General features: G+C 49.9%; 49 protein-coding genes and 1 riboswitch (1 of these 50 cut by a window edge). Of the genes, 34 read left to right on the forward strand and 15 right to left on the reverse strand.

Going from position 1 to position 57,671, the window contains the following annotated elements:
* The first annotated feature begins 116 nt into the window (after positions 1-116).
* Positions 117-479, forward strand: coding sequence for a DUF2294 domain-containing protein (locus RQP52_RS25805; protein ID WP_315954499.1), 363 nt, complete (start codon positions 117-119; stop codon positions 477-479).
* Positions 480-705: 226 nt separating this feature from the next.
* Here the strand turns inward: RQP52_RS25805 and RQP52_RS25810 are convergent, their stop codons facing one another.
* Positions 706-954, reverse strand: coding sequence for a hypothetical protein (locus RQP52_RS25810; RefSeq protein WP_315954500.1), 249 nt, complete (start codon positions 952-954; stop codon positions 706-708).
* Positions 955-989: 35 nt separating this feature from the next.
* Here RQP52_RS25810 and RQP52_RS25815 point away from each other — a divergent pair, with 35 nt between their 5' ends.
* The 5 genes from RQP52_RS25815 to RQP52_RS25835 all read left to right on the forward strand — a co-directional run bounded on the left by RQP52_RS25815 (position 990) and on the right by RQP52_RS25835 (position 7,726).
* Entirely contained in the window at positions 990-3,347 is a 2,358-nt protein-coding gene (locus RQP52_RS25815) for an FdhF/YdeP family oxidoreductase (protein ID WP_315954501.1), read from the forward strand.
* A 5-nt stretch (positions 3,348-3,352) separates the two neighbouring features.
* The gene (gene fdhD, locus RQP52_RS25820; protein ID WP_315954502.1) at positions 3,353-4,219 is read left to right on the forward strand and encodes a formate dehydrogenase accessory sulfurtransferase FdhD; all 867 of its coding nucleotides are present in this window, start codon (positions 3,353-3,355) and stop codon (positions 4,217-4,219) included.
* Positions 4,220-4,314: 95 nt separating this feature from the next.
* Positions 4,315-6,825 carry a S1C family serine protease gene (locus RQP52_RS25825; protein WP_315954503.1) on the forward strand — a complete coding sequence of 837 codons (2,511 nt, stop codon included), beginning with the start codon at positions 4,315-4,317 and terminating at the stop codon, positions 6,823-6,825.
* 104 nt (positions 6,826-6,929) lie between these two features.
* Positions 6,930-7,406, forward strand: coding sequence for a VanZ family protein (locus tag RQP52_RS25830; RefSeq protein ID WP_315954504.1), 477 nt, complete (start codon positions 6,930-6,932; stop codon positions 7,404-7,406).
* Between the two features lie 65 nt (positions 7,407-7,471).
* Positions 7,472-7,726, forward strand: a complete 255-nt coding sequence (locus RQP52_RS25835; protein ID WP_315954505.1) for a hypothetical protein — start codon at positions 7,472-7,474, stop codon at positions 7,724-7,726.
* A 458-nt stretch (positions 7,727-8,184) separates the two neighbouring features.
* Here the strand turns inward: RQP52_RS25835 and RQP52_RS25840 are convergent, their stop codons facing one another.
* A complete protein-coding gene (locus RQP52_RS25840) occupies positions 8,185-8,964 on the reverse strand; it encodes a pirin family protein (protein ID WP_315954506.1) in 780 nt (259 codons plus the stop codon).
* Between the two features lie 163 nt (positions 8,965-9,127).
* Here RQP52_RS25840 and RQP52_RS25845 point away from each other — a divergent pair, with 163 nt between their 5' ends.
* The 3 genes from RQP52_RS25845 (at position 9,128) to RQP52_RS25855 (ending at position 11,010) form a co-directional block, all read left to right on the forward strand.
* Positions 9,128-9,547, forward strand: coding sequence for a BlaI/MecI/CopY family transcriptional regulator (locus RQP52_RS25845; protein WP_315954507.1), 420 nt, complete (start codon positions 9,128-9,130; stop codon positions 9,545-9,547).
* Positions 9,548-9,549: 2 nt separating this feature from the next.
* On the forward strand, positions 9,550-10,392 hold the full coding sequence (locus RQP52_RS25850; RefSeq protein WP_315954508.1) for a M56 family metallopeptidase: 843 nt from the start codon (positions 9,550-9,552) through the stop codon (positions 10,390-10,392).
* Positions 10,393-10,479: 87 nt separating this feature from the next.
* Complete coding sequence (locus RQP52_RS25855) at positions 10,480-11,010, forward strand: DUF2231 domain-containing protein (protein WP_315954509.1); 531 nt, start codon at positions 10,480-10,482, stop codon at positions 11,008-11,010.
* A 62-nt stretch (positions 11,011-11,072) separates the two neighbouring features.
* Here RQP52_RS25855 and RQP52_RS25860 read toward each other — a convergent pair whose 3' ends face one another.
* Positions 11,073-11,255 carry a hypothetical protein gene (locus tag RQP52_RS25860; protein ID WP_315954510.1) on the reverse strand — a complete coding sequence of 61 codons (183 nt, stop codon included), beginning with the start codon at positions 11,253-11,255 and terminating at the stop codon, positions 11,073-11,075.
* A 532-nt stretch (positions 11,256-11,787) separates the two neighbouring features.
* Here RQP52_RS25860 and RQP52_RS25865 point away from each other — a divergent pair.
* From RQP52_RS25865 to RQP52_RS25875, 3 genes are all read left to right on the forward strand, one after another.
* Positions 11,788-13,533 carry an ABC transporter ATP-binding protein gene (locus tag RQP52_RS25865; protein WP_315954511.1) on the forward strand — a complete coding sequence of 582 codons (1,746 nt, stop codon included), beginning with the start codon at positions 11,788-11,790 and terminating at the stop codon, positions 13,531-13,533.
* Between the two features lie 43 nt (positions 13,534-13,576).
* Positions 13,577-15,631, forward strand: a complete 2,055-nt coding sequence (locus tag RQP52_RS25870) for an ABC transporter ATP-binding protein (protein WP_315954512.1) — start codon at positions 13,577-13,579, stop codon at positions 15,629-15,631.
* Positions 15,632-15,752: 121 nt separating this feature from the next.
* Positions 15,753-16,067 (forward strand): hypothetical protein, encoded by a 315-nt coding sequence (locus tag RQP52_RS25875; RefSeq protein ID WP_315954513.1) that lies wholly within the window; start codon positions 15,753-15,755, stop codon positions 16,065-16,067.
* 59 nt (positions 16,068-16,126) lie between these two features.
* Here RQP52_RS25875 and RQP52_RS25880 read toward each other — a convergent pair whose 3' ends face one another.
* Positions 16,127-16,747 (reverse strand): NAD(P)-dependent oxidoreductase, encoded by a 621-nt coding sequence (locus tag RQP52_RS25880; RefSeq protein ID WP_315954514.1) that lies wholly within the window; start codon positions 16,745-16,747, stop codon positions 16,127-16,129.
* A 185-nt stretch (positions 16,748-16,932) separates the two neighbouring features.
* Here RQP52_RS25880 and RQP52_RS25885 point away from each other — a divergent pair, with 185 nt between their 5' ends.
* From RQP52_RS25885 to RQP52_RS25895, 3 genes are all read left to right on the forward strand, one after another.
* On the forward strand, positions 16,933-18,039 hold the full coding sequence (locus RQP52_RS25885) for a chymotrypsin family serine protease (RefSeq protein ID WP_315954515.1): 1,107 nt from the start codon (positions 16,933-16,935) through the stop codon (positions 18,037-18,039).
* Between the two features lie 145 nt (positions 18,040-18,184).
* The gene (gene rluF, locus RQP52_RS25890) at positions 18,185-18,913 is read left to right on the forward strand and encodes a 23S rRNA pseudouridine(2604) synthase RluF (RefSeq protein ID WP_315954516.1); all 729 of its coding nucleotides are present in this window, start codon (positions 18,185-18,187) and stop codon (positions 18,911-18,913) included.
* 152 nt (positions 18,914-19,065) lie between these two features.
* Entirely contained in the window at positions 19,066-21,423 is a 2,358-nt protein-coding gene (locus RQP52_RS25895; RefSeq protein WP_315954517.1) for an S-layer homology domain-containing protein, read from the forward strand.
* A gap of 134 nt (positions 21,424-21,557) precedes the next feature.
* Here the strand turns inward: RQP52_RS25895 and RQP52_RS25900 are convergent, their stop codons facing one another.
* Positions 21,558-21,719, reverse strand: coding sequence for a hypothetical protein (locus tag RQP52_RS25900; protein ID WP_186456555.1), 162 nt, complete (start codon positions 21,717-21,719; stop codon positions 21,558-21,560).
* Positions 21,720-21,891: 172 nt separating this feature from the next.
* On the opposite strand from RQP52_RS25900, the gene ilvA reads away from it, so the two are divergent.
* The 7 genes from ilvA to RQP52_RS25935 all read left to right on the forward strand — a co-directional run bounded on the left by ilvA (position 21,892) and on the right by RQP52_RS25935 (position 32,217).
* Complete coding sequence (ilvA, locus tag RQP52_RS25905; RefSeq protein ID WP_315954518.1) at positions 21,892-23,148, forward strand: threonine ammonia-lyase IlvA; 1,257 nt, start codon at positions 21,892-21,894, stop codon at positions 23,146-23,148.
* A gap of 70 nt (positions 23,149-23,218) precedes the next feature.
* A riboswitch (cyclic di-GMP riboswitch) is annotated at positions 23,219-23,307 on the forward strand.
* 86 nt (positions 23,308-23,393) lie between these two features.
* Positions 23,394-24,923, forward strand: a complete 1,530-nt coding sequence (locus tag RQP52_RS25910; RefSeq protein WP_315954519.1) for a putative bifunctional diguanylate cyclase/phosphodiesterase — start codon at positions 23,394-23,396, stop codon at positions 24,921-24,923.
* A 265-nt stretch (positions 24,924-25,188) separates the two neighbouring features.
* Positions 25,189-26,259 (forward strand): BMP family lipoprotein, encoded by a 1,071-nt coding sequence (locus RQP52_RS25915; RefSeq protein ID WP_315954520.1) that lies wholly within the window; start codon positions 25,189-25,191, stop codon positions 26,257-26,259.
* A gap of 129 nt (positions 26,260-26,388) precedes the next feature.
* Complete coding sequence (locus RQP52_RS25920; RefSeq protein WP_315954521.1) at positions 26,389-27,930, forward strand: ABC transporter ATP-binding protein; 1,542 nt, start codon at positions 26,389-26,391, stop codon at positions 27,928-27,930.
* A complete protein-coding gene (locus RQP52_RS25925; protein ID WP_315954522.1) occupies positions 27,923-29,002 on the forward strand; it encodes an ABC transporter permease in 1,080 nt (359 codons plus the stop codon). Before RQP52_RS25920 ends, RQP52_RS25925 begins: the two co-directional genes overlap by 8 nt.
* Before the next feature lies 1 nt (position 29,003).
* On the forward strand, positions 29,004-29,987 hold the full coding sequence (locus RQP52_RS25930) for an ABC transporter permease (RefSeq protein WP_315954523.1): 984 nt from the start codon (positions 29,004-29,006) through the stop codon (positions 29,985-29,987).
* Positions 29,988-30,216: 229 nt separating this feature from the next.
* Entirely contained in the window at positions 30,217-32,217 is a 2,001-nt protein-coding gene (locus RQP52_RS25935) for a methyl-accepting chemotaxis protein (protein WP_315954524.1), read from the forward strand.
* 47 nt (positions 32,218-32,264) lie between these two features.
* On the opposite strand, the gene RQP52_RS25940 is transcribed toward RQP52_RS25935, so the two are convergent.
* On the reverse strand, positions 32,265-33,122 hold the full coding sequence (locus RQP52_RS25940; RefSeq protein WP_315954525.1) for an AraC family transcriptional regulator: 858 nt from the start codon (positions 33,120-33,122) through the stop codon (positions 32,265-32,267).
* Between the two features lie 198 nt (positions 33,123-33,320).
* On the opposite strand from RQP52_RS25940, the gene RQP52_RS25945 reads away from it, so the two are divergent.
* The 7 genes from RQP52_RS25945 (at position 33,321) to RQP52_RS25975 (ending at position 40,809) form a co-directional block, all read left to right on the forward strand.
* On the forward strand, positions 33,321-34,502 hold the full coding sequence (locus tag RQP52_RS25945) for a galactokinase (RefSeq protein WP_315954526.1): 1,182 nt from the start codon (positions 33,321-33,323) through the stop codon (positions 34,500-34,502).
* Positions 34,503-35,489: a UDP-glucose 4-epimerase GalE gene (gene galE, locus RQP52_RS25950; protein WP_315954527.1), complete on the forward strand. Its 987-nt coding sequence runs from the start codon at positions 34,503-34,505 to the stop codon at positions 35,487-35,489. It abuts the gene before it with no gap.
* A 25-nt stretch (positions 35,490-35,514) separates the two neighbouring features.
* Positions 35,515-37,095, forward strand: coding sequence for a UDP-glucose--hexose-1-phosphate uridylyltransferase (locus tag RQP52_RS25955; RefSeq protein WP_315954528.1), 1,581 nt, complete (start codon positions 35,515-35,517; stop codon positions 37,093-37,095).
* Positions 37,096-37,490: 395 nt separating this feature from the next.
* A complete protein-coding gene (locus RQP52_RS25960) occupies positions 37,491-38,480 on the forward strand; it encodes an acrylyl-CoA reductase family protein (protein WP_315954529.1) in 990 nt (329 codons plus the stop codon).
* Positions 38,481-38,539: 59 nt separating this feature from the next.
* Entirely contained in the window at positions 38,540-39,397 is an 858-nt protein-coding gene (locus RQP52_RS25965) for a carbon-nitrogen hydrolase family protein (protein ID WP_315954530.1), read from the forward strand.
* Between the two features lie 24 nt (positions 39,398-39,421).
* Positions 39,422-40,120, forward strand: a complete 699-nt coding sequence (locus RQP52_RS25970; protein ID WP_315954531.1) for a GNAT family N-acetyltransferase — start codon at positions 39,422-39,424, stop codon at positions 40,118-40,120.
* Between the two features lie 17 nt (positions 40,121-40,137).
* Positions 40,138-40,809, forward strand: coding sequence for a GNAT family N-acetyltransferase (locus RQP52_RS25975; protein ID WP_315954532.1), 672 nt, complete (start codon positions 40,138-40,140; stop codon positions 40,807-40,809).
* 51 nt (positions 40,810-40,860) lie between these two features.
* On the opposite strand, the gene RQP52_RS25980 is transcribed toward RQP52_RS25975, so the two are convergent.
* Positions 40,861-41,310: an SRPBCC domain-containing protein gene (locus RQP52_RS25980; RefSeq protein WP_315954533.1), complete on the reverse strand. Its 450-nt coding sequence runs from the start codon at positions 41,308-41,310 to the stop codon at positions 40,861-40,863.
* Between the two features lie 92 nt (positions 41,311-41,402).
* Between RQP52_RS25980 and RQP52_RS25985 the strand changes: the two genes are divergently transcribed.
* Positions 41,403-42,203 (forward strand): helix-turn-helix domain-containing protein, encoded by an 801-nt coding sequence (locus RQP52_RS25985; protein WP_315954534.1) that lies wholly within the window; start codon positions 41,403-41,405, stop codon positions 42,201-42,203.
* A 152-nt stretch (positions 42,204-42,355) separates the two neighbouring features.
* Here RQP52_RS25985 and RQP52_RS25990 read toward each other — a convergent pair whose 3' ends face one another.
* Genes RQP52_RS25990 through sigY form a run of 3 tightly spaced genes read right to left on the reverse strand, consistent with a single transcriptional unit; the run spans position 42,356 to position 43,475 of the window.
* A complete protein-coding gene (locus RQP52_RS25990) occupies positions 42,356-42,580 on the reverse strand; it encodes a sigmaY antisigma factor component (protein WP_315954535.1) in 225 nt (74 codons plus the stop codon).
* Positions 42,570-42,953, reverse strand: a complete 384-nt coding sequence (locus tag RQP52_RS25995; protein ID WP_315954536.1) for a DUF5345 family protein — start codon at positions 42,951-42,953, stop codon at positions 42,570-42,572. The genes RQP52_RS25990 and RQP52_RS25995 overlap by 11 nt, the downstream gene beginning before the upstream one ends.
* Positions 42,954-43,475, reverse strand: a complete 522-nt coding sequence (gene sigY / locus RQP52_RS26000; protein WP_315954537.1) for an RNA polymerase sigma factor SigY — start codon at positions 43,473-43,475, stop codon at positions 42,954-42,956. It lies immediately after the preceding gene.
* A gap of 170 nt (positions 43,476-43,645) precedes the next feature.
* Here sigY and RQP52_RS26005 point away from each other — a divergent pair, with 170 nt between their 5' ends.
* Positions 43,646-44,545, forward strand: a complete 900-nt coding sequence (locus RQP52_RS26005) for a GNAT family N-acetyltransferase (RefSeq protein ID WP_315954538.1) — start codon at positions 43,646-43,648, stop codon at positions 44,543-44,545.
* Positions 44,546-44,658: 113 nt separating this feature from the next.
* On the opposite strand, the gene pyrH is transcribed toward RQP52_RS26005, so the two are convergent.
* From pyrH to RQP52_RS26020, 3 genes are all read right to left on the reverse strand, one after another.
* Complete coding sequence (gene pyrH / locus RQP52_RS26010) at positions 44,659-45,399, reverse strand: UMP kinase (protein ID WP_127456781.1); 741 nt, start codon at positions 45,397-45,399, stop codon at positions 44,659-44,661.
* Between the two features lie 237 nt (positions 45,400-45,636).
* Entirely contained in the window at positions 45,637-46,932 is a 1,296-nt protein-coding gene (locus tag RQP52_RS26015) for an MFS transporter (protein ID WP_315954588.1), read from the reverse strand.
* 159 nt (positions 46,933-47,091) lie between these two features.
* Positions 47,092-50,010 (reverse strand): ATP-binding protein, encoded by a 2,919-nt coding sequence (locus RQP52_RS26020; RefSeq protein ID WP_315954539.1) that lies wholly within the window; start codon positions 50,008-50,010, stop codon positions 47,092-47,094.
* A 217-nt stretch (positions 50,011-50,227) separates the two neighbouring features.
* Between RQP52_RS26020 and RQP52_RS26025 the strand changes: the two genes are divergently transcribed.
* Positions 50,228-51,415 carry an EAL domain-containing protein gene (locus tag RQP52_RS26025; RefSeq protein WP_315954540.1) on the forward strand — a complete coding sequence of 396 codons (1,188 nt, stop codon included), beginning with the start codon at positions 50,228-50,230 and terminating at the stop codon, positions 51,413-51,415.
* Between the two features lie 324 nt (positions 51,416-51,739).
* Here the strand turns inward: RQP52_RS26025 and RQP52_RS26030 are convergent, their stop codons facing one another.
* Positions 51,740-54,613, reverse strand: coding sequence for a DEAD/DEAH box helicase (locus RQP52_RS26030; RefSeq protein WP_379174305.1), 2,874 nt, complete (start codon positions 54,611-54,613; stop codon positions 51,740-51,742).
* Positions 54,601-56,193, reverse strand: a complete 1,593-nt coding sequence (locus RQP52_RS26035; protein WP_315954542.1) for an SWIM zinc finger family protein — start codon at positions 56,191-56,193, stop codon at positions 54,601-54,603. Before RQP52_RS26035 ends, RQP52_RS26030 begins: the two co-directional genes overlap by 13 nt.
* Before the next feature lie 191 nt (positions 56,194-56,384).
* Here RQP52_RS26035 and RQP52_RS26040 point away from each other — a divergent pair, with 191 nt between their 5' ends.
* Together RQP52_RS26040 and recQ are read left to right on the forward strand one after the other, a co-directional pair.
* Positions 56,385-56,678, forward strand: coding sequence for a hypothetical protein (locus tag RQP52_RS26040; RefSeq protein WP_315954543.1), 294 nt, complete (start codon positions 56,385-56,387; stop codon positions 56,676-56,678).
* Between the two features lie 35 nt (positions 56,679-56,713).
* A protein-coding gene (gene recQ, locus RQP52_RS26045) for a DNA helicase RecQ (RefSeq protein WP_315954544.1) crosses the window boundary here: on the forward strand, positions 56,714-57,671 show its 5' portion. The gene runs 851 nt beyond the window's last position; the window shows 958 of its 1,809 coding nt (coding positions 1-958); the start codon lies at positions 56,714-56,716; its stop codon lies off the right edge, out of view.

Here is a 57,671-nt window from a genome sequence, read left to right on the forward strand (position 1 = left end):
AGATGGGACGAAGAGGAGCGCGATTGAGGAGAGCGGTTTGCAGGCACAACCTCCCCCTAGTCAGGTATGCGCTTTCTTGCTATGATTGAAGGAGCAAACATAAAGGTGGATGGCCGATGAACCGAATGGAGGCCGAATTCAGTAACCTGGTCAAGGCTTATCGCAAAAGGCATATGGGCAAAGGGCCGGAGCGCGTTACGACGACTTTTTGCAAGTGCTGGGCGATCTGCGAAATGGCTGGCAACCTATCACCGGTGGAGAAGTTCATGGCGAAGACGGGCGATGGCAGACAAATGCTCCGCACGGCTCGCACGGAAATGGTCAAAGAGATGTATCGCGATTATCCCCCTGTGGAGATGGAAGAACTGCTCGGCGCGAAATTCGTCCAGCTGTTCGTTGACATCGACATTGAGCAGGACTTGGGGATGTCCGTATTCGTTTTTGATCAGGATTTGGAGAAGAAGTTTGGCGGGAAGTAGGCTGTGGTTGTTATGGGGAACTTTGTCTGACTGTTGACCGTAGACCGGGGACCACAGACCAGAGACCATTGCAGCTGTATAATCATGTAAAAAGTGCAGCAAAACATCGCAATTTTGCGATTTTGAGAGTGAATCGTGTATTTTATACAGCAAAATTACGGACTATAGCCACCAAATAGAGCTTTATCCCCAATTTTGATGTACTTTTTGCAGGATTCAATCTAAGTTATGCGTAGTTGGCATAAATTTGATGTACTTTTTGCAGTTTGAGGGCGTGACTTCCATACATGGCACCATCAAACGCAAAGGCAAACATGCCTCCCAAGGCAAGATTTGCTAAGAATGGCATATACATAATCAAAGTGCTTGGCACTTGGTAGCGAACCTGCCGGAGACTAACCACTGTAGAACATCGCTTGTAACTTTCTGAAAAGGAAGCTTGCAGGGCGAGTTTTGCGGTGGTTTTTTGCTTCATATCAATCCAATATCATGATAAAGGAGCTGCTTATAATGGGAAAAACGAAGCACACCGGGCCGATCAAGCTGCCCGCCAAACCGGATCCGAAGCTGTGGGTCAGCAAAGTGCCGTTCGGGTTAGGCAAAGTGAAGCCGCAGCATATTCGGGAAACGGCCAAGATTGCTTGGCAGAATCGGGATAATCTTCCTTATGCCTACCGAATATTAACGCAAGGGGTCTGCGATGGCTGTGCATTAGGTGTGTCGGGGCTTTACGACCAGACGCTGGCAGGGCCGCATCTCTGCACGACACGGCTGAACGTGCTTCGGCTGAATACGATGCCGGCGATCCGGGAGGAGCTGCTCCATGCGGACATCGACGAGCTGAGCCGCATGAGCAGCACAGAGCTAAGGCAGCTCGGGCGTATTCCTTATCCGCTCATACGGCGGCACGGGGAGCGGAAATTCAGCCGCGCCACATGGGATGAGGCGATGGACACCATCGCGGCGAAGGCGCGGGCGATTGACCCGAAGGGGATGGCTTTTTATTTGACGGCCAGAGGAATCACGAACGAGTCTTATTATGCGGCGGCCAAGGTGGCGAGGCTGCTGGGCACAAACAATATCGACAATGCCTCGCGCATCTGTCATTCGCCATCGAAGACGGCTTTGAAGCGCTCCGTCGGTGTCGGGGCTTCGACATGTAATTACAAGGACTGGATCGGAACGGACGTCCTAGTGTTCTGGGGCAGTGTGGCCGCGAACAATCAGCCGGTCTCAACGAAGTATATGTATGCGGCCAAGCGCAAAGGGACGAAGATCATTGTCATTAACCCGTACTATGAGCCCTCTATGGAGCAGTACTGGATTCCTTCCATTCCCGAATCGGCATTATTCGGGACCAAGCTTGCCGACGATGTGTACCAAGTGAACATCGGCGGAGACATTGCCTTCATGAACGGCGTCATGAAGGTATGGTTCGAGATGGAGGAGGCTGCGCCCGGCTCCGCCATCGACCATGCGTTCGTGCAGGCGCACACGAACGGCTACGAGCAGCTGCGCGCCCACGTGGCGCAGCAGGACTGGACGACGCTTGAGCAGTCGTCCGGGCTCTCCCGCGAACGCATGCGCGAGTTCGCTCAGCTGCTTGCGCGTGCCGCGTCCGCAGTTTTCGTGTGGAGCATGGGGCTCACACAGCACCGCTTCGGCACGGACAACATCTCGCAGGTGGCGAATCTCGCCCTCCTGCGCGGCTTCCTCGGCCGCGAACACTGCGGGCTGATGCCCATCCGCGGCCACAGCGGGGTGCAGGGCTCCGGCGAAATGGGCGCGGATCCCTTCTCTTTGCCCGGCGGCGACATCAGCAGTGCCGTCGACCGCAGCCGCATCGAGCAGCTCTGGGGCTTCGCGCTGCCGAGCTGGCAGGGTGACATCGTCGGTGTCACCCTGGAGAACGCGCTTCTGCCCGAGGAGCAGGAGCGGAAGCTCCGGCTGTTTTACACATCCGGAGGCAATTTCCTGGAGACGATGCCTGACCCGGCATTTGTCCGTGAAGCTCTAACCGCAGTCGATGTCCGTGTTCACCAGGACATCATCCTGAACAGCTCCACGCTGCTGGATGCGCGGGAGGCCGTGGTGGTGCTGCCGGCGATGACGCGTTACGAGCAGCCAGGGGGAGGTACGTCCACCTCGACGGAGCGGATGGTGTACTTTTCGCCCGAGATCGCCGGCCCGCGGATCGGCGAAGCCCGCGCGGAGTGGGCGATCTACTCCGATTTGGCCCGCCGCGTGAAACCCGAAGACGCCGCCCGGCATCTCGGCTGCGGCAGCGCCGCGGCCATTCGCGAGGAGATTGCGCTGGCCGCGCCAAGCTACAATGGCATCCAGCACCTGCGTGAGCGCGGTGATGTATTTCAATACGGCGGCGCTTGGCTGTGCGAGGACGGCGTCTGCCCGACGCCGGATGGTCGCGGCGCACTGCTGCCGATTGAGCTTCCGCAGCTGCGGAAGCCGGAGGGCCACTTTGCCGTGACGACGCGGCGCGGCAAACAGTTCAACTCGATGATCTACAGCGACATCGATCCGTTCAACGAAGCGGATCGTTACGATGTGCTGATCCATCCCGGGGATGCGGCGCCTCTTGCTCTAAGCGAAGGGGAGGCGATTGTGGTCTACAACCGGTTCGGCAGCATGCACGGCAGGGTCAAATTTGCCGAGATCAAAACCGGCAATATTGAAGTCCACTGGCCGGAAGGGAACAGCTTGATCCCGAAAGGCGTTTACGAGCCTCATGCCGGCATCCCGGAATATAATACAGCGGTTATTGTGGAGAAAGCAGAAACGTACCATGCCCACAAAGACACGCGTTACGTCGAGAAGCGGATTGAAGAGCTGGAGATCGAGGCGGGGTGATGACGATGGAAAACGAACAAGATCGGGTTGAGTCTACTGGCTTTGCCGAATCTCTGAAGTCTGCAGAGCCAGCGGAGCCAGGGCTTTCTTCAACGACAACATGGAACATTTACCGCTATAATGGCACGGAAATTCTCCCTCAAGAGGACACGATCGCGACGGAGACGCCGTTAACGATCAAGGTGGATGGCGAGGAATTCGCTACGCTGGTGTACACACCAACGGATTCGGTTGATCTGGTTACCGGCTTTCTTGCTTCTGAAGGCTTGATTCGATTCGTCGATCAGATTGAGTCCCTCACATTAGAGGAGGAACGCGGCTTCGCCTATGTGAAGCTGCGGCATTTGCACCAGCTAAGTAAACAAATGGTGTCCAAACGGTTCATCGGCTCCTGCTGCGGCAAAAGCCGTCAGTTTTATTTTCACAATGACGCTCGCACGGCCAAAACCGTTTCTACGAAACTTCAGATTACGATTCAGCAGTGTTTTCACCTTATGAGTCTCATGCAGGAGCAGTCGGCGGATTTTCGAGCTACGGGGGGACTGCATAATGCAGCCCTGTGCACGGCGGATGAGCTGCTCTTGAGCAGGTCGGACATCGGAAGGCATAATGCACTGGATAAAATATATGGTCACTCGCTGAGACAGCGAATACCTGTTCGTGATAAAGTGATTGCCTTTAGCGGGAGGGTCTCTTCTGAGGTCGTACTCAAGGTTGCCAAAATCGGAGTCGGTATTTTGCTGTCGAAATCTGCCCCAACGGACTTGGCGCTTAGATTAGCGCAAGACCTAGGAATTACGGTCGTTGGTTTTATCCGAAGGGACCAATTAACGGTCTACACCCACCCGCAGCGTATAGCGGAATGTCGATAAACCCCTTTTTATGTGGGAAAATTTGTATTGTCTCTCTATCACAAATATGCTAGATTCTAGTCACTGTCATATTTTGTTAAGAGAGGAAGACCGTCATGGGGAATTGGAATACCGTTGCTAAAAAAGGGGCAACAGCGTTACTGGCCGCCTTCTTGCTTGTTTCCCTGCAGGGGCCGTCACCTTCTTATGCAGCCGAAATAAATGCCGAAGTTCCTAAAGTGATTGAAAAAGCCTCACCGTCGGTTGTTGCAATTATCGGCAAGCCATCCTACGATTCAGATAAAACACTGGAGAAAAATCGTTTTAATCTTGCACACGGCACAGGCGTAATCGTCGAGTCCAATGGCGTCATCGTGACGAATGCACATGTTGTCAAAGATATGAAAAATATCGTTGTTGTTACATCGGACGGCACTACCTATAACGGGCATGCCACGAATATCGATGAGGAGAGCGACTTGGCATTGGTGAAAATCGAGGCCACCGGCTTATCGCCCGCGACTTTCGCTTCTTCCTCGGACATTAAAGTGGGCGAAACCGTCGCGGCGATTGGGACGCCGATTTCTTTCGCTTTGCGTAATTCCGTTACGGTAGGGATTGTCAGCGGACTTGACCGCTCGGTTAGCTCGCAATATCAGCTTATTCAAACAGATGCGGCGATCAATCCAGGCAACAGCGGGGGCGCATTAATTAACATGAATGGTGAGGTTATCGGTATTAATACGATGAAATATGCCGATTTCGGGGTTGAAAATCTCGGCTTTGCCATTCCGGTAGACACCGTCAAGTATGTGTTGAAGCATTTTAAGTTGTACGGGAAAGTAAAGCGTCCTTATTTGGGGCTGGAGCTGGAAGAAAGCTGGGAGGCCGTCGTTGGTTTGCCTAGCTCGACAGGACTTCGGGTTGCTTATGTCGATCCTGATTCACCGGCCGCGGCCGCGGGCATTGAGCAGGATGATCTGGTGGTTTCCATCGGTGCCAACAAGGTGAAAACGCTGGTCGACTACAATGAGGCGATCAAGAAGTATTTGCCGGATGAGAAGGTGGATATCACCATTCAGTCAGAGGGTGCGACCGTGACGAAGTCTGTTACGCTCGGCGAAGTGCTTCATCCCGAAACGAAGTGGAAGGAAGACGCGGAGGGGTCTGATTTGGACGCGGACCGCGGTAAAACCAAGATCGGCGACAGCCATTTCGGCTGGTCGATGAAGTATCCGGCAGGTTTAGTGAAAGGGCACCAATCCGAGGAGGGCGATTCGGTTAGCTTCATGGATGCCAAAGGAGAGTTCTCCTTGTCCATCCAAGTTGATAACGAGAGCGATGAGCTGTCTCCGTCGGCGCTTTTGAACAAATTAACCGGCAGTGAAGATGATGACTACAATGATATGGCGGCATCCACGATTCTGGAGCGCCAATATGTAAAGCGCGAAGGCGGTCCGTTTGCCAAAATTGTTGGCCGTTCCGGAGATGACGGCTACATTCAAACGCGTGGTTATCTTCACCAAGGGCGCCTATATAAAGTGCAATTATTTGTAACGAAAGATCACTATAACAACGATTTTAAACAAAATAGCTATAATGACTTACTTGATTCTTTTAAGCTTTCCTTTAATGCGCAAGATGAATCGCTCAGAGATATTTCGGTTTATTCTAACGGCAATACGACCTATACGAATGAGTATGGCTTATCATTTGCCTTGCCTTCCAGCTGGCAGAAAAGCAGTTATACCGGAAGCTCCTCCTTCTTTAATTCGGATTATTCGCAATCGCTGCAAGTTGAGGTGACGTCGGCTTCATCCGGCGACACGTTAGCCGCGTGGGCTGAACGTGAGCGCAAGCAGCTTGAAGCGCAGTATGTGCAGAAATATCGTAAGATCAGCGTCCCTGAGGAGCTTACTTTGGCCGGGGTTCCAGCTTTAAAGACAGCTCATGCCGAAACACTGGGTAACAAATGGACCGCGGGGTACTCGCTCTTTTTCATTAAGGATAAATATAAGTATGAGGTTGAAGTCAGCTATCCGCAGGAGGAGGAGGGGGCTGAGATCAATGATCTCTTGCACACCTTAACCTCCACGATTGAAGTGGATAAAGACCACATGGACCAAGAGCTTGGTTTCATTCAAGATCTGGACGAACTGATGGATCCGAATCGTACCATTACCTATAAAAATGAGAAATATAAATACACCCTGCAAATTCCTGAAATGTGGACAAGCAGCAAGTCATACGACAACAAAGACCAAGTGAGCAAGTCCTTCCTTTTCACCGGAGGATACTTGACGATCGGCGCAGATACCATCACACCTTATGAAGATGCGGTAAAAGAAGAGGACGCGGCGCAGAAGAAGAGTCACGATAGCGATAGCGAATATGCCTATACCGATGAGGAAACGACAGTGCTTGGCGGCGTGAAGGCGAAGAAATACGAAGTTAATTATGTGAGTGCCAAAGTGCCTTACAAAGAAACAACGTACATTTTCAGCCAAAATCAAATGACTTATACCGTTACGCTGCGCATGGACGAAGCGGTTCGAACAGAGGCTAATGAAGCTCGTTTGAAAAAGGCTTTTGACTCTCTCAAATTTTTGGATGCGGCGAACAAATAGCCTGCGGAAGCAGCAGGACATGTATGACCCTCTCCTCAGTCGTGACTGAAGGGAGGGTTCTTTATTGGCAGAGCAGAGCGGGGAGCAGGGGGAGGGTGATCATCATGAGGAAGAGGCTTATCCGGCAGATCGTATGGCTGCTTTTTATCGGTTACACGGGCTGTTTGCTGTATTGGATGTTCTGGGGGTTTGGGCGTGAGAGCCTGCGAAGCGGGGGACATTTTGAGTATAACTACAATATAGTTCCTTTCAGGACCATTGGGATGTATATTCGGCATGCCCATTTGTTTCCGATGCGGACATGGGTAATCAATTTATTTGGTAATATAGGCGTCTTCATGCCCTATGGGTTCATTCTGCCGTATTTGTTTAAGGTGGCGAAGCGGTACAGGGTGTTTCTACTGCTTTTTGGTTGCCCGCTGGTAGGCTTGGAAGTGTTGCAAATGCTGCTCAGAGTGGGGAGTTTGGATGTGGATGATTTGATTTTGAACATATTTGGGGCGAGCCTGGCCTATTGGATTTTTGTAGCTTTCCTCCGATGGCATGCTTCAGATCAAGTTGAAATGAAATACAGGGTATAAAATGTGACCAATTGCCTCAATATAGCCCTTGTAATGATTTTAATTTGAGGAGGCTCATTGAAACGATGACCAAGACCGATTCAAGCCTACAGTCACAGAATCCGATTTCTTCCGCACAAAATTCAGCCGATAATGTCCATCAAGCGGTGAACCATGCGATGTCCCATCCGACACCTCAGACGCTGCAAGAGGCTCGGAATGCTATCGGTAAAGCCGAGAACTCGTTGGAACAGGCTGCAGATCAATCTGACGCACCGGCCGTGCAGCAAGCTGCTGAATCGCTCAGCGAGGACGAAGCTAGGCTTCAATCGTTGGAATAGCATCAAAGGGAGCTATCCTGGGAGTAGTTCAACTACTTGGGGGTAGCTCTTTTGATTTTTCTGCGGTAGGTTGTGCGTGGGGGAACTACAGGGCGCTATTTTGGCTAAATAGACAGTTCTCATGGTTAGACGGAACTACAGGGCCTTATTTGCCTCGAAAAGCTCACATTTGGCGGCGAAGGGACGAAATAGAGGCTCGTAGTTCCCTTCGACTAGCGGAAGTGACGTTTATTCGAAGAATAAGGGATCGTAGTTCCCATTCGGTCAATTTTTCGCCAAGCTGCACTTACCGCTCCCCAAGCTACTTCAACTACCTAAGCCCCCAAGCCATTCTGACTCCCGATTACTCCAGCACTTAAGCCACTCCCGCCACTCCCCGCAACCCAAGCCGAAAAGGCCATCCGTCAGATCATTCCTGATCTGCTCTGATAGCCCCGCTGCGATGACATCTCATCGTATTATTTATGGTACAACGCGTAGCCCGGATCTACCGGCACTTCAATCGCAATGATGCGCAGGCCTTGCGCGTCATCCGCCTTCAACAGCAGGATTTCATCGGCTTGTTTGTCATTTTGGACAACGACGAAATCCTTGTGGGAGATGGCCTGAGGACCGTTGCCATCCGCGGCGACTTCACTGCTGCCTTGTCCTCGAATAGCGAGGAAAGCAAGCTGCCGCTTCGGGTGGAGGGAGTACGTGAATGATGCACCCGGCTCAAGGATCCAATCAAACATGTTAGCGTCTGTATCCAGCTGAATGGGGGCCTCTCCGCCAATGACGCTTTTCACCTTTACGCCATCTTGTTGGACGACCGGGAATTGCGCATGTTCGTATTGATTGTAGGTGGCGGGCTTTTTCACCGATTGGCTAAGGTGAGGCTCGAACCAGATTTGCATGCCTTCGGTGCCAGCGGTGCGGAAGGCTTCCGCGTGAGAGACGCCGGATCCGGCTTGAATGACTTGAGCACCGCCGTCCGTGACGGTCTCCAGTGAGCCAAGAGAGTCACGGTGTTCTACGAGACCTTCGATCACATAAGTGACGATTTCGAACGCTTTATGCGGATGCATGCCGATCTCAGCAACATCGGTTGCGTGGCCCCAAGCCCAATAAAATAAGGGACCTACACGATCCACAGCCGTTTTCTCTCTCGGAAAGCTAATGGCCCGCTGCTCGATAAAGTTGCCGCCGTCAAAAGCCCCAACACCTTGTTGATCAGCCGAAAATATTTGTATACGCATAAGAATCGCTCCTTTACTTTAAAATAATTAATTACTTACTATATGTAAGTATTATAGATCTCTTTTAACGAAATGTAAAGTGAAATCCCACTCTTTTAACAGCATATCTTGACTTCGCTGCGCGACTCCTACTACAATTTGTAGTGTAAGGAGTGTGTCTATCATGAAAATGCAAAATTTTAAATATGAAGGAAGCGGGCTTAACCGTTTTTTCGGTCCCTTAGAGGCCAAGATCATGGAGATTCTATGGAACAGCGCCGAGGAAATGACGATTAAAGACGTCCAACAGAAGCTTGATAAGGAGGCTAAAGCGATCAATTTCAATACCGTCATGACGGTGATGAACCGCTTGGTGGACAAAGGTATTTTGCAGAAAAAGGCGCTTGCCCGCTCGTACCAGTACAAACCGGTTGTTACAAGGGAAGCCTTCATGGAAGCTCAGTCCAAAGAGCTCACGCTTGATCTGATTGAAGAGTTCGGCTCCTTGGCGGTGACTCATATGGTGGATGCGCTGGATAAAGTGGATCCCGGTCTGCTCGACCAATTGGAGCAAAAAATCAAAGAAATGAAAAAGGATCGATAACGATGATGGAAAAGCGATTGAAATGGCTGTATGCTGCTTCTTTAGCCTTGTCGGGGCTTGTCTTGGGACAAATGCTGCTTTTTGTGGGACAGCATCTCTTCAAATGGCATGTACGCTATAACATCTTTGATTTGTGCGTTATCTTATTCAAAAATCTTCATATCCCTGCACCCATTGCGCTTAATTTGGTGAATGTTGTGATCCTTTATACCCTTAGCGCGGTCCTTTTGCTAATTATGCGGCAAACCTTCCAAGCGATGAAAGCCAAGAAGCTGGTTGCCAAACACCAGGATGCTGCGCTCACCTTGCAATACCGCGGCATGTATCAGCTTGCTGAGCATCAACTGCGAATTATTGCTTCCAAAGCGCCAACCGCCATGACGATAGGCTTTCGGAAGCCGCAAATCATCCTATCGACGGGGTTACTCGACATGTTGGACCCCACAGAGCTTCATGCCGTTATCGACCATGAGAAATGCCATTTGAAGCATCGCGATCCGCTCGCTATTTTCCTACTGTCCGTCATCTCTAAGGCGCTGTGGTATATCCCGATCTTTGCATGGCTTGCTAAGAAATACCCCATTATGATTGAACTTAGGGCAGATAAGTATGCCATTGGTCAAATGAATCAACCTGCCGATTTGGGCAGCGCTCTCCTCAAACTACTCAAACAACAATCACCGGTACCGAATCTATCCTTATCTCATGCCTCTTTCGCTGAAACATCCATAAATGTTCGCATCAAACATATTCTTGACCCGCAAATGACCTTCTTACTACCGTGGCCAAGGCTTCGAATAGTGGTATCCCTGTTGATCGCTATCCTGCTGATGGGGCTCATTTAGAGCCCTGATTGGCAAGGCTTGACTTTCCATTTATTTTACACTACACTTTGTAGTGTAAATGAAAAAGATGAGTGAGGAGAGAGATTGATGGATTATATCTTGAACAATCTGCACTTCATAGTGACACATGTCCCTATCGCACTTCTTATTTTCAGTTTTGTTTTTGATATTATTGCGATGATCATGAAAAAACGGGAGTGGCACTCTGCCGGTATGCTCTGCCTTGTGGTAGGTGCGCTTGGCGCGATTGCGGCTGTCATGACGGGCCCGTCTCCTTGGCGTAATCCCCTGGTTGTCCCTCATGAATTCTATGCGAAATTAACAATGCTTGCAGCGATTGTTCTTGCGGTAGTTCGTGTAGGTTTGCTCATTTGGAAAAAGAAAGACGCAGGCCGGCATCCGATGTATTTGATCGGCTCGCTCGCGGCTGTGATCCTCGTCAGTTATACAGGCCATCTTGGCGGTCAAATGGTACATAGACCCATGAATGCCCCGGCTATGGCACCAGGGGGCGGAGTACCGGGTGGACAAGCACCTAGCGGACAAGGTGAGCCAAATGGACAAGGCCCTAGAGCTCAAGGAGCTAAGGGACCTGCGTCATCACCTGCGGCACAATAAATACAGGGCTATCCATCAGGTCTATTCAGACCCGTTGAGATAGCCCTGTTTTTGTCTAATCCTCATACAGGCTCGTCCAGCTCTAACTCCTCCAGCGTATACCGATTATCCCACAAAAAAATCATATCGTATTTCGTCGAATCGCGCGAAACGAATCTGGCAACGAGTGCAACAACGCCTCCAATTACGACTCCGAATGCGGCAATCCATCCTAACAAGGCAAACACTTGATCGACCATGCCCATCCACTCCCCCTGCGCGATATGAACTCATATGCTATGAATATGCCGCGAGAATTTGAAACATGTGTGACAATCGCACAAGGGGAAAAAGCAAGTATTCTGATCCGAAATTGGCAGGGTAAGATAGTTCTTTTATAGTCTTTTTCTCCGATTGACAGGGGCTTGAAAAGGGTGTTAAGATCACCTCTGTAAGCGCAGATATACAACTTTTGGAAATGATTAAGGACGCAAGACGGTTTGCGGTAGAGAAGGAGGGTTTCAAGATGATTAAGTTGGTTCTGGATCCAAACGCGCATTTTGAGCACAAAGATAACGGCCATACAAATTCATACGGAGTAACCCGCCTGTTAGCCGATACCGATACGCCTTAAGGGTGTTTGTTCGGCTGCTGCAACCACTTCATATACGCTAATGAAGAGAAGCGCGGGTTACGAAGAAGTTCGTAACGAGCGCTTTTCTGTTTTCGAAAAGGCATATCGCTGCGTGCGGTGTGCCTTTTTGCGTGGATAAGTAAAGTAAAGGAGTGATGAAAGCGATGTTTATCGTATTAAAAAAATTAGGCTGGTTCTTCCGCATGAATTGGAAGCGATATACGCTAGCGATTGGGCTGCTCATTATCGTCGGAATCATTGATGTGATACCTCCGAAGCTGATCGGCTATGCGATTGATGGTATACACATGGGGACTTTAACAGGCAGCAAACTGTTCCAGCTGCTCGCCTTCTGGGGGACGCTGATTGTAGCCGGCTATGGCTTGTCGTATGTTTGGCTGTATCAGCTGTTTGGAGGCGCCTTCGTCCTGGAGCGCGTGCTCCGCTCCCGCTTGATGAGGCAGCTGCTGCGCATGACGCCAACGTTTTATGAACGCAACCGCACGGGCGATCTCATGGCTAGAGCTACGAACGACCTGCAAGCGGTGTCGACGACAGCAGGCTTTGGGATTTTGACCTTCGTAGACTCCACGTTGTTTATGCTGACTATCCTCTGCATGATGGGCTTCTTCATTAGCTGGAAGCTGACGCTTGCTTCAATCCTTCCGCTGCCTTTCATGGCTGCTGCGATCACCATTTATGGCGGGCGAATTCACGAGAGATTCATTCTCGCACAAGATGCTTTCGGTCAAATGAATGACCGGGTGCTTGAAACGATAGCCGGTGTACGCGTCATACGCGCTTTTGTACAGGAAAAGGCTAGTGAACAAAGTTTTAAAGCGATGACGGACGATGTTTTTCGTAAAAATATTGCCGTTGCCCTTATCGATGCTCTATTCGAACCCACGGTCAAAATCCTTGTCGGCATCTCTTATCTAATTGGATTATGTTACGGCGGATACATGGTGTTTCATAGTGAATTGACACTCGGCGAGCTCGTTTCCTTCAATACGTTCCTCGGCATGTTGATATGGCCGATGTTCGCAATCGGGGAACTCATGAACATCATGCAGCGCGGCAATGCCTCGTTGGATCGGGTGAATGAGACCCTTGGCTACAAACCTGATGTCACAGACGAACCGAATGCAACAACCATGCTGCTGCCCAATTCCATTAGCTTCCAAGCAGTCACCTTCCGCTATCCGTCATCTTCTATAGATAATCTCGTCAATATCTCTTTTGAGCTCAAGCGCGGACAGACGTTAGGCATTGTAGGGCGGACAGGAAGCGGCAAAACGACGCTGCTCAAACAACTGCTGCGCGAATATCCGCCTGGAAAAGGCACGATCGCCATTTCCGATACGCCGATAGAGCAGTTGACGATCGACACCGTACACGGATGGATCGGATATGTGCCACAGGAGCCGATTCTTTTCTCCAAAACGGTGAAGGAAAACATTAAGTTCGGCGCAAGCCAAGGCACAGAGGAGCAGCTTATTCAAGCGCTTGAACTGGCCGCCTTCCGCAAAGACGTTGAGTTCCTGCCGGAAGGCTTGGAAACCTTGGTTGGCGAGAGGGGCGTGGCTTTATCCGGCGGTCAAAAGCAGCGCGTATCTATCGCGCGGGCGCTTTATGTAGATCCAGAAATTCTCATGCTGGATGATGCGCTTTCTGCCGTGGATGCCAAGACGGAAGCCGAAATCATCCGAGGAATTCGCTCCGAGCGTGCCGGCAAAACGACACTCATCACAACGCACCGCCTGTCTGCGGTTCAACATGCCGATCGGATTCTCGTGCTCGATGAAGGGTATATCGTGGAAGAAGGCACGCATGAGGAGCTTCTCGCGCTCGGCGGGTGGTACAAAGAGCAGTATGACCGTCAGCAGTTAGAAGAGCAGCAGGTCGGCTGAACGGACAAAACGATGATCTCATGAAAAGAAGGTGAAAACCCTAATGAAACATACAAGCAAGCGATTATTTCAATATGCGGCATTGTTTAAAAAACCTCTGCTGATCGCGCTGTTATGCTTATCTGTCGCCGTTGCGACAGAGCTGGCAGGTCCTTTCATCGCCAAGAAGATGATCGACACGCACATTCTCGGTATTGAGAAGCTGTGGTTCGAGACCACGTCGGCAACGAAAACAGAGAACGCAGTTCCGATGAACGGAGGTTTTTATAAACGGAGCGATCATTTTGCGGAAGGGGAGCCGAAGGGGCATGAAATTCGGATTCTGCAGGTGGGCACCCAGTTTGTATGGGTGGATCAACCGCTCGTCTTTGACGGCGCCCGCAAGTTGACGGAAGATGGGAAGCTGACGATTACGCAGGGTACAGACCAAGCCGAGTATCCGGCTAGAAAGCTCAGCATTCAGGAACTGTACACGTTTTATGAGCCTGAATTTTTTAGCTTGATGAAGCTGGCCGGTGTCTACTTCGTGTTAATTCTCATTGGCGCCGGATTTACCTATGGTCAGCGGTATCTGCTGCAGTCCGCGGCGAATCGCATCATTCAGCGCATGCGGAGCGATGTGTTTGCGCAAATCCAGCGGCTGCCGATCAATTATTTTGACAATCAGCCTGCTGGTAAAATTGTTTCACGGATCACGAACGACACAGAGTCTGTCAAAGACCTGTACGTTCAGGTGTTGGCGAACTTTTTTACAGGGACGATTTATATTGTTGGTATTATTGTCGCGTTGTTTATACTAGACTATCGTTTGGCTTTATTCACGCTGCCGGTGCTTCCTCTGCTGTATGTGTGGATTATTGTTTACCGTAAATATGCCTCGTACTATAATCATGAGATTCGTGAACGGATCGGTTCTATCAACGGCATGATCAATGAGGCGATTCAAGGCATGACGATCATTCAAGCTTTCCGCAGGCAAAAGGAAACGACGGAAGAATTCGAGCAATTGAACGAGGAATACACGCATTATCAAAATAAATTGCTCAGCCTGAACTCGCTGACCTCCCATAACCTGATGAACGTTGTGCGGAATTTGTTCTTCTTCGGTCTCATTTGGTACGTCGGGGGAAGCTCCTTACATTCGTTAATCACAGTTGGTGTTCTATACGCATTCGTTGATTACTTGAACCGGATGTTCCACCCTATGGTGGGGATCGTGAATCAACTGCCCAACCTGGAACGAGCCATTGTATCGGCCGATCGTGTATTTGAACTGCTGGATGAGCAGGGCATTCCCGTGGCGACTGAGAAATCCGAACGTTATCTGGGCAACGTGAAGTTTGAGCATGTTCGTTTTGCTTATAAAGAAGGCGAAGACGTGTTGAAGGACATCACTTTCGAGGCCAAACAAGGGCAAACCGTTGCGCTTGTCGGGCACACCGGCTCAGGCAAAAGCTCCATCTTGAATTTGCTGTTCCGCTTCTACGATGTGAACAAGGGCCGCATCACGGTCGACGGCCGCGATGTGCGCGAGATGCCCAAGCAGCTGCTAAGGCAGCATATGGGCATCGTGCTGCAAGATCCGTTCCTGTTCACAGGGACGATTGCATCCAACGTATCGTTGGATGATCCGTCCATCACCCGGGAACGGGTCGAGGCGGCGCTGCGCGAGGTCGGTGCAGCGGCTATGTTTCAAAGCCTGCCGCACGGCATCGACGAGCCCGTGATCGAGAAGGGCAGCACGCTGTCGGCCGGGCAGCGGCAGCTGATCTCTTTCGCCAGGGCGCTGGCGTTCGACCCGGCGATCCTGATCCTCGATGAGGCGACGGCCTCCATCGACACGGAGACCGAGGCCGTCATCCAGGCGGCGCTCGAGGTGCTGTCGAAGGGGCGGACCACCTTCATCATTGCCCACAGGCTGTCGACGATCAAAAACGCCGACCAAATTCTGGTGCTCGATCATGGCGAAATCGTCGAGCGCGGCAACCACGAGGAGCTGATGGGGCACCTCGGGCGGTACTACCAGATGTACCAGCTGCAGCAGGGTCATCCGGAGACGGCAGCCGCCGGCGAGGACGAAGTGCGGAGCGGCTTGTAGGAACTTTTCCAGGCGCAAACGAGAAAAAACCGTCAGGCCATGCTGCCTGGGCGGTTTTTTTGTGCCGCCTATGCTACAATAACAGCAATAAATCTTTTCCTCACTGAAATGGAGGGGTTGTATGCGTCCAGATACACTTCGTTTGCTAAATTTGCTTCAGCTGCTGTCGGAAATCGCAATTGCTGTGGGATATTTGCTAGGCTTGATCCCATTCGTTTACCTGTGGTCGTGCGCTTGGGTAATCCCGCTCGTGTTTGTGAACTTGGTCTTTGCCATCCTCACCCATAATGGAACGACGACAAAGACAGTCATTAACATCATTATGGCGTTTTTGAGCTTTATTCCGGTTGCGGGGTACGTGTTCCGCATTGTCGGTATCGTGATCTCATGGCTGAACATTGCTGCTTTGTCCAAAGAAAGAAGCAGACGTTATTAAACGGCAAAAAGAGGCTCTCCCTTGGTCATTGGATGACTGTTGGGAAAGCCTCTTTTCCGTTAGTAGGCCAATCCTGCTCGGCAGCCAACATACTCTTGCGAACACGCAACGCTGTAGGTAAAATCCGCCGTATCGCCCACGGAGATCGACTTGCCATCCTCCGGCAGGAATTCGCGCGCGACACGGTAGGTGCCCAGCGCCTCGCCGTCTGGCAGGTAGGTTGGGCAGACGACCGTCCAAGAGAGGCCGGAGGCTTGCAGCAGCTCCCAGGCCTTGCGATGCTCCTCGGCGGCTCGCGTAGAGGAACGTCTTGTGTCCGGCGTCTCGTAGCGCAGCAGGCCGGGGTGCTCTTGGCTTTGCAGGATGCCGGCTGTGCCAATGGTGACGATCCGCCTTACGCCTTGTTCCTTCATAGCTTCGATGAGAAGAGGTATGGACTCCGTCAGCACCGTGCCGCCATCGGTATTGAGGCAACTGATGACGACGTCTACGCTCTCCAAGGAGTGACGAATGTCACCGGGATGGCAGGCGTCGCCTTGCAGCAAGGTAAGCTGTTCGGAGCGCTGGTTGACCTTTTGTGGATTGCGTACCAGTGCAGTTACTTTATGATTGTCTGCCAAAGCTCGCTCTAAAACGCGAGTTCCGACTCTTCCTGTTGCTCCTAGTAGAAGAAAATGCATGACTAGCCTCCATGTTTCAAACGTTGTGAATTCTATTATACGCTTCTTGTTTGTCTTAGAGAAATGCACCTGTTACAGGCGTCTCAGAGTGATTCATCTATTTATTTAAAGATAGGTTCGTAGAGGAGACAAACTCACATAGACTAGCATAAATTGAATACATCCCCTTACAAAGGAGAATGCACATGGCGACTTTTTATGAGGCTTTAAGGCAAAATGACAGGCTTTTCGCAACGCTGCAAATGCCGGGTGTTCTGGGTACTGGTGTTGGCTATGCTGATCCGGATAAACCTGGAAGCGGTGCGGCGATTATCGTGTACACGCGTAAAGGTGCGGTTACGACAGCAATCGGTAAAAGCATCGCAAAGGTTGTCGGCACTAGCATCCCCGTCCGTTATATTGCTGGAGCTCCCTTCAGACCTAACTCCGTAGCGGCCCCGAAAAAGATGAGCCGGTCTGTGAAAGCTCCGGTGAAACGTTACAGAGCCACGCAATTTCGCGGCAAACATCGTCCCGTTCCGGGCGGCGTTAGCATTGGCCGAGAGAATCGGGGGACAGGGACTTGCGGTCTGATCGTCATTCAGAATGGCCAACTGCTGATGCTGAGCAACAACCATGTGCTTATTGAAGCGAACAGATTCGGCGCGAATATTGTTCAACCGGGGAACCTGGACGGAGGCGTAAATGTAACAGATCGTGTCGGTACGGCATTCCGGTTTGTTCCTTTTAATCTAACAGGACCGAACTTCATGGATGCTGCTACGGCGATACCTTTTAACAACAGTTTGCTCACTCCGAGATATTTGGTCAGTAATACAGGGCAATTCGTGAATCCGCAAGGTCATTTGCTCAGCTACCGTGTGGGAGACCGTTTCTTTAAATCAGGACGTACCACGGGGTTTGTTATCGGCACGGTGGAGAGTATCGGCGTACAAATTAATATCGGACCTTATCCTGAGTTGGGGGGCGTTACGCTGCAGTTCCGTAATCAGACGATCCTCACGGCTCCTACGAACATCTCTCTGCCTGGCGACTCCGGGTCTGTATGGATGAGAGGACAATTTGCAGCGGCTTTGAACTTCGCAGGTAGCGGTCCTCGTTCTATCTCGACACCGATTGCTAGCGTAATGAATACATTCAATATTCGAGTAGCCGTTCTTGCGGGAACAGGCACTTTCAAAAGCGGTGCGGCCATTAATCCTTCGCCAAAAGGCAACTATGCTTATACCCGGCCATTGACGGTGGCACAACGCAAATTGGTGCGTATCGTTCGAGCTATGCCGAAAAAATAGATCATTGGTAGATCGCTCCCGTTCACAGGATGGAGGGCGATTTTCTTTTTGCCATGTGATACCTGACTTGAACGAACTTGGGGAATCCATCATAATAGGAGATATCAGAAAAATAGGATCACGGCATAGAAGGGATTTCCCAAGCATGAGAATCAATAAATTTATTAGCGAGACAGGGGTTTGCTCCAGGCGGGAAGCGGACAAGTGGGTAGAAGCGAAACGTGTTACGATCAACGGTGAGGTTGCCGGGCTTGGAAGCGTTGTAGGTCTTGGCGATGAAGTTCGAATCGATGGCAAACCGATTGGCGAGAAGAAGGAACATGTTTATATTGCGCTCAATAAACCAGTAGGAATCACCAGTACGACGGAAGCTCATATCAGAGGCAATATTGTTGACTTTGTGGGGCATTCGGAACGTATTTTCCCGATCGGCAGACTGGATAAGGATTCGGAAGGTCTCATTCTTTTAACGAATAACGGAGACATTGTGAATCAGATTTTGCGCGCAGAAAATAATCATGACAAAGAGTACATCGTGACGGTGAACAAGCCAATTACGCCGATGTTCCTCAAGGGCATGGCTAGCGGAGTGCGCATTCTGGGCACGGTAACGAAGCCATGCGAAATTTATCCGGTGGGCGATCGTGTTTTCCGCATCATCCTGACACAGGGGCTTAATCGGCAAATTCGTCGGATGTGCGAAGCGTTCGGGTATCGGGTGGTGCGCCTGCAGCGCGTTCGGATTATGCATATTCATCTGGGGAACTTAAAGGTTGGCAAATGGCGAGATTTGACGCAAGGCGAAATGAAAGATCTCATGCACACCCTTAGCCAAGAAAACGCCAAAACGAGCAAGATGCCTAACGGCAATTAAAACAGCAGCACATGTTCATGCCTCCCTGAAGGGGGCTTGGAGATGTGTTTTTTATTTTTTAATTTTTTTGTATGTTTAAAGCAACTTTTTCTTCCTTATCAGCGTCAAGGGTTATTATGGTAATTTTCAATGCCTAAAGGAGGAAGAGGACTTTGAAATTAGTCAAACAAGCAGGAACGCTAGTACTAGCTTCAAGTTTGCTGCTCACGGCTGCTCCAGCCGTTTGGGCCAGTGAGGTAAGTGTGGATAGTAAGACCATTGCAGTGCCTGCCTATCCCGGCGTCGTCGACAGCAAGATGTTAGATGCCAAAATCACGAAAGAGCAAGCGATAGAGCGGGCTAAGGCGTATATCACGCTGCCTCAAGGCTTCACATTCCAATCGATTAGCTTAAATGCTTACTATGGCACGAATGGCAGAAATATCCCGACATGGAACATTAATTATGTGAAAAAGGTAAAAGATCAGACCTACGGTTATTTGAACGTATCGATTAATGGCCTGGATGGAACGCTGACGGCTTATTCAATGAATGACAGTGATCCGGATCATAAACCGGCGTATCCGCCGAAGGTTGACTTCGCTGCAGCTAAAGATGTCGCTTCCGCTTTTATTGCTAAAGTGAATCCAGACAAGCAGAAAGAGCTGCTTTACGACGATTCAGAAGAGAAAGCGTTCCGCACACCGTTGAACGGGAATTATCAGTACAACATCCGCTTCGATCGTTCGGTTGACGGTGTTCCTTTTACTGCGAATGGTATTTCGGTCAGTGTGAATGGCGACGGTCAAGTAACGAATTATAATTACAATTGGTCTGATGACGTTACTTTCCAAGCGAATACCGGGCCTGTTACGAAAGAAAAAGCTGCTCAATTATTCCATAACAAAGCGGATCTCTCGCTTCTCTATCAGATTCCATACGGGGCCAAAGGCAAGAAATTACCGATTATTTCTTATATGATGGGAGCGTTTTCGCTGAATGCGCTAACCGGAGAAGTATGGAACCCGGTTCCGCATACGGAGGATTCCAAGCCTTTGACGGACAAACCGCTGGCTGAACGTCCATCGGCTGCTTTGAACCTGACGAAGGAGGAAGCCGTGAAGAAAGTCATCACGGTGTTCAATCTTTCCTCGGACTACAAGCTCCAAGAGGCTACCTACAATGAAGGGACGAACCCTGAAACCGGAGAAACCAACTCGAATTGGAACTTAAGCTGGAACACCGTTTCTGAGAAAGACCCTACAGGCAAGATAGCTGGAAGCGGAGTCTGGGCAAATGTAAACAGCAAAACCGGAGAAATCACCAATTTTAACAGCTATGTGCCGTACAGCCCTGATAACAATAAGGACATTGAAGGTAAGGTTTCCTTAGAGGATGCTGTTGCCAAAAGCGTAGATTTCGTGAAAACGCAAATTCCTTCTTACACTGACCAGTTAGTGCTCAGCCAGCCATCCGCCAAGGATTACTCGGAAGACCAGCTGAAGCATATGCGGAATTGGGATATCCGATTCAATCGCGTTATTGACGGTGTTAGTGCGGGTGGTGAGGGTGTAACCATCAGCATCGACCGCGTGACGGGTCAAATTATGAACTATCAATTCGGGCTCAGCGATATGCCTTATCCGAAGCAGAAACCGGAGATTCTGGCGCTCGACAAGGCGAAGGAGCTGTGGCTTTCCCAGTTCGACATTAAACTAAACTATGTGCTCGAATATGGCGGATCCAATGGCGTAATGCCAATTGAGAAATACAACCTGATGATTGCTGCGGGAGAAATTCCTCCGACTGCAGCCGTTACCAACGCAAATCAAAAATTAGAAGCTAAGCTTGTCTACACGCTCGTTCCAAAACTCAGCCGGGAACCCTTCCTGCTTGATGCGCAAACTGGAAAATGGAGAAACAGCCAGACGGGTGAGGTTATGTCCCTGGATAAAGTGACCGTTAGCGACATCGACAATCACTGGGCTAAGAACGAGCTTCAACTGATGCTGGACTATCAAGCACTTGATGTGCAGGATGGCAAAGTCAACCCGGATCAATTGATTAAACGGGGCGAGCTGGTCAAAATGCTGGTTATCGCGATGAATGGCGGGAACGGCGGCATCTATTACGGAGCGGATCGCAAAGCTTCCTTTGCGGATGTAAGCAACGCTTCCCCTTATTTTGCCTATGTCGAAAATGCGGTTGACCGCGGTTTGCTGGACGTTGGCGCTGATTTCAACCCAGAGGCTACGCTAAGTCGCGAAGAGATGGCACAATTGATCGTTAAGGCACTTGGATACAAAAACCTGGCGAAATTCGACGGCGTGTTCAACAGCCAATTCGCGGATGCCGCTGAAGTTAAGCAAGTAGGTACCGCTGCGATTGTGGTAGGGCTTAACATTATGTCCCTCAACGATGGTAAGTTTGCGCCGCAACAAGAAGTGTCAAGGGCACAAGCAGCAAGCGCGTTTTACCGTTTCTTGCAGAAACGGGCGGAGCTGCAAGATCAGCCACGTTACTACTACTAGGAAGCCGGTATGAGGATCATAGTTCCCCAATAGTGCGAGATTCGCGTGGTCATTACCGTATATACTGAAAAAAAGGCTATCTTACAGGTCATAGACCCGCAAGATAGCCCTTTCTTCACGCGCTTATTCATGTTCTAAAACATTGGAAATACATAATGAACTAAGAAATATAGAACTCCGAAGATGATGATGATGTAAGCTGCATACTTAATGAAGGTGGAAGCTACTAAACTGGAATCCGATTTTTTCTCTACATGGCGTTCTTCAATGTCAATATTACGTGGTTGTGTCGACATAGCAATCACTCCCTTATAAAGTATCTTGCTAGTTAATACCCGCCATATTTTGGAGTGAAACATCAGCATTCATAAAATGTTCCAATAATATTTTCTTACAGGCGCTCCTCAGTGTGCTACAATAATCTTTAAAATTTATTACGCATATTGGAGAGAAAGGAAGTAAGAGAAAATGGTTGTTTCCGGAAAAGTAGGTTTGGAAGAAATTATTAGGGCCAATCATGTGCTCAGCAAGGTGATCGAACCATCGCCTCTGCAACGCAATGAGCTGCTCTCTAACTTGTATGAATGTAACGTTTATTTGAAACGTGAAGATATGCAGGTCGTTCGTTCTTTTAAAATTCGCGGAGCGTACAATGTGATCCAAAGTTTGACCCCGGAAGAACGCGAAGCGGGAGTCGTGTGCGCAAGCGCAGGCAATCACGCACAAGGCGTTGCTTACTCTTGTAAGCAGTTGGGAATTGAAGGGAAAATCTTCATGCCAACGACGACGCCAAGGCAAAAAATCTCGCAGGTGAAGTTGTTTGGCGGATCTTTTGTAGAAGTGATTCTGACAGGGGATTCTTTCGATGATTCATCTAATCACGCCAAGGCCTACTGTGCCAAAGAAAATAAGGTGTTCATTCACCCTTTTGATGATATTCGCACGATCGCGGGACAAGGGACTGTCGGTCTGGAAATTATGAATCAGATGTCCGATACGCCTGACTTTATTTTTGCCACCATCGGGGGCGGCGGTCTTGTAGCTGGTGTAGCGACTTATGTGGACAGCGTTTCCCCGCGTACCAAGATTATTGGCGTTGAGCCAGAGGGCGCTGCAAGTATGCAGGAGTCGCTCAAGCAGGGCAAAGTCGTTACTTTGTCTACGATTGAGAAATTTGTAGACGGTGCAGCTGTGAAGCAGGTAGGCGAGCTTACCTTTGATATTTGCAAAGAAAAGTTGGACGATATTGTTGTTATTCCTTCAGGGAAGGAATGCACGACGATTCTGGAGCTTTACAACAACAACGCCATCGTGATTGAGCCAGCAGGGGCTCTGCCTGTTGCGGCGCTTGATGCTTACCGGGATCAAATTCGCGGCAAAAACGTAGTTTGTATCATCAGCGGTGGTAATAATGACATAGACCGGATGCAGCAAATCAAAGAAAGATCGCTCGTGTACGAGGGCTTGAAACATTATTTCATCCTCAATTTCCCTCAGCGTGCAGGCGCTTTGCGTGAATTTCTGGAGGAAGTTTTGGGGCCGACCGACGATATTACCCGGTTTGAGTATACGAAAAAGAACAATCGGGATGATGCTCCAGCACTAGTCGGCATCGAGCTGAAGAATAAAGATGATTATGAGGGTCTTATTGAACGTTTGTCCCGCAAGGACTATGATTATATCGAGATCAATAAAGATCCCAAACTTTTTAATTTGCTAATTTAACTAAAAATAGCCAGAGTAGAAAAAATTGTGATATAGTTAAATAGTCCTGCTTTTTCTTTGTTTACCTGAATATTGTAAAAGGCAAACTTGCCGAAAGGTAAGGACGCAAAGCTCCGGGTCTTAGGTTGCCGCCGCAACGATGATGGCTGGGCTGCCGAGAGGAGCAGTTTACCGATACAGGTACGCCTACGGCTATTCCAAATGGAATAGCCTTTTTTGATGACCGGAATGGAGGTTCCCCCCGAATGAGAAGCCTTTTTTTAAAGTGGATTCAACAGATGAAAGATCAGGAGCTCCGCTATGTGGGCATCCTTGGTTTCTTTCTGCTGACGGCTAATCTACTTGCTGCTGCTTCTTTTACATTTACCCCGAAGATGATAGTGTTCGTCCTCATTCAAGCACTTATTTGCTTCTTTTTTGCCATTCGCATCCGTCACCTGCGGCTTAACAGCATCGAACAGGAGGAGAAGAGTAAGCAACTGGCTTACTTGGCTTACCATGATACATTAACGGGATTGCCGAATCGACGGCTGTTCGAGGACCGCTTAAAGCGCGTGCTCCTTCATGCTCAGCGCTATGACCAGCTTGCTGCAGTTGTATTTCTTGACATGGATAGATTCAAGGAGGTTAATGATTCCTATGGCCATGCCTCTGGTGATCAGCTCATTCGACTGGCAGCGGAGAGATTGTTAGGCTGTCTGCGTGGTTCGGATACGGTGTATCGGCAGGGTGGCGACGAGTTTATTATTTTGCTTGAATCTTTTACCAAACCGGAAGACGTCCGAGCAGTGGCTATGCGCATTCAAAATGTCTTGGATGAACCCTTTATCCTGGATGGAAAAACCGTTACGATAACCGCTAGTATGGGAATTGCATTATATCCGCTAGACGGCACTAAGCCCGAACAGCTTCTTCAGCGTGCAGATGAAGCGATGTACGAGGCCAAAAACCATGAGAATAGCCGCTTCCAGTTCTATGCGTCAGACATTGATACGATGGTGAAGAGCAAAGCTCACATGGAGAACGAGCTGCGCTTGGCTTTAGAGCAGGAACAGTTCGAATTACGGTATCAGCCGCAATATGAAATCGCAGGCCGCAAGCTCATCGGCATGGAGATCAGCCTCTACTGGGAGAAGGGGGCTAAGCAGCTTAGCAAGCTCATGGATTGGCGGAAAGCAGCGGATGAACTGGGATTCATGGTGCCTATCGGCAAGTGGGCGTTTCAGACCGCGTGCAGGCAGATGAGAGACTGGCAGAAGGCCGGTCAAGAGCCGCTCCGAATGACGTTCACCATTAAATCTTCGCAGTTTAAAGATGATCATTTTATTGCCCATATAGCTGATGTGCTGCAAGAAACAGGTATCGATCCCAGTCTGGTCGAGCTGGACCTTACGGAGAGCATCACGTCTTCCAACGTGCAAGAAGCAAGCAAGAAGCTGACGATGCTGAAAAAGCTTGGCGTACGCATTGCCATGGATGACTTGTGTACGGGGCTTTTTACACGAAGCGGGCTGGAAGGTATGCCACTGGATAGTGTGAAGCTGGACAGCACGCTGATCAGAGACCTTGTCGATGATGACGAAAATCAACTGCTTGCAGCTGCTATCGTTCGGATGGCCCACCGATTAGGGTTAAAGTTAATTGCGAAAGGTGTCGAAACGGAAGAGCAATTCGAATACCTGAAATTTCTGCAATGTACGGAGGTGCAAGGAAAACTGTTCAGCAATCCGCTATCCTCCGATCAATTCCTGACATTGATGACCATAAAAAATTAAAAATAGGTCATCTAGATTTTATTGACCGGCGGTAGTATAATAAATAATTGGGGCTTAAAACCTATATTGTGGGGCTTTACAAAAAGACCATGTCAACTTGGTTAACATCACGAATTATGATCATTTGCTGCAGGATTGCTTTTCACTTAAGTTGCAAAGTGATACACTCGGTCTATGATCAGACATACATAATTTAACTGATTCTGGTCAACCTAGAATGTGGGATTTAAGGTACAATTTTAAATTTATTTTGGGGGTAAAGATGATGAAAAAAGTATTCACAACAGCGTTAATGGCTGTCACTGTTTCCGCGGTTGCTTTGACAGGTTGCGGTGCCAAAAAAGAAGAAACAAAACCGGCCGCTTCCGCTTCACCAGCAGCAAGTAGCGCAGCATCCGCAGCACCAAGCAACAACAGCGGCAAAGATTTCAAAATCGGCATGGTCACAGACATTGGCGGCGTAAATGATAAATCTTTTAACCAAAGCGCATGGGAAGGTTTGCAACAATTGAAAAAATCAACTGGCGTAAACGTGAAGAACCTGGAAAGTAAAAGCGATGCGGACTATACGCCGAACTTGAACCAATTCGTAAAAGACGGCTATAACTTGACTTGGGGTATTGGCTTCTTGATGGGTGACGCGCTTAAAACGGTTGCAACTCAAAACCCGAATGCTAAACTTGCGATTATTGATAACGTTGTAGAAGCTCCAAACGTAGAATCCGTAACATTCTCCGAGCAAGAAGGTTCCTACCTTGTAGGTGTGGTTGCAGGTCTTACGACAAAATCCAACAAAATCGGCTTCGTTGGCGGTATCGACATCCCGGTTATCAAACGCTTTGAAGCTGGTTTCGTTGCCGGCGTGAAAGCTGTTAACCCAAATGCTAAAATTCAAATCAACTACACAGGCGCGTTCGATAAGCCTGACCTTGGTAAAGCAGCGGCAGCAACCATCTACAACGATGGCGCAGACATCATTTTCCACGCAGCTGGTTCCACAGGTAACGGTGTATTCAACGAAGCAAAAGACCGTGCGAAAAACGGTAAAAAAGTTTGGGTTATTGGTGTAGATAAAGACCAATCCCTTGAGTTCGGCGATGAAGTAACACTGACTTCCATGTTGAAGCGTGTTGACAACGCGGTTGCTCGTGTTTCCAAAGACGTTATCGACAACAAATTCCAAGGCGGTAAAAACGTTACACTTGGTCTGAAAGATGACGGTGTAGGCCTTCCGGAAACTTCCAAGAAAAACGTAACAGCAGATATCTTGAAAAAAGTTGACGAGTACAAAGCAAAAATCATCAGCGGCGAAATTAAAGTCCCAGAAACACCATAATACGGGTATAATAGGTACAGCGGTTACGAACGATAGGTTTACTTTTGTTCAAACAAGGCTAGTTACAATAACTAGCCTTGTTCTTAGTTTTGAGGGTTTTTAAAAAAAATTGATCCTTAGGGTGATCTGATGAATGAAGTAGTCCCTGTTGTTGAGCTCAACAACATTACGAAGAGGTTTCCGGGCATCGTGGCGAATGATGCGATCAGCTTGAAGCTGATGAAGGGTGAAATCCATGCCTTGCTGGGCGAAAATGGTGCGGGTAAATCCACATTGATGAATATTTTGTTCGGGCTGTATCAACCGGACGAGGGTTTTATAAAAGTACAAGGCAACGAGGTTTCCATTGATAGTCCGAATCGGGCGATTGAGCTGGGCATCGGGATGGTGCATCAGCATTTTAAGCTTGTACAGCCGTTTACCGTAACGGAGAACATTATCCTGGGCATGGAGCCGAAAAAAGGGCTGAATGTCGATATTAAAACAGCGCAAGAGAAGGTGCGCAAGCTATCTGAGCAATATGGGCTTCGCGTTGATCCGAAAGCAAGAATTGAAGATATTTCCGTCGGTATGCAGCAGCGCGTAGAAATATTGAAAACGCTGTATCGCGGCGCCGATATTCTCATTTTTGACGAACCAACAGCTGTACTGACGCCGCAAGAAATTAGTGAATTGATGGTCATTATGCGCAATCTTGTGAAAGAGGGCAAGTCCATCATTCTCATTACACATAAGCTGAAAGAAATCATGGAGATTGCTGATACCGTAACCATTATTCGCCGCGGGAAGGTGATCGATTCCATTGCAAGCAAAGACGCGAATCCGCAAATTTTGGCTGAGAAAATGGTCGGGCGCGATGTCTCCTTTAAAGTGGAGAAAAAAGATGTGAAGCTTGGGGAACCTGTTCTCCAAGTTAAGAACCTGGTTGTTCGGAATCAACAGGGACTGGCTGCACTGAAAGAACTTAATTTCGAAGTGAGAGCCGGGGAAATTCTGGGTATCGCGGGTGTAGACGGCAATGGCCAAAGTGAATTGATCGAGGCGCTGACAGGGCTGCGATCTATTGATAGCGGGCAGGTATTGCTAACAGGAAGCGACATTACGAACCATACGCCGAGAGAGATCTCGGAGGCAGGCTTGTCGCATATTCCGGAGGACAGGCATAAGCATGGACTCGTGCTTGATTTCTCTATGAGTGAGAACATGGTGTTGGAAACATATTTCCATCCTGCCTATAACAAAGCGGGTTTCCTCAATTACGAGGCGATTGACCGCCATGCGGAAGCGCTGATCAAGCAGTTCGACGTAAGGACACCGAGCATTTACAATAAGGCTCGATCTTTGTCGGGAGGGAACCAACAGAAAGCAATTATTGCCAGGGAAATACACAAGAATCCGAACCTGCTAATTGCTGCTCAACCAACGCGCGGATTGGACGTAGGAGCGATTGAATTCGTGCACCGTCAACTGATCGAGCAGCGGAACAAGGGCAAAGCAGTTTTGTTGATTTCTTTTGAGTTGGATGAAATTATGAACGTATCGGACCGTATTGCCGTTATCTACGAAGGACAGATTGTGGGAGAAGTGCTGCCGCAAGAGACGAACGATCAAGAGATCGGACTTCTGATGGCTGGCAGTAAGCGCACAGGGAAAGGAGCTGCTCATGAATAAGGTTGCTCGTATTTTTACAAGTGAATCAGCGGTGAATCCCATCGTGGCCATTGTGCTCGGGCTGTTATTCGGAGCGCTCGTCATGCTGGCAGGCGGCTATAATCCGATTGCTGCCTACGGGGCATTATTTGCCCGTGTTTTCGGAAATTCGTATGACATCGGGGAATCGATTCGTGCGATCACGCCTTTGATTTTGACGGGATTATCCGTTGCATTTGCATTCCGGACAGGCCTATTTAACATCGGAGCTGAGGGGCAGTTCGTCATGGGAATGACGGGGGCTACTTTTATTGGTGTGAAAGTGACAGGTCTTCCATGGATTATTCATGCGCCATTGGCCGTTATCGTCGGAGCGCTTGTCGGCGGACTCTGGGGGGCTATCGCAGGTTACTTGAAAGCAAAACGCGGGGTTAACGAAGTTATCACAACGATCATGCTCAATTGGATCGCGTTATTCCTGTCAAACTATATCGTAAATACATTCCTATTGGAGCCGAAGCAGCAGCGTTCGTATATGATTCAGGACTCGGCTTCGCTTAGCATTACTTGGTTGTCGGATTTGATGAACCATGCCAGGATTCACTGGGGCACCGTGGTTGCGATCCTCGCCGCCATCGTCTTCTATATCATTCTTTGGAAAACAAGACAAGGCTATGAGCTGCGTGCCGTAGGCCATAATATTGATGCTGCGAAGTATGCGGGCATGAACGTGAATCGCAACATTGTTAAAGCGATGTTTATCTCGGGTGTTTTTGCCGGTCTTGGCGGCGTATTTGAAATTCTCGGTGTGTTCCACTATCAGGTCGTAGCCGCGGCATCCCCTGGGTATGGATTTGATGGCATCGCCGTGTCCTTGTTAGGTGCGAACAATCCGCTCGGGATTGTCCTCGGCGCCGCGTTATTCGGCGGATTATCCTACGGATCAGCGGGAATGAGCTTCGGGGCCGATGTGCCGCCGGAAATTATCCGCATCGTGATCGGCTCGGTGATTTTCTTCGTAGCCACACAAGGCATCGTCAAATGGGTGCTCATCCCGTTCTATAGCAAACGCAAGAAAGAGAGGGCGTCGTAACATGGACCTGCTCACAATGCTCAACGCGTTTTTCACGAAATTCAGTGAACTTATTAACACAACGCTCGTTTACTCGACTGCGCTGATCTTCGGTGCTCTGGCTGGTATTTTCTCGGAGCGCTCCGGCGTGGTGAATATCGGGATTGAAGGACTTATGGTCTCCGGAGCTTTCGCATCCGCGGTTGGCGCTTATTATGCGGAAGAAGCAAACATGGGAGTCTGGTCCCCGTGGATCGGCTTGCTGACGGCCATGCTGTTTGCGCTCATCTTTGCGCTTATCCATGCTGTAGCGACAATTACCTTTAAAGCGAACCAAGTCATCAGCGGTGTCGTAATTAACTTTTTGGCTGCCGGTGTCACGCTGTTTCTGGTTAAAGTACTATTCAATGGCGCTGGTCAAACGGAAACGTTAAACGATGTATTTTCAAAATGGGAGTTTCCGCTTTTGTCGAAAATTCCGTATATCGGATATGCTTTATTTACTGCTTACCCGACAACCTATATTGCTCTAATTCTCGTTGCTGTTACGTACTATGTGCTGTTCAAAACACCATTCGGTCTGCGTCTTCGCTCCGTCGGTGAGCATCCAAGTGCAGCGGATACCGTTGGGATTAAGGTGAAGCGCGTGCGTTATATCGCTGTTTTGATCAGTGGTCTGCTTGGCGGCCTTGGCGGTGCAACCATCACATTGACGACAACAAGTACCTTCTCGCATAACACGATTTCCGGCCAAGGTTTTATTGCGATGGCTGCGATGATCTTCGGTAAGTGGCATCCGTTTGGTGCACTTGGCGCTGCCGTGTTCTTCGGTATGGCGCAGGCGCTCAACAACTTCATGCGGTTGTTCGATTTCTCCAAGAACATCCCGCAGGAGTTCCTCTACATGCTGCCTTATGTGCTAACGATCTTGGTCCTGGCAGGCGCAGTAGGCCGGGCGAAAGCGCCATCTGCTCTAGGTGAACCTTACGATCCGGGCAAACGATAAGCTATAGAAGTTAGAAAATGAAAAGGCACCACTTTGGGAGTTATAGCTCCTGAGGTGGTGTTTTTGTTTTGGAGTGAGGGAAGCGGTGTAGGTCTGATATCAAGGGTTTATCGTATTGAGATTTTGTCATATTATGTCGAAGAAAAGAGGTTCGTAGTGTGACGAAATTTCAGGACGAATGTCATTTTCGAATAAAGAAAACTAGATTTGAAGGAGAGGAGCTCAATAGATGTCAATTTTACGAAATTTACTGGGAGCTAAATCGGTTAAGGTAAAAATGCTGTTGCTATTACTCACCGTCTCGCTGATCCCATTGTTGGTCTCTTCGCTCGTTCTTACAAGACAGTCCGCTTCTTTATTAGAAACGGAAACAAAAGATAAGCAAATTCGCCTCGCGGAGCTAAGTTCGAACGAAATTAACGCTTGGCTGAATGGGAAGATTACGGCCATGCAATCCGTTGTCAAAGCGCATCCGGAGTTCATGAATGCCAAAACAAGCACGATCCTGCCAGTACTTCAAATTATGGCGGAGAGTGATTCTGAGATCTATAAATTGGCGTATGTTGACCCGCAAGGTTTCTCGACAGACACAAGTGGCGGCAAGATAGACGCGACGAACTTCGACAATTACAAGAAAGCGGCCGCGGATAAAAAACTGGCGGTCTCTGATATCAGAACCGAGGCAAGCAGCGGGAAAAATATTGTTATCATCGATCTCCCGCTTGTCGATGCCAAAGGTGAATTCCGCGGTGTCGTGCAGATGTTTCTAGTTCCTGAACAAATCATGTCGATTATCAACCACATCAAATTTGGGGAAACCGGCTACGGATATTTGATTTCTCCGAGTGGCATGTATCTCGTCCATCCGAATAAAACAGGACATAGGCTTGAGGAATCATCGACCGCCGAGAAGGTGGAGCTTTACAAAAAAACCGTATTTAAGGATAAAAACGGATATATCTTTTATAAAGAACCGGACGGGACTTTGAAGTCGGCTGCTTATCAAACCATCGAGGCGACGGGCTGGAAGCTAATATTGACCGCTGAGCAGTCCGAAGTGTATCAGAAGGTCAATCTGCTTCAGAAAAATGCGGTCACTATGCTAGTCATCGCAGCTGTTCTCGTGATTGTGTTGGCTATTGTCGTTTCTCGAGCGATCGTTCGACCTATCACAACGATCTCGGCGCTAATGCAGCAAGTCGGCAAAGGGGACTTATCCGGAAGATTGTCTGACCGCGGCGAAGACGAGATTGCCTCTATGCGGAAAAATATCAATGGCATGCTCTCATCCTTCTCGGAGATCATCGGCAACATCTCGGAAGCCGTCTCCCATACGGCGGCATCCTCTGAAGAACTGACAGCGATCGCGAACGAGTCGACGAAATCGTCTGAACATATCACGCTTGCCGTTAAGCAAGTGGTCGGCGGCTCAGAGGCGAATTATCAAGCCTCTGAACAAATTTCGACAGCTATGAATGAAATGTCGACCGGCGTGCAAAAAATTTCCGAATCGTCAACAGACGTTTCGGAAACTGTGCAGAGTGTTGTCGAGCAAGCCGGCAGAGGGAATGTCGAAATTGTGCAGGCGGTTGCTCAAATGAACGAGGTCTGCCACGTCGTAGAGCATACGGCAGGCCTGGTCCTCGGCTTAGAAGAGAAATCGGAGCAAATTCGCCAGATCGCCGGATTTATTTCGGGCATTGCCTCGCAAACGAACCTCTTGGCCCTGAATGCATCGATTGAAGCGGCAAGAGCTGGCGAGCATGGCCGAGGTTTTGCCGTCGTCGCGAACGAAGTGAAGAAGCTTGCGGAGCAGACCAGCAGAGCAACTGTGGACATAACCGCGATTATCAGCGAAACGATTGCAGCAACCAAAGAGGCGTCAGGTTCCATGCGCGATGGACTGTCGGAAGTGGAGAAAGGTTCGGTGCTTGTTCAGACAGCCGGCGAAGTTTTCCAATCCATTTTAGCTTCCGTTCAAAGTGTGAATGATCAAATTCAGGAGGTCTTGGCGGCCTCCGAGGAGATATCGGCAGGGACGGAGGAAGTGGCGGCTTCTGCGCAAGAGACAGCGGGCGTGGTGAAACAAGCGTTGATGGAGCTTCAAGACATTGCTAAGCTTTCGAGCGGGCAATTGCAGGCGATGGAGGAGATTTCCGCTTCTTCGGAATCGCTCAGCGTCATGGCTGTCAATCTGCAGGAGCAGATCAGCCGGTTTAAGCTGAAATAAGAAAAAGGGCTGCACAGGACCACTCATGATCCTGATGCAGCCCTTTGTTATAGCGACTTGATCTGATTCCGGTACTCACTCGGAGAAACGCCGTATAAGCGGCGGAATTGTTTGGAAAAATATAACGGATCATAAAAGCCGACAGAGGCTGCGATCTGCTCAATCGTCAGTTCCAGCCGTTCCCGCAGCAGTTGGCGTGCTTTATCGACACGAAGCTTGAGCAGAAATGTCACGGGCGTGACTTTGGTGTGGCGCTTGAAGAGGCGAGACAAATAGGCGCGGTTATAGCCTAAGCTCTCAGCCATCATTTCAATGGTAATCGGCTCGGCATATTGGGTGGACAAATAGTGAATGGCCTGCTGCACGATCCGGTCGCTCTCCGCGTCTGAGACGACGCCGGCTGTTGTGGACGCGGATAGAGCTTCGCAGTACTCGCCTAATAGAAGGAGTAAATAGCCGATGGATTTCAGCTGTGCACTCACTTTCTTGGCTCGTAATGCTTGCTGAATATGGCGAAATAAGACGGGAATATGCCGGTTGCGTTTGTTGTGCAGGATAGGCTGCAAAGGGTTGATGCCTGTTGATGCTACCAAAGAGGGAGCTTGCTCGCCTGTAAAGGCAATCCAACAGTAATGCCACGGATCGTTATCATCCGAAACATAGCTGATCAGCTGCTCAGGCTCGATGACGAAGCTGTCTCCCGCACCTAGCGCATACTCTTCCCCCTGTGTGGAAAATACGCCTCTCCCTGAAATGACATAGTGAATTAAATAGTAGTCGTACACCTTAGGTCCTAACCGATGAACGGGCTTAGTCTGACTCTCTCCTGCAAAGAGCACGGTCAAAGCACTCTCTCCAGAGGGGAGTGGGTTCGAAACGACATAGTAGCTTTCCTGCTTGGGCATGGCTCTTCAGCTCCGTGGGATATTGTCCTTATGCTCCTTTTAATTTACCATACTTAGCCGCCGAGTAGAAATGTTGAAATCACATTTTTCCATGTGAAAATAACATGCTTCCATAGCCAACACTGGATTCTTCTCTTATACTGAAGTTACAAACTTGCTCCTACATCCTACTAATAAAAAACTAAAGGCGGTGCCAGAATGGCAGATTTGCAAGCTTTAAAAGACACGTTTATTGAAATTTACGGGGAATCCGCAGCACCAATTTCAGCGTTCCATGCTCCAGGTCGGGTTAACCTGATCGGCGAGCACACGGATTATAATGGCGGTTATGTATTCCCTGCTGCATTAACGTTCGGAACGACACTGCTGATCCGTCCTAGACAAGATCGTGTCATCGGATTTGCATCGACCAATCTGGCCCTTCGCAAACAAATTTCCATAGATGACTTGACCTACCAGGAGGAAGATAACTGGATCAACTATCCGAAAGGAATCTTTGCCCACTTGGCCAAAGAAGGTCTTCCGGTTACGAGAGGCTACGATCTTTTGTTCCACGGTGAAATTCCGAACGGCGCTGGACTTTCCTCTTCGGCTTCCATCGAGGTAGTCACGGCTTACGCCCTTGAGACGCTTGAGAAATATCCGATTGATACGGTGAAAATTGCCCTTCTGGCGCAAAAAACAGAGAATCAATTCGTTGGTGTGAACTGTGGGATCATGGACCAATTTGCTGTAGCTAATGGGAAAAAGGATCACGCGATCCTGCTCATGTGCGATACGCTTGAGTACCGCCATGTTCCGTTCCAAAGCGGCAGCTACAAGCTGGTGATCGGAAACACGAACAAACGCAGAGGTCTCGTCGACTCCGCTTACAACGAAAGAAGAAGCCAATGTGAGCAGGCGGTCACATATTTGCAAAAGCAGTTCCCATCCCTTACATTACTTGGTCAGTTAAACCTGAACCAGTTCAATGAATTCAAACACTTGATCCCAGACGAAACCGTTCGTCGCAGAGCGCAGCACGTTGTAGAAGAAATTGATCGTGTGCTCAAGTCGATCGAAGTGCTGGAACAGAATGATCTTGAAGCTTTTGGCCAGTTGATGATTGGGTCCCATAACTCACTGCGTGACCTCTATGAAGTAACAGGCGTTGAGCTGGATACGATGGTTGAGGCAGCGCTGAAGGTTCCGGGTGTGCTAGGTGCGCGGATGACAGGCGCAGGATTCGGGGGATGTACGGTTTCCTTGGTTCACGAAGACAGCGTACAAACATTTATCGATCAAGTCGGCAAAGAATATACGGAAAAAACAGGTTTGACACCAAGTTTCTATGTATGTGATATCGGGAATGGCGTAGAACAAATCGAGGAGGTATTGTAAATGGCGATTCTAGTAACGGGTGGAGCCGGTTATATCGGTTCGCATGCAGTGGCTGAGCTGCTGGAAAAAGGGGAAGAGGTTGTTATTGTCGATAACTTGCAACAAGGACATAGAGATGCCGTGCTTGGTGGCAAGCTGTATGTCGGCGATTTGCGTGACAGCGCGTTTCTGGATACTGTTTTTTCGGAAAACAGTATTGATGCCATCATCCATTTCGCAGCAAATTCACTAGTTGGCGAGAGCATGACGAATCCTGCCAAATACTATCACAATAACGTGTATGGAACGCTTTGCCTGCTCGAAAAAATGAATCAATACGGCGTGAAAAATATCGTGTTCTCGTCGACAGCGGCGACCTACGGCGAACCTGAGAACATTCCGATCTTGGAAAGTGATCGTACGCTGCCGACGAATACGTATGGCGAAACGAAGCTGGCGATGGAAAAAATGATGAAATGGTTCGACACAGCCCATGGCATCAAATATGTTTCCCTTCGTTATTTTAATGCGGCGGGCGCACATGCCGGCGGCAAAATCGGCGAAGATCACAGCCCGGAGACGCACCTTATTCCAATTATTTTGCAAGTAGCCCTTGGTCAGAGAGCACACATCTCCATCTATGGCGATGACTATGCAACGGAAGACGGCACTTGCGTGCGCGATTACATTCATGTTAGCGATTTGGCCAGCGCCCACGTGCTTGCGGTAGAGAAGCTGCGCGGCGGAGCTGAAAGCAATATTTATAACCTGGGCAACGGCACAGGCTTTTCGGTTAAACAAGTGATCGATATCGCCCGCAAAGTAACAGGGCATGCGATCCCTGCAGTGATCGAGCCGCGCAGAGCAGGCGACCCTGCTACCTTGATCGCCTCCTCTGAGCGTGCAAGAACGGAATTGGGCTGGAAGCCTAGCCGCGATTCCTTGGAATCCATCATTGAGAGCGCATGGAATTGGCACCAAAATAACCCGAACGGTTACGCGGAGTAAGCTTGTTTAGAAAGGAGTGTGGCACATGGAACGGACAGTTGAAGCAACGCAGTTTACGGCATTAACCATTGAAAGGCTCCTTCAGTTTGCGAAGCAAAATGGACTCATAGAGCAGTTGGATATCTATACTTCACGAAATGCTTTGCTTGATTTATTTGGGCTTGCTGAACCTTATGCAGGGGAAGTGCCGGATGAGAAGTTAAGCAGCCCTGTAGCCCTTCTGGAAGATTTGCTGGATGCAGCTTACGAGGCAGGCCTCCTGGAAGAGAACACAGCCACGTACAGGGATCTGTTGGACGCACGGATTATGGGGCTGCTCATGCCCCGTCCTTCCGAGGTTGTGAATCAATTTTGGAACACGGCGAAGACCAATGGGGTTGAGGCGGCAACGAATTATTTTTATAAACAATCCATTGATTCCAATTATATTCGGATGGATCGTATTCAGAAAAATGAATACTGGCTGACGGGCACCGCTTACGGTGATCTTGAGATTACGATCAATCTCTCTAAACCAGAGAAGGATCCGAAAGAAATTGCCCTGCTCAAAACGCTGCCGCAAAGCAGCTATCCCGCCTGTCTGCTCTGCGCGGACAACTTAGGATATGCCGGACGTGTGAATCACCCGGCAAGGCAAAATCTCCGGTTCATTCCCTTAGAGCTGGATAACGAGAAATGGTACTTCCAGTATTCGCCTTACGTGTATTACAACGAGCACAGCATTATTTTCCATGAAAAACATATTCCGATGAAAACAACGGCGAATACGTTCTATCGTTTGCTCGATTTCATCGATCAATTTCCGCATTACTTCATCGGTTCCAACGCGGATCTGCCGATCGTGGGCGGTTCTATTCTGAACCATGACCACTTCCAGGGCGGACGTCATCAATTCCCGATGGAGAAAGCTCCGAGCGAGCAAACATTCGTGAACGCTGAGTTCGCTGGCGTGAAAGCGGCCATCGTGAAATGGCCGATGTCAGTCATTCGCTTGAGCGGCCATAACAAGCAGCAGCTCTACAAGCTGGCGAGCAAGCTGCTCGAAGACTGGCGCGCCTACAGTGATGCGGAAGCGGACGTCCTCGCCTTCAGCGAGAAGGATGGACAGCGGATCCCGCATAACACGATCACCCCAATCGCCCGCAACAACGCACGAGGCGAGTACGAGCTTGATCTGGTGCTGCGGAACAACCGCACCAGCGCAGAGCATCCGGATGGCATCTTCCATCCGCATCAGCACTTGCACCACATCAAGAAGGAGAACATCGGCTTGATTGAGGTAATGGGGCTGGCGGTACTGCCAGGCCGCTTGCAAGAGGAGCTGGCGGATATCGCCAAGATCCTCACGGGCGAAGCCGACTACGGCAGCGCAATCCGTGACGAGGCCTCTCATCCGCTGCATAAGCATGCGGCATGGATCGAGGCGATGATTGCGAAGCACGGCGCTGCGCTGACGGCAGACGGCGCGAAAGCGGTGCTGCAGGAGGAAGTCGGCAGCAAGTTCATGGACGTGCTGCTCGACGCCGGCGTGTTTAAACGTGATGAAGCCGGGCAAGCGGCTTTTGAACGGTTTTTGAAAGCTGCGGGTTTTGCGCAGCAGCAATAAGAAGGGCTCCCTGGTCATAGGACCGGGGAGTTTTTTTGCGATTTGTGGTGGGATAGGAGCACTCTGCGTGCCGATAAGGGAACTGCAGGACGCTATTTCAATGGGAATAGCCCATTGGGCCGGCAAGGGGAACTGCAGTCCCCTATTTTGCCAATTTTGGCGCAACTAAGCGGATTCGAGCGTGAATAAAGCCCTGTAGTTCCACCGGGACCCACAAATGGGCCTTTTCCCCCGAAATAAGGCCACGTAGTTCCCCTCATGCAACCGCAGCCTTAGAATTTTCATCGATGTGTCGAAACCTTTGAATACTGAACACGATTTTAGTAAACTAAATGGGTAGTAGTTGGAAAATTCACTTGATTGAATCCGATGGGGACCGAGGAGGCTAAACCAGTATGGATAGCTTTAAGGCGTTAGTGGTGGAGAAGACAGAGGAGCACTTTTCCTCACAGGTGAAAGAGCTGCGAATAGAGGATTTACCACCGGGTGAAGTGACGATCCGCGTGCGTTACTCGGGTATTAATTATAAAGATGCGTTGGCTTGCACGCCGAACGGTCGCGTTGTGCGGAAGTATCCCATCGTGCCTGGCATCGATCTGGCAGGTACGGTTGCCGCTTCGTCAGACCCCCGCTTTCGCGAGGGGGACGAGGTGCTTGTGACCAGCTATGAGCTAGGAACGGGACATTACGGCGGGTTTAGCGCCTACGCGCGGGTCCCGGCCGACTGGGTTGTGCCGCTGCCGAAGGGACTGTCCCATCGCGAAGCGATGATCCTGGGAACGGCAGGTTTTACAGCAGCGCTTTCGATTCAGCGTATGGAGGAGAACGGGCTGAGCAAGGAGAAAGGGCCTGTCCTCGTCCGCGGCGCTACCGGCGGCGTAGGCAGTAACAGTGTATCGATGTTGGCTGCGCTCGGTTATGAGGTGGAAGCCAGCACGGGCAAGTCCGCCGATCATGCGTATTTGCTGGAATTGGGCGCGACGCGTGTAGTGCCTCGGGAGGAGTTATCCCCGTCCGTCAGGAAACCGCTCGACAAGGAATATTGGGCAGGCTGCGTCGATCCGGTAGGAGGCGAATCGCTTGCCTATGTCCTGAGTCGGATGAAGTACGGCGGGTCTGTAGCGCTGAGCGGAGTGACAGGTGGCGGTGAATTTGCCGCGACAGTGTTTCCTTTTATATTGCGAGGCGTGAACCTGTTGGGTATTGATTCGGTGTATTGCCCGTCCGAGATTCGGAGGCCCCTGTGGGAGCGGATGGCTGGGGAATTAAAACCGCAGCTGCTTGAACGGATGATGTACAAAGAAGTGACATTAGATGGCATTGTCCAGGCGACGCAAGAGGTTTTGGGAGGGAAAGTTAGAGGGCGAGTGCTTGTTAGCTTGTAACTCTTTTAATTCTTGTAACTCAGGCTTATAGATTTAATGACAAGTTGGGAGAGATGACGTTGAAAATGCGAGTTTCGGCCGTGCAGTACCATCTGCACACGATACACAATTTTGAAGAGTTCGCTGCGCAGGTGGAGCATTATGTGAAGGTGGCTCAGGAGTTTGAGGCGGATTTTGTGCTGTTTCCTGAACTGTTCACGACACAGTTGATGTCCATTGGTGATGAGCATGGCAAAGCGCTGCCGATTGAGGCATTGCCGTCGTTTACAGAGGCTTATCGGACGCTTTTCCAAGGACTGGCTAAGCAAACGGGCATGCACATCATTGGCGGCACGCACATTACCTCTGAAGAGGGCAAGCTGTATAACACGGCCTTTTTATTTTATCCGGACGGGCGTATCGGGGAGCAGAAAAAGCTGCATATCACCCCGACCGAAGTGAAGGAATGGAATATGGGGGCTGGCGATTCCCTGCAGGTGTTTGACACGGAGAAAGGCCGTATCGCGATACTCGTCTGCTATGACGTAGAATTCCCTGAAATCGTCCGAATGGCTAGAGCCCGCGGCGCTGATGTGCTGTTTGCTCCTTCCTGTACGGATGACCGGCACGGGTTCCACCGAGTGCGTTACACCTGCCATGCACGAACAATTGAGAATCAAATCTACGTCGTCACGACGGGCACGGTCGGCGCTCTGCCGACAGTTGATTTCATGAGGGCAAATTTCGGGCAAGCCGCGGTGCTTACTCCAAATGATGTGCCTTTCCCGCCAAAAGGGATCATGGTCGAAGGTGAAATCAACGGTGATATGGTGGTCACGGCGGATTTGGATTTAGATCTGTTAACCCTCGTCCGCGAAAAAGGCTCTGTCACCACATGGCGTGACCGCAGGACGGATCTGTACACCGATTGGTCCTAATCAGGGCGAGGGGGTATGCCTAGCATGGTGGATAGGAATTCGCACCAATATTACGCTAAAAAGTTGTACGTCTTCGACGGGGACAAGCCCATTGAGGCAGTCATTCGCAATTATGAAAAAGCAGATATGGACGCGCTGATTCGCGTTCAGCAGGAAAGCTTTCCACCGCCTTTTCCGTCGGAGTTATGGTGGAATGAGGAGCAGCTCACGGAGCACATTACAAGATTCCCCCAAGGCGCACTCTGTGTAGAGGTGGAGGGGAGGATTGTTGGCTCCATTACGGGATTACTTGTCGATTATGACGAGGTGCATGCTGCTGATCACAGCTGGTCGACGTTAACCGACGATGGCTACATCCGTACGCACCAGCCGGACGGCGATACCTTGTATATTGTGGATATCTGCGTGATGCCCGCATACCGCAAGTTCGGTCTTGGCAAATGGATGATGCAGTCCATGTATGAGGTCGTTGTACATTTGGGGCTGCGCAGATTGCTTGGAGGCGGGCGTATGCCAGGGTACCATAAGCAGGCTGAAGCGATGACTGCGGAGGACTATGTGAAAGCGGTCATGGCAGGGGCTTGCAAGGACCCGGTGATTACGTTCCTGCTGCGCTGCGGGAGAACGCCGGTGCAGGTTGTGCCGGATTATTTGCAGGATGAGGAATCACTGAACTATGCACTTTTGATGGAGTGGCGGAATCCATTTCGAATTAGGACGTAAAGGAGCTTGAGAAACTAATGGAATACATACGGATAACAAGTATAGACAACCCTTTGTTTCGTGCGATGCATGATCTGATGAAGGAGGTATTCCCACCGGAAGAGGTGCTGGAATATGCCCTGTGGAAAGAGCCATTGGAGGACCCGGGGATTCGAGTGTTCGTCGCTGTGCACGAAGGGAAGGTCGTTGGTACGACAGAATACCGCTACTATGAGGATTTTCAAGTGGCGATGACGGACTTTACGATTATTGGTCAAGCGGGACTTGGCATTGGTCGTTTTCTAGCGCGTAAACGTTGGAATGACCTGGAGGCTCTGGCGGCCGAGTCGGGCAAGCCGATGCTGGGGATGTTCGCTGAGATCTACGATCCGTATCGGATCGAAGGCCATGCGTTCGGCGGCGTGAAGCCGATGGACCCTTACGTGCGGCGAGAGGTCTTGTCGCATCTCGGTTACAAGCGGATTGATTTCCCGTATGTGCATCCTTCATGGGAAAACAACGGGGAAGCGGTGGAAGAGCTGGACCTTTGCTTCCTACCCACGGACGAGGATGCGGAGGAGATCAGCGCGAAGCTGGTTGCGACGTTCCTGCGCCGTTACTATGCCGTTCTTGCGAATAAACCGCAAGCTTGGCATGCCATGGTTGAGGGGCTTGAGGGGAAAGCGTCGCTTGCACTTTTGCCTTTATAAATGAGAAAAGGCTATCTCAAGGCGTGTTGATCCTTTGAGATAGCCGCTTTTTTACCAACCGAAGTCTAATGTTTTACCAGTCTCCGCTAGTGTCTTGATATTGCTTAAAATCATCCACCAGCTTGCTTTCGTTCTCTCGAAGCTTGGGTGGTTCGGTGTCCATTCATCATTGATGAGCGTCATTTTGGTGCAGCTGCCGACCGTCTCTAACGTAAACGTCATCCGCGACTGAAAATCCGCATGATTCGGATTATAGGACGGGCCTGCATGTTCGATGCAGGAGAGAAGTTTCTCCGGTTCATAGGCCAGAATCTTGCCATAGACATGGACCGTTTCATCGCCGTCATTGCCTGGCCCAATGTATCTGAAATCAGAGCCGACCTCGAACGTAGTCTCGAGCACGCTGCCGAACAGAATTTTACGCGTCCCCTCCGGTGTCACCAGAATATCCCACACTTCTTTGCAAGTTGCACCAATATAAAATTCGTATTTTAATTCCAACTTAAGCTCACTCCCTCGACTTGTGTTAAGTTTATGATAGAAGTTTGTACGCTCCAAGTATTGTAAAAACGCGACAAGGAGTGATCGGCGTCATGTCAGACCTTATCAAGCCCAGTCTAGGCATTATGAATCTGCAGCAAACTGCACGGAAATTTCAGCTTTCCAGGGTGGCTCCCTCGGAGGATCTGGCCTTTTTCATTCGCCATTATTGGATTATCCGGTGGGATTTAAGAGGTCAAGAGCCTTATACCCAGCACGTCATTCCGAATCCCTGTGTCAACTTGGTCGTTGAGCCTGACCGGACGGCCATTTATGGACCTGGAAAAGAGAAATACGGCCACTACCTGGAGGGCCACGGATGCGTATTTGGTGTGAAATTCAAGCCAGGCGGTTTCTATCCGTTCTTCAAGCGGCCGGTTTCTGACATGCAGGCGGGCCCGCTGAGCGTTCAGAATGTATTTGATACTGATCCGCTAAGGTTAGAGGCTGACATGTTTGCGCAGACAGATGAGCGGCAAATGGTAGAGCTAATCGAACGAATGATCCGGCCTAAGCTGCCGGAGCAAGATGCGCAGGTATCTTTTATCAATGAGATCATTGATTATATTAACGAGCAGCCGGATATTACGAAGGTAGACAGTCTCTGCGAGCACTTCCACGTGAACAAGAGGACGCTGCAGCGGCTTTTCGACCACTACGTTGGCGTTACGCCCAAGTGGGTCATTAAGCTGGCCCGCATTCAGAATGCGGCGGAAATGACGGATGTGAGCGTCAGGCCGAACTGGTCCAAGCTATCGATGGATCTGGGGTATCACGACCAGTCGCATTTTATTAAAGATTTTAAGTCCATTATCGGCCAGACGCCGGATGAATATGCCCGGCAGGCGCAGTAATAGCGAAAAGAGCCGGCCTCTAAGTAGGGTGGCTCTTTTCGTGTTGTGTATCGACATTATGCTGCTTAATTAAATGGAAAAACTCAGGCTGTCGAGACTTTCTCGACAACCTGAGTAATCGGCGTAAATTTCTTAAGTAGAATTTCAGAAACTCAATTCCCTTTGCCCGAGAAGCTGCGGTGAATCTTCCGTACCGCAAACAAATACACGATGAGCGGCGTCGGTGCCTGAAGGATGCCCCAAATCCCCCAAAACCAAGGATACCGAGCACTCCGCTTGCGCGCATCAACGAATAGCCATGTGCTTTGCACGAGCAGAATAAGAGCAATGCCTATCCAAGCCCATATAGGTAGCGCATCCCAATTCTCATGTTTCATGTGAATCCACCTGCTTTCTGAAGAGTAGCCAAGCTAGCGGTGCAATGATCGCCAAAGCTTGGAAGGTAATGAAGGTAACCGGCTGTGCAGCTGCGATTATGAAGAGGAGATAGAACAGCAGTAGGGCGGTGCCCCACAACTTGAGCAGATCACCGAGCAGCCGCGAGCGCTGTTTTCTCTGGACGGCTGCAACTTGTTGATCGAACCATGCGCTGCTTGGACGCGAGGCGGGGAATAAACCGTCTAACGCGTCAAGTCCTTGCTGCAGTCTAAGAACGGCATCCTCAGCCTCATTAGGAGGACCGTCGGCCTGAGCCTCAGAAGATCCGCTCATCTGAGGCTTTTTATGATTAGCGTCCTGAAAGTTATCCATCTACACCAGCTCCTTTCGCAATTGCTTCAAAGCGTTATGCACTCTAGATTTGGCGGTCCCTTCCGCGATGGCAAGGATTTGGCCGATTTCTTCATAAGTGTAGCCGTAGTAATGTTTGAGAATAACCGGAATGCGGCTTTCCTCGGGCAGTTCAGCCAAGGTGTTCAGTACATCGGGCCAAGCCTCGTTCCGGCTTTCGGCGTGCCACTGCATCTGACGCAGGGCTTGCACCTGCTGTTCTTCCTGCCATTTCTTTTCGCGTTTGCGCCGCCGCGCCTGATCAATCATCAAACGGGTGGCTATCGTGATCAGCCAAGAGGAGAACTTGGATTTCGCGTTGTACAAGTTTATTTTTTCGATGCATCGAATCATGGTGTCTTGCGTCAGGTCCTCCGCCATGGACGGATTCAGCGTTATTTTCAACAAATATTTGTAAACAAAATCATAATGCTGCTGTAACAGCCGGGATAGAGCGGTGCGATCTCCCTGCGTTGCCCGATCAAGCCAATCTTGCTCTTCCAAGTCAAGGGTCACCCTCTCTGCCTGAATTCTTAGATAGTACGAACAACGGGGATCAATCGTTCACGGTGCACGAAACTTTATGTAAAATCATTTATTAGCTTACCACGCTGAAGAATAGACATGTATAATGGCAGTAGGATAAAAACTCAGTGTGTATGGAGGACAATCTATTGAAACAAGGCATATTTGCAAGGGCAGGACTGTCACCGCAGGAGCTGAAGGAAGTTCGGGATTTATGGGAGACATGTAACCGCCATGACCATATCGAGATTAAACTAAACTGGGGGACATTATCGGATCGTCCGCCGGGCGTGACGAATGACTTTTTATTTTACCGGGATGACCGGATTGTCGGTTTTCTGGCGATATATTCTTTTCTGTCCACGGAAGTGGAAATTAGCGGAATGGTGCACCCGGAGGCGCGAAACCAAGGTATCTTTGGGCAATTGGTTCAGACGGCGTTGGAAGCGTGCAGACATCGAAGGGTGCCGAAGGCGATTTTCATTAATGAACGGGGATCGGTGAGCGGGAAGGCTTTTTTAACGAAGCATGGCGCGGACTATCGTTTCTCTGAATACGTGATGGAGCTTCAGGAGGGCGCGGAAGGCGTGCCGCAAACCGGTGAAGAACCGCTGGCGCTGCGCTCCGCCGATGTACAGGATACCGAGCTGCTTGTTCAGCTGAACATGTCAGGCTTTCAAATGCCGGAAGCGGATACGAGAGAATACGTGAACCAAACGATTACCGGCGACAAGGAAAGAACCTGGATCGCAGAGCTCGGGCACGGGGAACAGAAAGTGCCGATTGGTAAGATCGGAGCTATGATCGAGACGGATGCCAGCGGATTCATCTATGGCTTTTGCGTTCTGCCGGAGCGTCGAGGTCAGGGTTACGGACGCCAGATCTTGAGTCTGACAATCGGTGAGCTGAAGATGAAGTATCAGGCGGGTTTGATCAAACTCGAAGTTTCGGTCGAAAATGAGAAGGCGCTGGGTTTGTATGAATCTTGCGGCTTTAGAACGAAGAACGCGAACGATTACTATGTGTTGATGCTGGACCAAAACGAGTAAAATAAAGAAGGATAGAGCGGCAGTTGTTAAAACTGTGCTCTATCCTTTTGTGCGTCTCGTCGTGCCTAGTGAGCGGAACTACAGGGCGTTATTTCGTCGAAAATACAGTTTCATTACCCCTGCTGATAAATAAGCTCCGAGGAGCCGCTGATGATCGTACCTGTATTTTGTCCTGCACATATTTCTTTCATGGAGCCGGGTTTGTCGAAATTGAACACATGGATGGGAATATGATAATCCCGCGCCAGAATAAAGGCAGATTGATCCATAACCTTCAGGTTGTGGTGGATGACGTCGTTGTAGTGGAGAGATTTGTATTGTAGGGCCTCTTTATGATGTTTAGGATCCTTGTCGAACACGCCGTCAACGCCTTGCTTCGCAACGAGGATCGCTTCGCAGTTTACTTCGATAGCTCTCTGAACCGAGGGATAGTCTGTAGTGACGAAAGGCTGTCCATTGCCCCCTGCGAAAATAACGATGTACCCTTTTTCCAAATGATGAATGGCTCTAAGCCGGATAAAAGGCTCTGCCACGGAGGCGATCGGAATGGCCGTCATGACGCGCACTTCCGCGTCGGTCTTCGCCTTCAGGACACCGCGCAGCATTAAGCTGTTGATTACGGTAGCGAGAGTTCCGATATTGTCAGCCTCCGCTTTCTCAATGCCCCAGCTCTCGCCCATGTTGCCGCGGAAGATATTGCCCCCGCCAATCACAAGACACACTTCAACACCTAACTGAACAACCGTCATAATCTCATTGGCAATATGATCCAGTTGTTTCGGATCGAAACCGAACTCGCTTTCTCCCGCAACTGCCCCGCCGCTTAGCTTAATGAGGACTCGTTTGTACCGCATATGGATCTCTCCTCCCATCAGACAATTGGTTTCTCTTCCCTATCTTTGTACTGTTTCAAAATCAACGCTGCCCGTGAGATTAGGACGGCTGCAGAGCGAAAAAAAACACTAAAGCAACGAATGCTTTAGTGTTTAATAGAAATGAGAAATAGGAAACGATTCTGCTTCTGCACGATCACAGGACCCTTCATATCCCTCACTCCTTTCCGCTTATGATTAAAGGTTATTGTACACGAACTAAGTAGAAGAATGCAATTTCTGCGGAACCCGCATATGCACGATGAGTCCGATCACGACTAGCACCAGAAGCGAGCCAAGCGCGACGCGGCTGGCGAAGTTCCCTGTGGAGGCGAGCGCCAAGGTAATGGATCCGTACAGAGCAGGCCCAACAATCGAGGATACCTTGCCGGAGAATGCGAAAAGGCCGAAAAACTGGCCGCGTTTCTCCACAGGCGTCAACTGCACGATCATGGTCCGTGATGTTACCCACATGGCGCCCATCGACACGCCGTAGAGACTGCCGGCAGCCCAGAACAGGCTTTGGCTGGTCGCTAAGGCTGCAATGGCGATCGCGATGATAAGTACGAAGGCAACGATCGTGACGGCTCTTTTTGGCCCAACACTGCGGGTGACATAACCGAAAAGGAAAGATCCGATGATGCTGGATACGGTAGAAACCAAGTAGAGGAGAATGAACTGCCCCGTTGTGAAGCCCATCACCGTATTCGCATAAATCGCCATGACGGCGATGGCTGTGGCAATCGCGTCATTAAAGAAGAAGTAAGCAATCATGAACAAGAAAGCGGCCTGATATTTTCGCGCCTCCTTGAATGTTGCCCAAATCTCGCGGTAGCCGCTTAGAAGTGACTTTTTCTCGCTTACCGGCTTGAGCGGTTTCTCTTTGTAGAGAAACATAATCGGCAGGGAGAATAGCAGGAACATAAGCGCACTAGGAATAAATGTGTTTTCATAATGATTGCCGTTAATCAAAGGGAAAACGACAAGCCCGACTAGCGTCCCTACATATCCAACGGCTACGCCTACACCGGAAATGATGGGGATTTCACGCTCGCTGCCCAGATCGGAAATCATGGAGTCGTAGAAGATTAAGCTGGAATTATAAAAGAATTTGGCGATCATGAAGAAGAAAATCACACCTAAAATCGAGGTGTTAAGCCCCATCCACTGTTGATCGGTATGCCAGATGGCCGAAGCGCCCATGAGCAGAGTCGCCGCGATGGCAATGAGCGTAAAGGGAACAAGGTAGGCCTTCTTTTTACCCGTGCGGTCGATCCACACTCCGAATAAAGGGGAAAGCAGGACGAGAAATAAGCTGGATAAAGCATTGGAGTACGTGATGAAGGTGCTGGCTATCTGATTCAACTCTTCGCTTTTTCCTAACGTTTCTTTTAAATAAAAAGGGTAAAAGACCGTCACGATATTGGAGGAGAAGATCGTGTTCGCGAAATCGTACATGGCCCAAGCGAATATCGGTAAGGAGAAGAACAGTGTCCAAGCGCTGCGTGTCTGCATAGAATTGGATGCGGGTTCAAGCTTTGCCACCAAGGTCACCCTTCCTGCGTGAATGAATTCATTTTTCTCTAGTATATTGGCTGCCGGGCAGAGAAATCCCTGTTGCTTTACAATAAAAAAATCTCTCCACCCCCGAACGGGAGGAGGAGAGATGGCAGGCTAGCTAGAAGGCCTTTTAATTTCAACCTCAATCATATCCAAATTTTCTTTCATCTCGACCACGTCGATGCCGTTGCGCTGCAAAGTAGTAGAGAGAGAATCTTTGTCCTGAGCCGGAAAAACGTACGCATTGCTTTTCTTATTATCGAGTAAATTTTTCGCTACTTGGACTAGACGCTCCATGGAGAACGGTTTTTTGAGATATTTCTGAATTTCTTTCTCATGGAAGTCATGCGGTTGATCCAGTGCGGTAGAAACAATAACCGGTGTCTGATAGTACAAAGGATGCCTGGATAAGTCGGCGATGAAATCCCATCCGTTCTTTACACCTTCTAGATGGATATCGACAATGAACAGAATCGGTTCACCTTTGCAACGGTTTAATGCGATAATTCCCTCTTCGGCAGAGCGCAATTGGATGGAGGGAAGATTCAGTTTATTCAACGCAATTTGGATCAGCTTGGCGAGATCATCATCATCTTCGAAAATAACGATTTTCCCTTCCATGGAAGATAGCTGATACTGGTCGAATTCAATCCGGAAGGTAGTGCCCGCACCCATTTGAGACTCGTAGGAGATCTGTCCACTGTGCCCTTCAACGATCTCTTTCACAATGGCCAGCCCTAAGCCGGTTCCGCCAATTTGACGTCGGTCGGAGTTATCGACACGGAAAAACTTGGAGAACATCTGGTCATGCGCTTCCTCAGGGATGCCGAGCCCGTAATCCTGCACGGAAGCAACAACTTTGCCGTTCTCTGCGGATAAATAAATATCGATGCGTTCCGCGCCTGGAGAATACTTGATTGCGTTGCTGATCAGGTTATGGAAAACTTGGCGGATTCTATCCGCATCTGCCCGCACCCAGAGTTCCGGTTCCTGCTGATGGATGACGATGTTGTGGTTTTGTTTATCCTGCCACTGATCAACGATGTCCTGGACAGTCGGCAGTAAGTTGATCGGGGAGAAGTGATATAACTGCCGCCCGGACTCCATACGTTGCAAATCAAGGAAATCATTGATTAAATTCGAGAGACGATGAGCTTCCTTATAAATCGTCTCCATGTATTTCTTCTGTTTATCTTGCGGCAGCTCACGATGGAGTAGAATCTCTATGAAGCCAAGCACACTCGCCAAAGGAGTCCGCAGCTCATGGGAGACGATGGAAATGAACTCATTTTTCATTTCATCGACGCGTTCTTCTTCCGTTCGGTCACGGAAAACGAAGAGATAACCCTGCTGCTCCGTATCTTCACTGACGACAGTTGCATACAGCTCAGCATGCTGGGGCTGATCATCCAATACGAAACCAAAACGCTGTGTCAGATGCGTATGTGCTCCGTTAATCAGCGCTTCGATCGAAGAAGCTGCGCCGAAGAAGCTCGGGGTTTCAGCTGCGATCTCGTGGCAGCTAGCTACCAAATTCTCGCCGATGCGTTCATTCAAACCAAAATAGCGGCTCATCCGATGGTTCGCGAAAAGGATGGTCCCCTCGGAGTCACACATCATCATGCCTTCGTGCGCCGATTCCAAAATATTTTGAATCAAGTCGCGCTGTCCTTCAATTAACAGCTTCTCGGCAATAAGCTCGTCGTTCAATTCCGCCAAATGGGCAGCTTGCTTCACTCTCTCGTCATTCATTACTTGAGCGAAAAATGCCAAGCCGAACTGACGGACCAAGCCCTTCGTCAGGCGTTGGTTGTTTTCTTGGAACACGGAGCTTTGGTAGCTCGTTAGGAGCAAGAAACCGATGACCGTCTGTTTGTCGTCAAGCAGAGGAACGTAATGATCGACGGCATGCATCATCCCGCCATGGACACCCTTCTCATGCCCGGTTACATCACGCGTGTGCACCAGGTTCGTGCCTTCTTCAAAAACACGTCTTGCCGGTCCAAATAACTCGTTCTGATGAACCTGAATATGTTCCTTCGGGTATCCGATTGAATGAATGACTTCATAGGTAGGATTGCCAGTGCCGCCAGTACTGCCAATACCTCCAGTATCGCCATTGCCCGGTTCGGGGTCGCGTTTCATGACAACAAGAGCCGCATCCTGCAGAAGCGAATTCAGCAGTGCTGGCAGCGTGTGCTTCAAGAAATCCTTAAGCTCCACGTAACCGGTGAGTTTCTCTTGGTAGGAAGAAATCAGCTCAAGATCCCGTTCTCTTTCGGATAGCTTGGCCAAAGTGATTTGCTGCTCTTCCTGTTGTGCAATGATCTCCTCATTCTGGGTTTCGAGACTCTCAGCCATATACCGATAAGTTTCCTCGCTTTTACGAAGCTCCTCTTCGGCATGAATGGCCCGGAAGGAGATGAAGATGGACATCACGCCTGCGATGAGTGCAATAATGCCCCCAACCATGGTAATCGTACGAGAGGTTTGGCCAGCTTTGAGAGAAGAGTTGTAGGCGTCCTCTGTGATTTGCACAATTGTTTTCTCGATGCTCGTGTGGATGACACGGTAACGATCCATCATCGTTTTGCCTGAGTTGATCCGGGTTCGAGCTTCATCCGTTTTGCCTGCGCGAATGAGTTCTAGCTGACTGTCAAAAAAGCGCTGCAGATTGGTGATCGCCGGTATGGCCTGCGTATCCATAATGAGTTGGAGAGTCGGATACTTTTTATCATAAATACGGATCTTGTCCAGATCTTCTTCCAGCTGTTTTTTGCCTGCGGTATAGGGGTCCAAATATTGTTCATTGCCCGTTAATTCAAAACCGCGAATGCTGGTCTCCTGATTAATTAAGTCGGTCAGCAGACTGTTCGTAGTCTTGGAGATCGGAATGGCATCATTCACGATCGCATCGCTTTCACTTTCCATGTTACGGGAAGCAATATAGTTCGATATACTGACAAAAGCAAGTAACGCCACGATTAAAATAACGTATAGCATGGAGATTCGCGATCTCGTGAATGTTTTCATAGCCACTTGGTCACCTGAATTCTACATAGAATAAAATGAATGGGAATTCGTTTGAAATTCGACAAGACTCAACAATATTCCTCTAAAAATCAATCATGTTATGTTTTCTTCCATGAATTCATTGCAAGAACCGACAATGTCGTTTACAATACTATTCATTACATAGTTTATGTAACATTTGAGTACATGAAGGTTTCACAGGAGGAGGGCGCACACCGTGCAGGTTAAAGACAGCAGGATTCCGCTGAGACATGAAGTACGTCCATTCTTCCAACCTATACTCTCTCTTCAGACGCAGGAAATTATCGGCTATGAGACGTTGGGAAGGCGAATTAGGGAGGACATTGTCGAAAGCTTGGGGCCTTTTTTCAAAAATCCTGATATTCCGGAAGATGTGCAGCTTCTCATTGATCGACACTTAAGGGAGCGGGCTATTGAACAGCTTGCCTCTACACAAGATGAAAGTTTATTATTCATTAACTTAAAACCCTCATGGATCTATCGGACCTACAAGCGCACAGGCGTGCTGCCGACGATTGAACTATTGCGGAAATATGACATAAATCCTGCACGTATCGTGATAGAAGTTACCGAAGAAGAATTTACAGGAAAGCTGCAAGAGCTTACCCAAATTGTAGAGTTATATCGGCAATTCGGCTGCATTATCGCAATAGACGATGTAGGCAGCGGGTTCAGCAATTTCGATCGCATCGCCAGTTTGCAGCCAAAAATATTGAAAATCGATCTTAATATACTGAAAAAAAGCGCGATTCATGCGGGTTACAAAGCATTAATGCAATCCTTTTCCATCTTGGCAGCTCAAATGGGCGCCTCCCTGCTTGTCGAGGGCATTGAAACGAAACAGGAGCTGCACAGCGCACTGCAAGTTGGTGCGAGATATGTGCAAGGTTATCTCTTTTCGAAGGCAGAGCCGTATTTGCAGCATAAGGATGTGTTTAAACCTATGCTGAAAGAGGAAATGGGCCTCTTTAGCCAAGGGGAATTTCAGCGGAACCGTCATCTCTCTGCCATTCATCAAAGTTTGGAAGCAGTCACCCAGTCGGCCATTCGCATTTTAACAGCAGAAGACGCGGATCAGCTTATTGAACATACGATCACAACGGTAACTGAAAACTGTATACGGATCTACATCTGCATGGAGGACGGCTATCAAATTTCTTCCAACTACATACGTAAAGAGGATGCCTGGAATAAAGACGACAGTTATCGCGGGGCGAACTGGACGTGGCGTCCGTATTTCATCTCTAACATCCTCATGATGAACCTGCAAAAGCAAGGGATCTTATCACAAGTGTACACAGATCTGGATACCTCACATCAGATTCAGACCTATTCCTGTGCGCTAGGTGATGGGTATTATTTGTTTTTGGATTTACTGATATAGGGTGAGCAACATAGAAAAGACCGTCAGGCGCTTTTGCCTAGACGGTCTTTTTGTGTGGATGGGAGTCCTTTCACAGTACAGGGGAACTACAAGGCGCTATTTTAGCTGCAATAGCCATCTGCTCAAACATTGGGGAACTACTTTCCACTATTTAGTCATTTTTGGTTAGCAATACGCCAATTTCACTGAAATAAGGCCCCGCAGTTCCCCTACAATTATGAAAACTCCAATTTAAGCCTGAATAGAGGCTTACAGTTCCCTTATATTGCGACAAACAATGCGCGCACTCTCTGGAGAATGAGGCACCGAGGCCAGCACAACCAACTAGGCCTCGACCCACTCGCGCCGCAGCGAGAACAAGTCGCGCAGCTCGTCTGTCGACAGTTCGGTGATCCAATTCTCGCCCGTGCCGACGATCTGCTGGCTGAGGCCGAGCTTACGCTCGATCATCTCGTCGATGCGCTCTTCGAGCGTGCCGAGCGTGACGAACTTGTGCACCTGCACATGGCGAGTCTGCCCGATGCGGAAGGCACGGTCCGTCGCTTGGTTCTCGACGGCGGGATTCCACCAGCGATCATAGTGGAATACATGATTCGCCGCCGTCAGATTGAGCCCGATGCCGCCGGCCTTCAGCGAAAGAATAAACACATTTCGCTGCTCCTCTGCCGGCCGCTCAGCATTGTCCTGGAAGTTCGCGATCATCTCATCGCGACCCGCTTTGGTTGTTCCGCCATGCAGGAACAACACGGTCTCGCCCAGCTCCTGCTGCAGCACATGCTGAAGCAGGTTGCCGGTCTCGACAAACTGCGTGAAAATCAAGCATTTGTCGCCTTCTTGGCGCAGCTCCTGCACCATCTCCAAGAGGCGCTCCAGCTTGTTCGAACGACCGCTCCACGGCGCGGTCAGGCCTTCCTTGAGCAGCAAGGCAGGGTGGTTGCACACCTGCTTGAGCTTCGTCAGAGCAGCGAGAATGAGTCCGCGCCGCTCCATGGCGGAGAGCGTATCCAACCGGTCGAACATGTCCTGGATGTAGTTTTCGTATAATGAGCCTTGCTCGGCGGTCAGTGAGATGAACGTTTTGGACTCGTTTTTTTCCGGCAGATCCAGCTGAATCGCCGGATCTTTCTTTTCGCGGCGCAGCAGGAAGGGACGGATCAATTTTTGAACCTTATTGATGATCTCAACATCGCGCGTTTTTTCGATCGCATTCACATATCGATGCGTAAACTCGCGCACCGTTCCCAGATAGCCGGGATTTGCGAAGTCGAAGATCGACCATAATTCCGTAAGCCGATTCTCAATCGGAGTACCCGTCAAGGCAATGCGATGGAAAGCGTTCAAACGGCGAATCGCCGAGGCTTGCTTGGTATAAGCATTTTTTATATTTTGCGCTTCGTCCAGACAGATGGAGTTCCAAGTGATTTCACCCAGCTCCGCTTCATCCAGATGGGACAGCGTATAAGAAGTTAACACTAAATCAACTTTGCCGACAGCTTCCGTGAAGGCGGCTCCTTTGAACCGTTGAGGCCCGTAATGCAGATGTACCTTCAATGAAGGGGCAAAGCGCTTCAGCTCCATCTGCCAGTTGCCGAGAACAGACGTTGGACAGATCAGCAGAGAAGGCGCCGCAGGCTGCTCAGTCTCTTTGACGGTGAGCAGGTAGGTGATCCACTGGATCGTTTTACCGAGACCCATATCATCGGCCAAACAGCCGCCAAGGCCGAAACGGCGCAAAAACAAGAGCCAAGAGATGCCGTCCACCTGATAGTGGCGCAGCGAGCCTTGGAAGCTTGGCGGCGGTTCCACGGTAGGAATTGCGGCTGTTTGGGTCAGCTGATCGACCATGTGGCGCAGCTGCTCGTTGAGCTCGACTTCCATCTCGATGTAGCGCATCGCATCGGGATCATCTTCCGCAGGCAGCAGCCCGGCGGCATCCCCTGCGAAGTGCAGCTCGAGCACGTCGCGGAAGGAGAGGCCCTGCTTCTTCTGCACCTGCTTCATGATCTGCTCGACCTGAGCCATGAACTTCGGGTCGAGTTGTATCCAATTGCCGCGAATCTGGATCAGCTTGCGTTTTTCTTCCAGGAGCAGGCGGAACTCTTCCTCCGTCAGCTCCAGATCACCCACAGCCAGCTTCCAGTCGAACTGCATCAGCTGGGTGAGCCCGAACATCGTCTCCCGTCCAGAACCGACGGAAGACTTGATCTTCGCGCGCAGCTTCGGCTTCATCTTGCGGATGCGATCCCACCAGGCCGGGAGGAACACACTGGTCCCGGCCTCCACAAGCCGAACGCTTCCCTCTGCGAGGAAGCGCCAAGCTTCTTCCTCCGTCAACGTCTGACGGAGGGTGCTTTCGCCCGCATCCAGCCAAGGCAGGATGCGCAGCCATTTGGCCGCGTCACGTTCGACGCGGCTCAGCTCCGGCTGCCACGCCTCCGGCAGTGGCAGTTCGCCCGCCACCGGCTCGCCGGTGGGCGTCACCGTGCGCAGCACGTCCGGCGCAAGCCGGTCCTGCAGCAGCACGCGAAGCTGCCAGCCTGCGCCATGCGCCAGGTCCGGCTCTGCGAGCTGCAGGCACGTGCGCATCGGCGACCGGTCTTGGCGCCAGCCAATGGCGACGAGCCAGTCTTCCTCGTCGAGCCAGAGGTCGGCGGCGAGTTCGCCTCGCCGCATGAGCGGGTACGCGGCCTCCAGCTTGCGCAGATTGTCTTTCATGATGCCGTCAGCGTCCACCCATTCGGGGATAAGCGCATGAATCCAGCGGGAAACGGCTGGCGATTCCAGAGACTGCAACTCTTCTGGAAGCTGCAGTTTCCAGCCCATCTCGCCGGCCTTCCATTTCTCATAATCCGGCATGAAGCTTCCGGTGGCTAATGCCTCGCGAACCGCAGGTGCCAAGCGGATGAAATCCGCGGAGTCCTGATGCCAGCTAAGCTGCAAATGCTGCACAGGCTGTGGATCGCTGAAATAATCGAGCGCCTCAAGTGGCTGCAGCTCAATGCCTTCGCGATTTTGCCATTCGCTTGGTTCCATGAAAGTGCCATAGAAAGAAGCGCGGTGCCAGGCAAAAAGCATATTTTTCAAATCAAGGGCGTCCCAAATGCCGCCGTTCTCGCGGGATCCCCATAGAAACAAGGAGCCGCTGGGGAGGGAGCTTACATGAACCGTCAGCGCGCTGGTTTCGATCATCGAATCCATTTTCCTTTCTTGAGCTCTTCTTGGAAGGCACGCAAGCGTGAGAATTTATCCGCTAAACGATACACATAGTGCTCCCAGCGATCGTTTTGGCCTAATTGTTTGTAAATGCTGTGCAGCTTCTTCAGCAGCCGGACAGCCGTTTTGTAGGAAGCTCTGTTTTTCTCCAAAACCGCACGTTCCGCCGCTTGATGATACAGAGGGAGGAGCAAAGCGGCATCGTGCTCTTCAATCGCTTTTAGCTCCAGCGTGTATAGATTCAATGGCGAAATACGGTTTGCCAGTTGCAAATCAACCCATTGCCGATACCTTTTCGTCTGCAGCAAATAGGCGGTGTAATAGTAATAGGAGCGAGGCAGCAGGGACTCCATGACCTGTACCCATTCGCTGTCGGATTCCAAGTGCTTGGTCGTGTCGAGCCAATATTGGCAAAAGGTCCGGAAATCATCATGATTGGCCTGTGCAATCGACTTGAACAACCAGCGGAGCCAGACCAACATATCGTTCCACTGCTGATCGTTGTAATAATAATTCAGGTACAGGAAGTAATCCTTGGCATGAGGATGAGCTAAAAGCTCCAGCAGCTTGAAGGCACTGTCTGTATCCCCCTGAATAATGTGAAAATGTGCTCTAGCCGCAATCAGTGCATCTTTCTTCTTGGCAGGCTGATCCTTCTTGGACAGCAGAGCGTCGAGGCGCTGAATCTCCTCTTTCTGCGCGGCTGTTTGAGCGGACAGCCTCCACCAGATGAAGCGATATACGAAAAGCCAGTCAATCGGGCTGTCTTTTCCTTGCAGCGCGAATTCACCGAGCATTTTGAGCGTGGCCAGCATATGTTTGGGTTCAGCCGCGAAGGAGGCGTTCAGATCCATCCCTTGAGTAAGCTGGGCAAGCTTATCCTCGCAGTTTTTTGCGGCGATTTTGCACCCATTTTCGTGATAATAAGACAAGTAAGAGCTTTTGGTCTCTTGATAAAATTGTTCGATCTTACGCATCATGAACAGCACGATATGAAGCATATAGATTTCGCGCATCGAGCTTTTCCAATCGGCGGCAAAACCAGGCAAAGACTCTAACGCAGAGTCATAAAACGTTTCAATGGAGTGCTGATGCGAAATCGAGAATCCATGAAATCTCCCCTCGAAAAAACGATGCCAATCAGCAGGCAAAGCCGCCTCTTCGGGTTTATTGGCCTTGGCGGCTTCTTTGCGTTCTTGTGCCACAGAGGCGCCTCGCAATGGTTTTTTGCGCGCGAATATTTGTTGCTTTAACTGTTGCAGCAGCAGTTCGGGCCGTCCATAGGGGGCATATAAGCTGAAGAACGTAGCACCGATATGCTGGCAAAAACCATCGAAGGAGCAGCTGCATGAGCTGTCCTGAAAATTCTCTAGGTTCACCGTCGTGTTGTGCAGTCTCTTGCCTGCAACCGTCGACTGAATGCTTGTGCCTTTCAGATCGACATCCGCCACGCGGCCTTTATGATAATACTCCCAGCCCTGCTCCAATACGGCAGCATCGAAATGCAGCGGGATTTGCTTGATTAGGTAGTTCATTCGATTTTTGGGAATCTGCAGTTTCAGCATGTGTGCTTTCCTACCCTCCGAGCGGTACATTCCTTCTTCCATAGTAACAGATTTTTTCCGAAATTGCCCATTTCCACAGTTTATGCCAAAGGGTATTTTTTTATCCGGGGGAAAAACGGTTAACCCTGCATTCAAACCTATAATATGATAAAGTGAAGCTAGAAGGTTAGCTACCGAAGGGAGACTATACAATGGGTATTAAATTCGGAAGAGAATATAAGGATATTGTCACTGATTTTGTACGCGGCATTGAGATGGTGAATGGTTTCTATGAGCTGCTGGAGATGAGCGCGGACGATTGGCAGGAGCTTGAGCCGGAAGAACAGGAAGAGTGTCTGCGTACGCTGGCTGACGATATTTTCTATGGATTGGGCAACAGCCCTGTGATGCATGTTGGAGCAGGCTCGGTTCGCCATGATCCGAGTAATCACGTGTTGAAGGTTCACGACGGGGAAAAGCTGGTTTCCGTCATTTATTTGGTCTGATTTTTGAGTGAGCTAAGGAAAGGTGTATAAAAGTTATGCTGGATGGGGCAAGGAAGGTTTTACAACAAGTTTACGGGTACCCGGAATTCCGTGAGGGGCAGAAAAATATCATTTCCAATCTGCTGGAGGGGAAGGATACGCTTGGCATTATGCCGACGGGCGGCGGTAAATCGATCTGCTATCAGGTTCCTGCGATGCTGATGGAGGGCGTGACCCTCGTCATCTCGCCGTTGATTTCCTTGATGAAGGACCAAGTGGATGCCCTAGGCGTGCTCGGAGTTCCGGCGACGTTCATTAATAGTACGCTGGAAGCCAGAGAAGTGGAACAGCGGATGCAAGGCGCGATGCAGGGCAAATACAAGCTGCTGTATATCGCACCCGAGCGGCTGGAGTCAGAGCGGTTTCGCGCGCGGATGTCGGCGCTGAATCTTCCCTTTGTGGCCATTGACGAGGCGCACTGCGTGTCCCAGTGGGGGCATGACTTCCGCCCCAGCTATGTCTCTATTGCTCCGTTTATTCGTGAGCTCCCGAATCGCCCGATCGTAGCGGCCTTTACCGCTACTGCGACGGCCGAAGTGACGGCAGATATTGCGAGGCTGCTCGACCTGTCGGATGCTGGCATCTTTGTGAACGGTTTCTCGCGGGATAATTTGGAGCTGACGATTCTTCGGGGAGAGAACAAGCGAGATTACATCCACAATTATGTGAAAGAGCACACACATCAGCCGGGCATTATTTATGCCGCTACCCGTAAAGATGTGGAGGAGCTGTACGAGTCATTGCGGAAAAAAGGCTACGCCGCAGGCAAGTACCACGCCGGTTTAACGGACGATGAGCGCTCCTACATGCAAGAAGCGTTTCTGTATGACGATATTCGGGTGATGATCGCCACGAATGCCTTCGGGATGGGCATCGATAAGTCGAACGTGCGTTATGTCATCCACTACAATATGCCGAAAAATATGGAGGCTTATTACCAAGAAGCCGGTCGCG

Origin of the sequence: Paenibacillus violae (assembly GCF_032461945.1) — a bacterium.
GTDB classification, from domain to species: Bacteria; Bacillota; Bacilli; order Paenibacillales; family NBRC-103111; genus Paenibacillus_E; species Paenibacillus_E violae.

Bases quoted from the DNA above. Each gene is read 5' to 3' on its own strand.
- RQP52_RS25805 (WP_315954499.1), top strand. From the start codon at position 117: ATGAACCGAATGGAGGCCGAATTCAGTAACCTGGTCAAGGCTTATCGC.
- RQP52_RS25810 (WP_315954500.1), bottom strand. From the start codon at position 954: ATGAAGCAAAAAACCACCGCAAAACTCGCCCTGCAAGCTTCCTTTTCA.
- RQP52_RS25815 (WP_315954501.1), top strand. From the start codon at position 990: ATGGGAAAAACGAAGCACACCGGGCCGATCAAGCTGCCCGCCAAACCG.
- fdhD (WP_315954502.1), top strand. From the start codon at position 3,353: ATGGAAAACGAACAAGATCGGGTTGAGTCTACTGGCTTTGCCGAATCT.
- RQP52_RS25825 (WP_315954503.1), top strand. From the start codon at position 4,315: ATGGGGAATTGGAATACCGTTGCTAAAAAAGGGGCAACAGCGTTACTG.
- RQP52_RS25830 (WP_315954504.1), top strand. From the start codon at position 6,930: ATGAGGAAGAGGCTTATCCGGCAGATCGTATGGCTGCTTTTTATCGGT.
- RQP52_RS25835 (WP_315954505.1), top strand. From the start codon at position 7,472: ATGACCAAGACCGATTCAAGCCTACAGTCACAGAATCCGATTTCTTCC.
- RQP52_RS25840 (WP_315954506.1), bottom strand. From the start codon at position 8,964: ATGCGTATACAAATATTTTCGGCTGATCAACAAGGTGTTGGGGCTTTT.
- RQP52_RS25845 (WP_315954507.1), top strand. From the start codon at position 9,128: ATGAAAATGCAAAATTTTAAATATGAAGGAAGCGGGCTTAACCGTTTT.
- RQP52_RS25850 (WP_315954508.1), top strand. From the start codon at position 9,550: ATGATGGAAAAGCGATTGAAATGGCTGTATGCTGCTTCTTTAGCCTTG.
- RQP52_RS25855 (WP_315954509.1), top strand. From the start codon at position 10,480: ATGGATTATATCTTGAACAATCTGCACTTCATAGTGACACATGTCCCT.
- RQP52_RS25860 (WP_315954510.1), bottom strand. From the start codon at position 11,255: ATGGGCATGGTCGATCAAGTGTTTGCCTTGTTAGGATGGATTGCCGCA.
- RQP52_RS25865 (WP_315954511.1), top strand. From the start codon at position 11,788: ATGTTTATCGTATTAAAAAAATTAGGCTGGTTCTTCCGCATGAATTGG.
- RQP52_RS25870 (WP_315954512.1), top strand. From the start codon at position 13,577: ATGAAACATACAAGCAAGCGATTATTTCAATATGCGGCATTGTTTAAA.
- RQP52_RS25875 (WP_315954513.1), top strand. From the start codon at position 15,753: ATGCGTCCAGATACACTTCGTTTGCTAAATTTGCTTCAGCTGCTGTCG.
- RQP52_RS25880 (WP_315954514.1), bottom strand. From the start codon at position 16,747: ATGCATTTTCTTCTACTAGGAGCAACAGGAAGAGTCGGAACTCGCGTT.
- RQP52_RS25885 (WP_315954515.1), top strand. From the start codon at position 16,933: ATGGCGACTTTTTATGAGGCTTTAAGGCAAAATGACAGGCTTTTCGCA.
- rluF (WP_315954516.1), top strand. From the start codon at position 18,185: ATGAGAATCAATAAATTTATTAGCGAGACAGGGGTTTGCTCCAGGCGG.
- RQP52_RS25900 (WP_186456555.1), bottom strand. From the start codon at position 21,719: ATGTCGACACAACCACGTAATATTGACATTGAAGAACGCCATGTAGAG.
- ilvA (WP_315954518.1), top strand. From the start codon at position 21,892: ATGGTTGTTTCCGGAAAAGTAGGTTTGGAAGAAATTATTAGGGCCAAT.
- RQP52_RS25910 (WP_315954519.1), top strand. From the start codon at position 23,394: ATGAGAAGCCTTTTTTTAAAGTGGATTCAACAGATGAAAGATCAGGAG.
- RQP52_RS25915 (WP_315954520.1), top strand. From the start codon at position 25,189: ATGAAAAAAGTATTCACAACAGCGTTAATGGCTGTCACTGTTTCCGCG.
- RQP52_RS25920 (WP_315954521.1), top strand. From the start codon at position 26,389: ATGAATGAAGTAGTCCCTGTTGTTGAGCTCAACAACATTACGAAGAGG.
- RQP52_RS25925 (WP_315954522.1), top strand. From the start codon at position 27,923: ATGAATAAGGTTGCTCGTATTTTTACAAGTGAATCAGCGGTGAATCCC.
- RQP52_RS25930 (WP_315954523.1), top strand. From the start codon at position 29,004: ATGGACCTGCTCACAATGCTCAACGCGTTTTTCACGAAATTCAGTGAA.
- RQP52_RS25935 (WP_315954524.1), top strand. From the start codon at position 30,217: ATGTCAATTTTACGAAATTTACTGGGAGCTAAATCGGTTAAGGTAAAA.
- RQP52_RS25940 (WP_315954525.1), bottom strand. From the start codon at position 33,122: ATGCCCAAGCAGGAAAGCTACTATGTCGTTTCGAACCCACTCCCCTCT.
- RQP52_RS25945 (WP_315954526.1), top strand. From the start codon at position 33,321: ATGGCAGATTTGCAAGCTTTAAAAGACACGTTTATTGAAATTTACGGG.
- galE (WP_315954527.1), top strand. From the start codon at position 34,503: ATGGCGATTCTAGTAACGGGTGGAGCCGGTTATATCGGTTCGCATGCA.
- RQP52_RS25955 (WP_315954528.1), top strand. From the start codon at position 35,515: ATGGAACGGACAGTTGAAGCAACGCAGTTTACGGCATTAACCATTGAA.
- RQP52_RS25960 (WP_315954529.1), top strand. From the start codon at position 37,491: ATGGATAGCTTTAAGGCGTTAGTGGTGGAGAAGACAGAGGAGCACTTT.
- RQP52_RS25970 (WP_315954531.1), top strand. From the start codon at position 39,422: ATGGTGGATAGGAATTCGCACCAATATTACGCTAAAAAGTTGTACGTC.
- RQP52_RS25975 (WP_315954532.1), top strand. From the start codon at position 40,138: ATGGAATACATACGGATAACAAGTATAGACAACCCTTTGTTTCGTGCG.
- RQP52_RS25985 (WP_315954534.1), top strand. From the start codon at position 41,403: ATGTCAGACCTTATCAAGCCCAGTCTAGGCATTATGAATCTGCAGCAA.
- RQP52_RS25990 (WP_315954535.1), bottom strand. From the start codon at position 42,580: ATGAAACATGAGAATTGGGATGCGCTACCTATATGGGCTTGGATAGGC.
- RQP52_RS25995 (WP_315954536.1), bottom strand. From the start codon at position 42,953: ATGGATAACTTTCAGGACGCTAATCATAAAAAGCCTCAGATGAGCGGA.
- pyrH (WP_127456781.1), bottom strand. From the start codon at position 45,399: ATGCGGTACAAACGAGTCCTCATTAAGCTAAGCGGCGGGGCAGTTGCG.
- RQP52_RS26015 (WP_315954588.1), bottom strand. From the start codon at position 46,932: ATGCAGACACGCAGCGCTTGGACACTGTTCTTCTCCTTACCGATATTC.
- RQP52_RS26020 (WP_315954539.1), bottom strand. From the start codon at position 50,010: ATGAAAACATTCACGAGATCGCGAATCTCCATGCTATACGTTATTTTA.
- RQP52_RS26030 (WP_379174305.1), bottom strand. From the start codon at position 54,613: ATGGATTCGATGATCGAAACCAGCGCGCTGACGGTTCATGTAAGCTCC.
- RQP52_RS26035 (WP_315954542.1), bottom strand. From the start codon at position 56,193: ATGCTGAAACTGCAGATTCCCAAAAATCGAATGAACTACCTAATCAAG.
- RQP52_RS26040 (WP_315954543.1), top strand. From the start codon at position 56,385: ATGGGTATTAAATTCGGAAGAGAATATAAGGATATTGTCACTGATTTT.